General features: G+C 62.8%; 44 protein-coding genes and 1 pseudogene (1 of these 45 running past the window's edge). 26 read left to right on the top strand and 19 right to left on the bottom strand.

What is annotated here, in order from left to right:
- On the bottom strand, positions 1–126 hold the 5' end (the start) of the coding sequence (locus tag ACP7E3_RS24535; protein ID WP_108525618.1) for a response regulator. 558 nt of this gene lie to the left of the window's left edge; only the first 126 of its 684 coding nucleotides appear in the window; it begins with the start codon at positions 124–126; its stop codon lies beyond the left edge, outside the window.
- Between the two features lie 3 nt (positions 127–129).
- A complete protein-coding gene (baeS, locus tag ACP7E3_RS24530; protein ID WP_046383982.1) occupies positions 130–1515 on the bottom strand; it encodes a sensor histidine kinase efflux regulator BaeS in 1386 nt (461 codons plus the stop codon).
- 144 nt (positions 1516–1659) lie between these two features.
- On the opposite strand from baeS, the gene ACP7E3_RS24525 reads away from it, so the two are divergent.
- The 4 genes from ACP7E3_RS24525 (at position 1660) to ACP7E3_RS24510 (ending at position 8160) form a co-directional block, all read left to right on the top strand.
- On the top strand, positions 1660–2844 hold the full coding sequence (locus tag ACP7E3_RS24525) for an efflux RND transporter periplasmic adaptor subunit (RefSeq protein WP_046383981.1): 1185 nt from the start codon (positions 1660–1662) through the stop codon (positions 2842–2844).
- A gap of 2 nt (positions 2845–2846) precedes the next feature.
- Complete coding sequence (locus tag ACP7E3_RS24520) at positions 2847–5981, top strand: efflux RND transporter permease subunit (protein ID WP_057005567.1); 3135 nt, start codon at positions 2847–2849, stop codon at positions 5979–5981.
- Positions 5978–7372 (top strand): efflux transporter outer membrane subunit, encoded by a 1395-nt coding sequence (locus tag ACP7E3_RS24515; protein ID WP_426124690.1) that lies wholly within the window; start codon positions 5978–5980, stop codon positions 7370–7372. Before ACP7E3_RS24520 ends, ACP7E3_RS24515 begins: the two co-directional genes overlap by 4 nt.
- Before the next feature lie 86 nt (positions 7373–7458).
- The gene (locus ACP7E3_RS24510) at positions 7459–8160 is read left to right on the top strand and encodes an MlaA family lipoprotein (RefSeq protein WP_046385321.1); all 702 of its coding nucleotides are present in this window, start codon (positions 7459–7461) and stop codon (positions 8158–8160) included.
- A 122-nt stretch (positions 8161–8282) separates the two neighbouring features.
- Here the strand turns inward: ACP7E3_RS24510 and ACP7E3_RS24505 are convergent, their stop codons facing one another.
- From ACP7E3_RS24505 to ACP7E3_RS24475, 7 genes are all read right to left on the bottom strand, one after another.
- Positions 8283–9038 carry an ABC transporter ATP-binding protein gene (locus tag ACP7E3_RS24505; RefSeq protein WP_017847952.1) on the bottom strand — a complete coding sequence of 252 codons (756 nt, stop codon included), beginning with the start codon at positions 9036–9038 and terminating at the stop codon, positions 8283–8285.
- On the bottom strand, positions 9032–10093 hold the full coding sequence (locus tag ACP7E3_RS24500; protein ID WP_057005569.1) for a FecCD family ABC transporter permease: 1062 nt from the start codon (positions 10091–10093) through the stop codon (positions 9032–9034). Before ACP7E3_RS24500 ends, ACP7E3_RS24505 begins: the two co-directional genes overlap by 7 nt.
- Positions 10090–11259 carry an ABC transporter substrate-binding protein gene (locus tag ACP7E3_RS24495; RefSeq protein WP_426124687.1) on the bottom strand — a complete coding sequence of 390 codons (1170 nt, stop codon included), beginning with the start codon at positions 11257–11259 and terminating at the stop codon, positions 10090–10092. Before ACP7E3_RS24495 ends, ACP7E3_RS24500 begins: the two co-directional genes overlap by 4 nt.
- Positions 11260–11279: 20 nt before the next feature.
- Positions 11280–13655: a TonB-dependent receptor gene (locus tag ACP7E3_RS24490; RefSeq protein WP_057005571.1), complete on the bottom strand. Its 2376-nt coding sequence runs from the start codon at positions 13653–13655 to the stop codon at positions 11280–11282.
- Positions 13656–13768: 113 nt separating this feature from the next.
- Positions 13769–14746 carry a FecR domain-containing protein gene (locus ACP7E3_RS24485; protein WP_426124685.1) on the bottom strand — a complete coding sequence of 326 codons (978 nt, stop codon included), beginning with the start codon at positions 14744–14746 and terminating at the stop codon, positions 13769–13771.
- A complete protein-coding gene (locus tag ACP7E3_RS24480; protein ID WP_026140148.1) occupies positions 14747–15262 on the bottom strand; it encodes a sigma-70 family RNA polymerase sigma factor in 516 nt (171 codons plus the stop codon).
- Positions 15263–15397: 135 nt separating this feature from the next.
- Complete coding sequence (locus ACP7E3_RS24475) at positions 15398–16642, bottom strand: MFS transporter (RefSeq protein WP_128192008.1); 1245 nt, start codon at positions 16640–16642, stop codon at positions 15398–15400.
- Positions 16643–16758: 116 nt separating this feature from the next.
- Here ACP7E3_RS24475 and ACP7E3_RS24470 point away from each other — a divergent pair, with 116 nt between their 5' ends.
- From ACP7E3_RS24470 to ACP7E3_RS24455, 4 genes are all read left to right on the top strand, one after another.
- Complete coding sequence (locus ACP7E3_RS24470) at positions 16759–18969, top strand: TonB-dependent receptor (protein WP_426124682.1); 2211 nt, start codon at positions 16759–16761, stop codon at positions 18967–18969.
- 183 nt (positions 18970–19152) lie between these two features.
- Entirely contained in the window at positions 19153–20415 is a 1263-nt protein-coding gene (locus tag ACP7E3_RS24465; protein ID WP_177031796.1) for a serine hydrolase domain-containing protein, read from the top strand.
- 116 nt (positions 20416–20531) lie between these two features.
- Positions 20532–21869, top strand: a complete 1338-nt coding sequence (locus ACP7E3_RS24460) for a hypothetical protein (RefSeq protein ID WP_046383971.1) — start codon at positions 20532–20534, stop codon at positions 21867–21869.
- Between the two features lie 40 nt (positions 21870–21909).
- Positions 21910–23013, top strand: coding sequence for a polyamine ABC transporter substrate-binding protein (locus tag ACP7E3_RS24455; RefSeq protein ID WP_057005576.1), 1104 nt, complete (start codon positions 21910–21912; stop codon positions 23011–23013).
- Between the two features lie 26 nt (positions 23014–23039).
- Here ACP7E3_RS24455 and ACP7E3_RS24450 read toward each other — a convergent pair whose 3' ends face one another.
- Both ACP7E3_RS24450 and ACP7E3_RS24445 read right to left on the bottom strand, forming a co-directional pair.
- Positions 23040–23651: a TetR/AcrR family transcriptional regulator gene (locus tag ACP7E3_RS24450; RefSeq protein ID WP_046383969.1), complete on the bottom strand. Its 612-nt coding sequence runs from the start codon at positions 23649–23651 to the stop codon at positions 23040–23042.
- 98 nt (positions 23652–23749) lie between these two features.
- Complete coding sequence (locus ACP7E3_RS24445; protein WP_426124679.1) at positions 23750–25522, bottom strand: sigma 54-interacting transcriptional regulator; 1773 nt, start codon at positions 25520–25522, stop codon at positions 23750–23752.
- 270 nt (positions 25523–25792) lie between these two features.
- On the opposite strand from ACP7E3_RS24445, the gene ACP7E3_RS24440 reads away from it, so the two are divergent.
- The 3 genes from ACP7E3_RS24440 (at position 25793) to ACP7E3_RS24430 (ending at position 29122) form a co-directional block, all read left to right on the top strand.
- Positions 25793–27268: a benzaldehyde dehydrogenase gene (locus ACP7E3_RS24440; protein ID WP_046483790.1), complete on the top strand. Its 1476-nt coding sequence runs from the start codon at positions 25793–25795 to the stop codon at positions 27266–27268.
- A gap of 57 nt (positions 27269–27325) precedes the next feature.
- Positions 27326–28093, top strand: a complete 768-nt coding sequence (locus ACP7E3_RS24435; protein WP_046383966.1) for a coniferyl-alcohol dehydrogenase — start codon at positions 27326–27328, stop codon at positions 28091–28093.
- 81 nt (positions 28094–28174) lie between these two features.
- Positions 28175–29122, top strand: coding sequence for a SphA family protein (locus ACP7E3_RS24430; RefSeq protein ID WP_057005579.1), 948 nt, complete (start codon positions 28175–28177; stop codon positions 29120–29122).
- On the opposite strand, the gene mhpT (ACP7E3_RS24425) is transcribed toward ACP7E3_RS24430, so the two are convergent.
- Entirely contained in the window at positions 29119–30348 is a 1230-nt protein-coding gene (mhpT, locus tag ACP7E3_RS24425; protein WP_426124676.1) for a 3-(3-hydroxy-phenyl)propionate transporter MhpT, read from the bottom strand. The two genes, ACP7E3_RS24430 and mhpT (ACP7E3_RS24425), sit on opposite strands and share 4 nt — an antisense overlap.
- A 312-nt stretch (positions 30349–30660) precedes the next feature.
- On the opposite strand from mhpT (ACP7E3_RS24425), the gene ACP7E3_RS24420 reads away from it, so the two are divergent.
- Positions 30661–31986 (top strand): OprD family porin, encoded by a 1326-nt coding sequence (locus ACP7E3_RS24420; RefSeq protein ID WP_057005581.1) that lies wholly within the window; start codon positions 30661–30663, stop codon positions 31984–31986.
- Positions 31987–31990: 4 nt separating this feature from the next.
- Here ACP7E3_RS24420 and ACP7E3_RS24415 read toward each other — a convergent pair whose 3' ends face one another.
- Positions 31991–32479: a MarR family winged helix-turn-helix transcriptional regulator gene (locus ACP7E3_RS24415; RefSeq protein ID WP_046383963.1), complete on the bottom strand. Its 489-nt coding sequence runs from the start codon at positions 32477–32479 to the stop codon at positions 31991–31993.
- 213 nt (positions 32480–32692) lie between these two features.
- On the opposite strand from ACP7E3_RS24415, the gene ACP7E3_RS24410 reads away from it, so the two are divergent.
- The 6 genes from ACP7E3_RS24410 to ACP7E3_RS24385 all read left to right on the top strand — a co-directional run bounded on the left by ACP7E3_RS24410 (position 32693) and on the right by ACP7E3_RS24385 (position 40846).
- Complete coding sequence (locus tag ACP7E3_RS24410) at positions 32693–33523, top strand: p-hydroxycinnamoyl CoA hydratase/lyase (protein WP_046483783.1); 831 nt, start codon at positions 32693–32695, stop codon at positions 33521–33523.
- 108 nt (positions 33524–33631) lie between these two features.
- Entirely contained in the window at positions 33632–35080 is a 1449-nt protein-coding gene (locus ACP7E3_RS24405) for an aldehyde dehydrogenase (protein ID WP_017847932.1), read from the top strand.
- Positions 35081–35142: 62 nt separating this feature from the next.
- On the top strand, positions 35143–37017 hold the full coding sequence (locus ACP7E3_RS24400) for a feruloyl-CoA synthase (RefSeq protein ID WP_079443499.1): 1875 nt from the start codon (positions 35143–35145) through the stop codon (positions 37015–37017).
- Positions 37014–38255, top strand: a complete 1242-nt coding sequence (locus ACP7E3_RS24395) for a thiolase family protein (protein WP_169865859.1) — start codon at positions 37014–37016, stop codon at positions 38253–38255. The genes ACP7E3_RS24400 and ACP7E3_RS24395 overlap by 4 nt, the downstream gene beginning before the upstream one ends.
- A gap of 42 nt (positions 38256–38297) precedes the next feature.
- A complete protein-coding gene (locus ACP7E3_RS24390; RefSeq protein ID WP_426124672.1) occupies positions 38298–40052 on the top strand; it encodes an acyl-CoA dehydrogenase family protein in 1755 nt (584 codons plus the stop codon).
- 80 nt (positions 40053–40132) lie between these two features.
- Positions 40133–40846, top strand: a complete 714-nt coding sequence (locus ACP7E3_RS24385; protein WP_046383958.1) for a GntR family transcriptional regulator — start codon at positions 40133–40135, stop codon at positions 40844–40846.
- A gap of 6 nt (positions 40847–40852) precedes the next feature.
- Here ACP7E3_RS24385 and ACP7E3_RS24380 read toward each other — a convergent pair whose 3' ends face one another.
- From ACP7E3_RS24380 to ACP7E3_RS24370, 3 genes are all read right to left on the bottom strand, one after another.
- Positions 40853–41803: a PDR/VanB family oxidoreductase gene (locus ACP7E3_RS24380; protein WP_017847927.1), complete on the bottom strand. Its 951-nt coding sequence runs from the start codon at positions 41801–41803 to the stop codon at positions 40853–40855.
- Positions 41804–41832: 29 nt separating this feature from the next.
- Positions 41833–42894 (bottom strand): aromatic ring-hydroxylating oxygenase subunit alpha, encoded by a 1062-nt coding sequence (locus ACP7E3_RS24375; RefSeq protein WP_057005585.1) that lies wholly within the window; start codon positions 42892–42894, stop codon positions 41833–41835.
- 247 nt (positions 42895–43141) lie between these two features.
- Positions 43142–44020 carry a LysR family transcriptional regulator gene (locus ACP7E3_RS24370; protein WP_046383955.1) on the bottom strand — a complete coding sequence of 293 codons (879 nt, stop codon included), beginning with the start codon at positions 44018–44020 and terminating at the stop codon, positions 43142–43144.
- Between the two features lie 130 nt (positions 44021–44150).
- Here ACP7E3_RS24370 and ACP7E3_RS24365 point away from each other — a divergent pair, with 130 nt between their 5' ends.
- The 8 genes from ACP7E3_RS24365 (at position 44151) to ACP7E3_RS24330 (ending at position 54541) form a co-directional block, all read left to right on the top strand.
- Complete coding sequence (locus ACP7E3_RS24365; protein ID WP_288076568.1) at positions 44151–45032, top strand: alpha/beta hydrolase; 882 nt, start codon at positions 44151–44153, stop codon at positions 45030–45032.
- A gap of 183 nt (positions 45033–45215) precedes the next feature.
- Positions 45216–46799, top strand: coding sequence for an ABC transporter substrate-binding protein (locus ACP7E3_RS24360; RefSeq protein WP_046383953.1), 1584 nt, complete (start codon positions 45216–45218; stop codon positions 46797–46799).
- A gap of 9 nt (positions 46800–46808) precedes the next feature.
- Positions 46809–47750, top strand: coding sequence for an ABC transporter permease (locus ACP7E3_RS24355; RefSeq protein WP_046383952.1), 942 nt, complete (start codon positions 46809–46811; stop codon positions 47748–47750).
- Positions 47747–48625, top strand: a complete 879-nt coding sequence (locus tag ACP7E3_RS24350) for an ABC transporter permease (RefSeq protein ID WP_046383951.1) — start codon at positions 47747–47749, stop codon at positions 48623–48625. Before ACP7E3_RS24355 ends, ACP7E3_RS24350 begins: the two co-directional genes overlap by 4 nt.
- Before the next feature lie 2 nt (positions 48626–48627).
- Entirely contained in the window at positions 48628–50253 is a 1626-nt protein-coding gene (locus ACP7E3_RS24345) for an ABC transporter ATP-binding protein (RefSeq protein WP_426124667.1), read from the top strand.
- A gap of 128 nt (positions 50254–50381) precedes the next feature.
- Complete coding sequence (locus tag ACP7E3_RS24340; protein WP_046383949.1) at positions 50382–51662, top strand: OprD family porin; 1281 nt, start codon at positions 50382–50384, stop codon at positions 51660–51662.
- Positions 51663–51772: 110 nt separating this feature from the next.
- On the top strand, positions 51773–53104 hold the full coding sequence (locus ACP7E3_RS24335) for an aminotransferase class III-fold pyridoxal phosphate-dependent enzyme (RefSeq protein ID WP_057005587.1): 1332 nt from the start codon (positions 51773–51775) through the stop codon (positions 53102–53104).
- A gap of 18 nt (positions 53105–53122) precedes the next feature.
- Positions 53123–54541, top strand: a complete 1419-nt coding sequence (locus ACP7E3_RS24330) for an aldehyde dehydrogenase family protein (protein ID WP_057005588.1) — start codon at positions 53123–53125, stop codon at positions 54539–54541.
- A gap of 148 nt (positions 54542–54689) precedes the next feature.
- On the opposite strand, the gene ACP7E3_RS24325 is transcribed toward ACP7E3_RS24330, so the two are convergent.
- The 3 genes and pseudogenes from ACP7E3_RS24325 to mhpE all read right to left on the bottom strand — a co-directional run.
- Positions 54690–55961, bottom strand: coding sequence for an OprD family porin (locus tag ACP7E3_RS24325; protein WP_046383946.1), 1272 nt, complete (start codon positions 55959–55961; stop codon positions 54690–54692).
- A 75-nt stretch (positions 55962–56036) separates the two neighbouring features.
- Positions 56037–57242, bottom strand: coding sequence for a 3-(3-hydroxy-phenyl)propionate transporter MhpT (gene mhpT, locus ACP7E3_RS24320; RefSeq protein ID WP_426124664.1), 1206 nt, complete (start codon positions 57240–57242; stop codon positions 56037–56039).
- Between the two features lie 84 nt (positions 57243–57326).
- Positions 57327–57671, bottom strand: a pseudogene (mhpE, locus tag ACP7E3_RS24315) (4-hydroxy-2-oxovalerate aldolase); the annotation flags it as partial.

Here is a 57671-nt window from a genome sequence, read left to right as displayed (position 1 = left end):
CGGCACCACCTGCAAGCCGTTGTCCAGGCACACGGTCGAGTAGCCTGCCGCGACCAGATAATCCTGCATCAAGGCGGCCAGCTTCGGTTCATCTTCGACAATCAGGATCGGGCTTTTGTCGGTCATGGTTCAGATATCCCGTGGCAAGCGCAGGGTCAGCCAAAGGCCGCCGAGAGGCGAGTGAGCGGCGCTGAGGCTGCCGCCGTGGGCGAGGGCGATGTTGTGACAAATCGCCAAGCCCAGACCGGCTCCGCCACTGGCACGGTTGCGCGATGATTCGCCGCGATAGAAGCGCTCGAACAGGCGCGGCAGTTGCTCGGCCGAAACCCCTGGGCCGGAGTCGATGAAGTCGATGCACACATTCGCGCGATCGACGACGGCGCGGATGCGGATGAGCCCGTTCGGGTCGGTGTAGCGCACGGCATTTTCCAGCAGGTTGGAAAACAATTGCTGCAGGCGGCTGGCGTCGGCCAACAATTCCAGGGGCTGCGACGGCAGCTCCAGTTCGACGCGCAGATGCCGGTCGTTCAAACGCTCCTGGAACATCGACACGCTGGCTTGCAGCAGTTGATCGAGTCTGCACGCGCTCTTGCGGTAGGTCAGCGCGCCCACATCCGCCAGGGACAGTTCATACAGGTCATCCACCAGTTTGCTGAGCATGCTGACCTCACCTTGCAAGGACTTCATCGACCCTTGGTTCAGGGTGCGAACGCCATCCTCGATGGCCTCCAGCTCACCGCGCAACACCGACAGCGGGGTGCGCAACTCGTGGGAGACATCGGCCATGAACTCGCGCCGCATCTGTTCATTGCGCTCCAGGGTGTAGGCGAGTTGGTTGAAGTCCCGCGCCAATTGGCCCACTTCGTCATTGGAGGCCACGGCCACCCGGCTGCCGTAGTCGCCGCTTGCCAGGCGGTGGGTCGCCGCCGCCACCTTTTTCACCGGCTCCAACAGCGTGCGGGCGATCCACCAGGCAATCAGCATCGCCAGCAACAGCGAAAAGGCGCCCATCACCAGGCTGGTGCGTAACTGGTATTGCTGGAACCGTTCGCCGCCGGCTTCGGTCACGCTCTGGAACGGGGTCACGGCCAGCCAGCCAACGGTTTTATCGGCCACCACAATCGCGCGCAACAACGCATCGTTGCCGATATCCGGGTAGCCGTTCACGCGTTTTTTGTGTTCATCCAGCAAGGCGATGCGAAACAGCGCGCCTGTCAGGTCCGACGCCATGGGCGTGCGTAAATCGTTCTTCGCCGGATCTTCGCCGACCTCGGGCCGCATGATGTCGAACCAGCGATCCGACCGGTTGCGCAGGAACTCCCAATTGCCTTCGCGCGCATAGGCGCTGGCCAGGCGCGGCAGCACGGGGGCCATGCGCTCCAGCGCCTGCTCATTGAGATAGCCGAGAAAGCCCCGCCCGAAACTCCAGCTCGTCGCCACCCCCATGCTCAGGATGACCAGCAGCACGCCGGCCAGTACCGCAATAAACAGTTTGGTGGAGATACTCAACTTCATGGAGGTGGGCCGTTAAGAATGGATTGGGCCATTTAGGCCCTGGCGAAGAAAAGATTCAACCCGGCCGGGCAATCTTCAATTTTCCTGCACATTTGCCTTGCACGATGGCGCTGACTCAAGCCATCCCGTCTTGTAGAGGCCGCTATGTCGACGAAAATCTTCGCCAAATACCTGGTAACCGCCGCGGTTTGCCTGTCCTTGTTCATTCTGGTCCTGCTGGGCGGTTGCTCCGGCGGCGAGCCGGCACCTCAAGCGATCACTCCGAAAGTCTCGGTGATCAGCATAAAACCCCAGAGCCAAGTGCTGACCACCGAGTTGGCGGGGCGTACCCAAGCCTTCATGGTGGCGCAGATTCGCCCGCAAGTCGGCGGTATCGTCCAGCGGCGGCTGTTTGTCGAGGGGGCGGATGTCAAGGCCGGCCAAGCGCTCTACCAATTGGATGCGGCGTCCTATACCGCCGCCCTGGCGCAGTCCGAGGCGAGCCTGGCCAAGTACCGCGCCACCCTTAAATCGGCGCAGGCCACCGCCAGGCGCGACGCCGAATTGGTGAAGATCAATGCCATCAGTCAGCAAACTAACGAAGACGCTCAGGCCACCTTGCTGACGGCCGCCGCCGACGTGCAAGTCGCCGAGGCTGAAGTCCAAACCGCCCGCATCAACCTGGCTTACACGCGCATCACCTCGCCGGTCAGCGGGCGCATTGAAACATCCACGGTGACCCCGGGCGCGCTGGTGGTGGCCAATCAGGACAGCGCATTGACCACCGTGCAGCAACTCGATCCGATCTACGTAGACGTTACCCAATCGACCACCGAACTGCTGCGCCTCAAGCGTGACCTGGCCAGCGGCGTGTTGCAGTCCAATGGCAACGGCGAGGCGCGCATCAGCCTGAAGCTGGACGACGGCACCACCTACAACCAGCAAGGGCGGCTCAAGGTCAGCGGGGTGAGTGTCAACGAGGGCACGGGCACCGTCACCCTGCGTGCCGAATTCGCCAACCCGGACCACCTGCTGCTGCCGGGCATGTATGTCCGCGCGGTGCTGGAACAGGCGCGCGATGACCAGGCCATTCTGATCCCGCAAAAAGCGGTGAACCGCAGCGCCAGCGGGGTGACCACTGCGTTGCTGGTGGTCGACGGCAAGGTTGAACAGCGTGAGCTGACCATCGATCGCGCGGTGGGCAATCAGTGGTGGATCACCGCGGGCCTGAAGGCGGGTGATCAGTTGGTCGTCGAAGGCGGACAAAAAGTCCGTGCCGGCGCCGCCGTCCAGGTGCAGGACGCCAATGCTCAGGCGGCCACGCCGTCCACCCCTGTGAAGGAGGGTTAAGCGTGGCGCAGTTTTTTATTGATCGACCGATTTTCGCCTGGGTCATCGCCATCGTGATCATGCTCGGCGGCAGCCTGTCCATCAGCCAGTTGCCGTTGGAGCAATACCCCGACATCGCGCCGCCCACGGTGAAGATTTCCGCGACCTACACCGGGGCCTCGGCCAAGACCGTGGAAGACTCGGTGACTCAGGTCATCGAACAGCAGATGAAAGGCCTGGATAACCTGACCTACATGTCGGCCAACAGCAGTTCGGCGGGCAGCGCCAGCATCAGCTTGACCTTTACCGCCGGCACCGACCCGGATGTGGCCCAGATGCAGGTGCAGAACAAGCTGCAACAAGCCGAGTCGAGACTGCCGCAATCGGTACAAAGCGAAGGCCTGACCGTGACCAAGGGCGGCTCGGACTTCCTGATGATCGTCGCCCTGGCATCGGATGACCCCAGCGTTACCGGGACTCAGATCGGCGACTACATTTCCACCACCTTGCTCGACTCCATCAGCCGCATAGACGGCGTCGGCGATGTGCAGACCCTGGGATCAGGCTATGCCATGCGTATCTGGCTGGACCCGGCCCTGTTGGAAAAATACGCGCTGATGCCTTCGGACGTCAGCAGTGCCCTGGAGGCGCAGAACACCGAAGTCTCCGCCGGGCAACTGGGTGCTTTGCCGGCGATCAAGGGGCAGCAGTTGAACGCCACGATCAGCGCCCGCAGCAAACTGCAGACCGTCGAAGAGTTTCGCAACGTGGTGGTCAAGTCCAGCAGCGACGGTGCCGTGGTGTTGCTGGGCGATATCGCGACCTTGGAGCTGGGCAGCGAAAGCTACGACATCAGCAGCGCCCTCAACGGCAAGCCCGCCGCGGCCATGGGCGTGCAACTGGCGGCAGGTGCGAATGCGCTGAGCGTCGGCAAGGCGGTCAAGGCCAAGCTCAAAGAGATGGAGCCGTTCTACCCGACTGAAATGCAGCTTAAAAACGTGATTGCCTACGACACCACGCCGTTTGTCAGCCTGTCCATCGAGGAAGTGGTCAAGGCCTTGGGCGAGGCCATCGTGCTGGTGGTGTTGATCATGTTCCTGTTCCTGCAAAACCTGCGCGCGACGCTGATCCCGGCGATTACCGTACCGGTGGTGCTGCTGGGCACGTTCGGCGTGTTGGCGATGTTTGGCTATTCGATCAACACCTTGACGATGTTTGCCATGGTCCTGGCGATCGGCTTGCTGGTGGACGATGCCATCGTGGTGGTGGAGAACGTTGAGCGGCTGATGGGCGAGGGGCTATCGCCCGTGGCGGCCACGCGTCAATCGATGCGTGAAATCAGCAGCGCACTGGTCGGCATCACGCTGGTGCTGAGCGCGGTGTTTATCCCCATGGCGTTTTTCGGCGGTTCCACCGGGATTATCTATCGGCAGTTCTCGGTGACCATTGTTTCGGCGATGGTCCTGTCGGTGCTGGTGGCGATGACCCTGACCCCGGCGCTCTGTGCTTCGTTGCTCAAAACGCGTGATGGCCGCGGGCATGGTGCTCAGCACGGGTTCTTCGGCTGGTTCAACCGCACCTTTGAACGTGCCAGCGCCGGTTACGAGCGCTGGGTGGGTGTGGTGCTGAGGCGTTGGGGGCGCAGCCTGTTGCTCTATGGCGCGGTGCTGGTGGTCATGGCGGTGGGGTACATGAGCCTGCCCACGTCGTTTCTGCCGGACGAAGATCAAGGGATCCTCATGGCACAGATCCAGTTGCCAGTCGGGGCGACGGACAGCCGCACGCAAGCTGTGATCAAGCAGTTCGAGGACTACATCCTGAAACAGCCCGAAGTCGAAGCGATGATCAGCATCAGCGGGCTGGGCATGGGGGGTAACAGCCAGAACACCGCGCGCGCGTTTATCCGCCTCAAGGACTGGGACGAACGCGGTGGGCCCGGCCAGGGGGCGGCGGCCATTGCCCAACGGGCGACCATGGCGCTCTCCAGCATCGGCGATGCCGACGCTTTCGTCATGCAACCACCGACGGTGCGCGGCCTGGGCCAGAGCTCGGGGTTCGACCTGCAACTCAAGGACCTCGCCGGCCTGGGCCATGATGCGCTGGTGGCGGCCCGCGAACAGTTTCTTGAGCTGGCCAGAAAAGACCCGCGTTTGTTGGGCGTTCGCAGCAACGGCCTGGACGATGCGCCGCAGCTCAAGGTCAGCATCGACGACCGCAAGGCCGGAGCGCTGAGCCTGAGTACCAGCGACATCAACACCACCTTGTCGACGGCGTTGGGCGGTACGTATGTGAATGACTTTCTCAACCAGGGCCGGGTGAAAAAAGTCTACGTGCAGGGCCAGGCATCCGCGCGTATGCAGGCCGCGGACCTTGATCATTGGTTCGTGCGCAACAGCAGCAATGAAATGGTGCCGTTCTCATCGTTTGCCAGCAGCACCTGGAGTTACGGCTCGCCCTTGCTGGAACGCTATAACGGGAACGCCTCCCTGGAAATCGTGGGCGACCCCGCGCCAGGCGTGAGCTCCGGCGACGCGATGGACGCGGTGGAAGCCATCGTCCGGCAATTGCCCCAGGGCATCGGCTACGAATGGACCGGGCAGTCCTATCAGTTGCGGCTATCCGGCTCCCAGGCCCCGCTGCTCTATGCACTCTCCGTATTGTTTGTGTTCCTGTGCCTGGCCGCGCTCTACGAGAGTTGGTCGGTGCCGTTTTCGGTGATTCTGGTGGTCCCCCTGGGGGTGATCGGTGCAGTGCTGGCGACCCGTGTCGCCGGGTTGAGCAACGACGTGTATTTCCAGGTGGGGCTGTTGACCACCGTGGGCCTGGCCGCGAAAAACGCGATCCTGATCGTGGAGTTCGCCAAGCACCTGCAAGAGCAGGGCAACAGCCTGATCGATGCGACGCTGATCGCGGTGCGCCAACGCTTGCGGCCGATTCTGATGACGTCCCTGGCCTTCATGTTCGGCGTGTTGCCGTTGGCCTTGAGTAGCGGCGCAGGCTCCGCCGGGCGTCAGGCCATCGGTACGGGCGTGCTGGGCGGTATGTTCAGCGCCACGGTGCTGGGGATCTTCTTTGTACCGCTGTTTTTTGTGCTGATCCGCCGCCGTTTCGGCAGCGAGCGCAGTACTCGTCAATCTGCCCCGACAGGTGATGCATGATCAAGTCACATTGGCCTTTGCTGGCCGCCATGGTCCTGGGTGGCTGCGTCAACCTGGCACCCCAGTATGAGCGGCCGGAAGCGCCTGTTTCCGCGCAATGGCTGCCGACGGCCAGCCTGCCGAAAGGGCAGGTGGGGGCCGATGTCAAATGGCAGCAGTTCTTTACCGACAGCCGCCTGGCACAGTTGCAGGCGTTGGCGCTGGCCAATAACCGCGACTTGCGCCTGGCCAGCCTGAATGTCGAAAAGGCCCAGGCGCAGTACCGCATCAAGCGCGCGGACCTGTTTCCCACCATCGATGCCAGCGTCAGCGGCACCCACAGCCGCACGCCAGGGTCGTTGTCCAGCACCGGCACGGCGGCCACCACTCACGATTACAGTGCGCAATTGGGCTTGAGCAGTTATGAACTGGACGTGTTTGGCCGGCTACGCAACCTGCGGGATGAGGCGCTGGAAGACTACCTGGCGCTGACGGAAACCCGACGCAGTACGCAGATCAGCCTGGTGGCCGAAGTGGCCACCGCCTGGCTGACCCTGGCCGCCGACAACGAACGGCTGCTGCTGGCCCAGGAAACCCTGACCAGCCAGTTGGCCACCTACGACCTGACCCAAAACAGCTATGCCCTGGGCGGCTCCTCCGCGCTGTCCGTGGCGCAAGCCCAGACCACGGTCGAGTCGGCGCGCGGCGATGTGGCGTCCTACGAGAGCCAGATTCTGCAGGACCGCAATGCCTTGCGCCTGTTGGTCGGCAGTGACCTTCCCGAGGCACTCTTGCCGGGCACGCACTTGGAGTCGGCGGCGGTGCTGGTGGACATACCGGCGGGCCTGCCGTCGAGCCTCTTGCAACAACGCCCGGATGTGCTGTCGGCGGAACACACGCTCAAGTCGGCGAACATCGACATCGGCGCGGCCCGTGCGGCGTTTTACCCCAGCATCAGCCTGACCGCCAACGCCGGCTCGTCCAGCTCGGCATTGGCCGGCCTGTTCAAATCCGGCAGCGGTGCCTGGACCTTTGCCCCGAGCATCAGCGTGCCGATTTTCGACGCCGGGAGTAACCGCGCGACCCTGGATTCGGCCAAGGTCGAGCGCGACATCCAGATACAGACTTATCAGCAGACCCTGCAGACCGCGTTCCGCGAAGTGGCCGACGCGCTGGCCGTGCGCAGCACCCTGGATCGCCGGATCGCCGCGCAACAGGCGCTGACCGACGCCAGCCGCAAGAGCTTCGAACTCTCGGACGCCTTGTACCGGGGCGGGTCGCAAAGCTACCTGGAAGCCCTGGATGCACAACGCTCGCTCTACAGCGCCCAGCAGGACCTGATCACCCTGCGTCTGACCGAGCAGAGTAACCGCATCACGTTGTACAAAGTGTTGGGAGGCGGTTGGAATTAATGGCCCTGTCTCTTGCACACACAATCGCCGCGATGGAACGGCTGGCGCGCGTCAAATCGGCTGACTTCATTCAATGGGAAATCAACATGCGTGCATCTCGTTCCACTTTAAGCCGTTGCGCTCAGGTACTGACCTGCGCCAGTTTCATAACGCTTTCAGCCCTTTGCCAGGCGGATTCCGACAAGGACCCGTGGGAGCGTATCAACCGACCCATTTTCTCATTCAATGACACGCTGGATACCTACGCACTGAAACCCCTTGCCCAGGGTTATCAATTTGTCACCCCGCGCATTGCGCAAGACGGCGTGCATAATTTTTTCAACAATCTGGGGGAGGTCAAGAACCTGGCGAACAACTTACTTCAAGCCAAGTTCTATAGCGCCGGGGTTGATACGAGCCGCTTCTTACTCAACAGCACCATTGGCCTGGCAGGATTGGTCGATGTCGCGACGCCCATGGGGCTGCAGCGCAATGACGAAGATTTCGGTCAAACCCTCGGTTACTGGGGGGTAGGTAGTGGTCCTTATCTTGTGCTGCCACTCTTGGGGCCCAGCACACTTCGCGATGCGCCGGCCATCTTTCCCGATATCTACGCCAACCCGGTTCGTTACATCGGCGACGTTCCGACGCGTAATAGCCTGTACGGCCTGGGCATGATCGACGGACGCGCTCAATATATAAAATCTGAAAAGCTCATCACCGGGGATAAATACAACTTCATTCGAAGCGTTTATCTGCAACACCGGGAGTTCAAGATCAACGATGGCAACGTAAAGGACGACTTTTGATCAGCGCGGTTCGACCTCGGGATCAAGTTACCCGTTGACACTATCCGGATGCGCCGCCCATCGAAGCCCAGGCACTGATGGCCGGCGCGGCCGTGGAATACAGGCTGGAGTGCTCGCGGCCCTCAAACAATATCGTCGATCAGGATATGAGGCTGCCCGCGACTGCACTGTTCAATGCGGGCCTGGACCTTGTACACAGTGCGCAGCATCTGTTCTGTAATGACCTCACGGCTCGCGCCACTGCCTTGTGCGGTACCGTCGGCAATGACCAGCACCTGATCGGCAAAACGTAACGCCTGGTTCAGGTCATGGATGGCGATGAACACAATGACCCGACGCCGGCGGGCCAATGCCTGCATGAAGTCCAACACCTGGACCTGGCGGTGCATGTCGAGGGCGCTGGTGGGTTCGTCCATCAACAGGATCTCCGGCTCGCGCACCAAGGTCTGCGCGATGGACACGAGCTGTTGCTGCCCGCCGCTGAGTTCGCCGAGGTTGCGAAAGGACAGGCCGGTGATCCCCAGCGCCTGCAATATCTCGTCGACCAGCGTCAGCTCATCATCGTGGACGACCCAGCCGGGCGACAGTTGTTTACGTGCCAGAAGCACCGATTCGTACACCGTCAATCGAGCGCTGCCGTTCAAGCCCTGCGGCATGTAGCTGATGCCCCGCACGCCCTTTTTCGAGCCCTGCAGAATCACCCGGCCGGGGCCGTCGATCAAGCCTGCCATGCGCTTGAACAGGGTGGACTTGCCGGCGGCATTGGGGCCGACCACCGCGACCACTTGGCCACCCATAAATGCGCCGGTGGTGACACCGCTGATGATCGTGCGCTGACCGTAGCGGGCACCAAGGTTCTCCAGCTGGATCGTCACCATGAGTTTTTCTTCCCGCTGAGAATCAGAGATATGAAGAACGGCACGCCGATCAACGATGTGACCACGCCGATCGGAAAGATCGCGCCCGGAATCAGGGTCTTACTGACCACCGAACTGACGGACAGAATCAGTGCGCCGGTCAGCAGCGACGCCGGCAGGAAGAACCGCTGGTCTTCACCAATCAACATCCGCGCAATGTGCGGGCCGACCAGCCCGATAAAGCCGATGGTGCCGACGAAGGCCACGGGAAACGCGGCGAGCAGGCTGACCATGATCAACGTCTGAAAGCGCAGGCTGCGCACGTTGATACCAAAACTGGCGGCCTTGTCATCGCCCAGCCTCAGGGCTGTGAGGGCCCAGGCGCGCCTGGCGAAAATCGGCAGGGTGACCACGATCACCAGGCAGATCACACCGAGTTTGGGCCAGGTGGCTTTGGTCAGGCTGCCCATGGTCCAGAACACCACGGCCGCCACGGCTTGCTCGGTGGCAAAAAACTGCACCAGGGCCAACAACGCGTTGAACGTGAACACCAGGGCAATGCCCAGCAGCACGATGGTTTCAGCGGTGACGCCGCGGCGCATGCTCAGGAAGTGGATCAGCAAGGCAGAGAGCATGGCCATGACGAACGCGTTCACCGGCACCATGTACTGTGCCGCCAATGGGAACAGGGCCACGCCAAACGCCAGGCCCATGGCCGCGCCGAAGCTGGCGGCGGCAGAAATGCCCAGGGTGAAGGGGCTGGCCAGCGGGTTGTTGAGGATGGTCTGCATCTGCGCACCCGCCAGTGATAATGCCGCGCCCACGGCGACCGCCATCAGGGCGACAGGCAGGCGGATATCCCACATCACCACGCGCACCTGCGCCGAAGCGTCATCCGGTGAAAACAGTGCGCCGAGTACTTCGCGCAGGCTGTAACTCGCCGGGCCCAGGGCCAGGTCAAGCAGGACACTGCAGAGCAGCAGCGTCATCAGCCCGGCGAGGATCAGCCGCTTGCGCAGCACCAGGCGACGGTAGGTCTCGCGCTGCACCACCAGGGTGTCGCTCGATGCGCTCATGGCTTGATCTCGGGGGTGCGCAAGCTGACGAAATAGCCCGGCTCGTAAGGTACCGGCAGAAACCGCTCGTGCAGCTCGCGAAAGGAGGCCTCGGGGTCCAGGTCGGCAAACAGCGTGGGATGAAACCATTTGGCCAATTGCTGGATGGCCACGAACTGGTAAGGGCTGTTGTAGAACTGATGCCAGATCGCATGAAAGGCCTGGTTGTCCTGCGCCTTGATCCCTGCGTAGGCTGGCCGTTGGGTGTACCAGGCCAGTTTGTGCCGGGCTTGCGTCATGTCGGCGCCCGGGCCGACGCCGACCCAATGGCCGCCAGGGGCGAACGCCTCCCAGTTGGCGCTGGTGACTACCACGTGCGCCGGGTTGGCGACGATGACCTGTTCGGGATTCAACTGGCCGAAGGTGCTGGGGATAATGCCTCTGGCGATATTGTCGCCACCGGCCATGTCGACAAAAAGCCCGAAGTTTTCGTTGCCGAAGCTCAGGCAGCAATCGTCCGTGTAACCGCCGATGCGTTCGATAAACACCGCGGGGCGCACAGGCTGCTGCGCCGCGATCACGTCGGTCACCCGGCGGATCTGCCGGTTGCGAAAATCAATGAAAGCCTCGGCACGCGCTTCTTTGCCCAACAGTCGGCCGAACAGGCGCATGGTCAGCTCGGTGTTCTGCATCGGTTGATTGCGAAAGTCGACGTACACCACCGGTATGCCCAGGGCATCGAGCTTCTCGATATAGCGCGCATCCTCGGTGGCATGCTGCGCCTCGATGTTGAGGATGATCACGTCGGGGTGTTGGGCGATCGCTTGTTCGATGTCGAAGGTCCCGTCTTCAAAGCCGCCAAAGGTGGGAATCCTGGCAATGGCGGGAAATTTGCGCAGGTAGGCTCCGTAGGTGTCCGGGTCCGACTGGATCAGATCCTTGCGCCAGCCGACGATGCGTTCGATAGGGTTTTGCGTATCCAGGGCGGCGACCAGGTACAACTGGCGCCCCTCCCCGAGAATCATCCGCCTGACCGGCAGATGGACCTTGACCTCGCGGCCGAGCAGGTCGGTGACGGTACTGCGCGCGGCATCCGCCTCGGCGGCGGGGGCGGGCAGTGAAGCCCCGAGCAAGCCAGCCACTAACAGCGCCGCGAAGGCGTGGCTGCGTCGAACGATGGTAACCATGGTTAAAGCCTTTGCAGGTGTCAGAAGTCGACCGTGGCCGAGAGTAAAAGCGTGCGTGGCGAGCCCTGGGAAAACGCTCCATAAGAGGCGACACCCGACCAGTACTCGCGATCGAACAGGTTTTGCACCGTGGCGCGGAACGTTGTCGGCCGCTGTGCGATACGCGTGGTGTAACGTGCGCCGAGGTCGATGCGGGTCCAGGGATCCAGTTGTTGGCTGTTGGCCTGGTTGACGTACTGGCGGGCGGTATAGATCGCGCCACTGGTGAACGTCAGCCCCTCGACCCAGGGGATGTCCCATTCGGCCCAGAGGTTGGCTTGTACATCCGGCACGCCGACCGGAGTGTTGCCCCGGTTGGCGGCAATGCCGGTTTTGGTCAACTGTGCATCCAGCAGCGTCACTCCCCCGAGCAGGCGCGCGCCTGGGGCGACCTCGCCAAACAGGTTCAGCTCGATGCCCCGATTGCGCTGTTCGCCTTGCACCGAAAACGTCCCGCCCGACAACTCGCCGCTGGGCTTCTTGATCTGGAACAGCGCCAGGGTCGCCATGAACGTGCCGTAGTCGAGCTTGACCCCGATCTCCTGCTGCCGGGAAACGTAAGGGGCGAAGATCTGGCCTGCATTGGCGGCGTTGGCCGGGGCGACGTCGCCCTTGCTCAGGCCCTCAAGGTAGTTGTAGTAGAGCGACACATGGTCCCAGGGTTTGACCACCACCCCGAACAGCGGCGTGGTCTTGCCTCCGTCATACGCCGTGCTCACCGTACCGGAGGCGTTGTAGTTGCTCGACTCAATATGCTGTCTGCGCAGGCCGAAGGTGACCTGCAGGCGTTGCTCGAGCACCGACAGGGTGTCGGCGATGGCGATGCCGGATAATTGCGTCGCGGAGACCTTTGGCGTATCCGGCTCGGCAATCGAAGGCTTGGGCTGATCGATCGGGTGGTAGATGTTCGACAGGATGACCGCGCCGGATGTGATGCCACGGGACAACTCGTCGCGATAACGCGAGACTTGCAGGGCCGTGACGTGGCCGACCGGCCCGGTGTCGAAGCGTAGGCGCGTGCCCGCATCGACGGTGTAGCGCTGCACGTTGAACTTGTAATAGCCGGGTGTCGAGGCGGTGTCGCCGGCGGCGTTGAGGAGGGTTGGGGTCTGGTCGGACATGCGCGCGACAGCCGACCTGCCGCCACCGGCATGGGCGAAGACGGTCAAGGCGTCGGTGAGGTCGTATTCACCGCTGAGCAACGCGGATTTATCACGGGTTTCGGACCAGCCCCAGTCTTGGCTCACATTGGTCCGCCCATTGGCGGCGGAAGGTATCTCCACGCCCGTGTCGATCAGGAACGGTCGAGATGCCGCGTCGAACTTTTCTTGCTGGGAGATCAGGTCCAGGCTGCCTCGCAGGCGATCGGACCGGTAGTCCAGGGACACGGCGCCGAGCCCGACGGCGCGCGATTGGTCGTCGATCACGGTGTTGCCTTGCTGGACACTGGCGTTGACCCGCACCCCCCATCGGCGTTCCTCGCCAAAGCGCCGGCTGATGTCGATATGATTCCCCAGTTGCGCATCCTGGGCGTAACTGGCGGTGAACCGCGTCAAGTCTTCATCCAGGGAGCGCTTGGGCACCACATTGATCACCCCGCCGACGGCACTGTTGGGCGACATGCCGTAGAGCAGTGCGCTCGGGCCTTTGACGACCTCGATGCGTTCGGCGTATTCGGTGAACACCCGATAGTTGGAGGCCACGCCATAGACACCGTCGAAGGCCAGCTCACCGAGGTTGCCTTCGCCGACCGGAAACCCACGGATAAAAAAAGAATCGACAATCCCGCCGGTCTGCCCGGTGGCGCGGACCGACGAATCGCGCTCCAGCACGTCGCCCACGGTCGTTGCCTGTTGGTCCTTGATCAGCGATGAGGTGTAAGTGCTGACGCTGAAGGGGGCGTCCATTACATCGGTATTACCCAGCATGCCCAGGCGTCCTCCCGCGGCCACCTGGCCCCCCGGGTACACCGGGGGCAAGGTCTCGGCCGGCTGGTCGTGGCCACTGATCGTGGTCTGCGCCAGGGTGACCCTGCGGAGTGCCAAGGTGTAGCTGCCGTCGTTGCGCAGCAGCATGTCCAGGCCACTGCCGGCCAGCAAATGCGCGACTGCCGCCTGGGTCGAGTAATTTCCAGAAAGCCTTGGGCTGATCAACCCTTCAGTGATCGACGGCTCGAAGGACAAGGCAATGCCGGCTTCCACGGCAAAGCTCGACAAGGTTGCGCCGAGTGGTCCGGGGGCAAGGTTGTACGCGCGCACGGTCACTGAATCCAGCTGCACCGGCGCGTCCGCCCGGGCCAAAGGGCAGGCCGCACCGATCAGGGTCAGGCTGAGCAACGCGCTGCGAATGACCGGCATCAATGGGGGGCCCTGTGGCGAGAGGAAGTGGCTGTTCCTTCATTGCCAGTTGAGATCAAAAAAAGTATCAGCCAGGCAACGCTTTTTTTTTTGCGAGGTTTGCCTTCGCGGCGTCAGGCGGGCGACAGCGTGACCCAATACCCGTTCAAATGGCCGGTGGCGAGCACCGGGTAGGTTTGCACCAGCATGTTCAAGGTGCGTTGGGTATCGCTGATCGGGAAGGCACCCGAGACGCGCAGGTCGGCAATGGCCGGATCGCAGCGCACAAAACCACGACGATAACGCGCCAGCTCGGCAACGAAATCCGCCAGGCGCATCTTGTCCGCCATCAGCATGCCCTGGGCCCAGGCACCGACGTAGCGACCGGCGGCAGTCAGCGCTCCAAAGGTCTGTGAGGAAAAGTCGGTGCGCTGCCCGGCGTTGACGATCAGCGGCGCGGTTTGGCGGTTTTCGGCCAGTTCCACTTTCACTGCGCCTTCCAGTACGGCGAGCTGGGTACGCGGGCCCAGTTCACGCACGGTAAAGCGCGTGCCCAGGGCCTGCATGCGGCCCTGTCGGGTGATGACGAGGAAGGGGCGAGGGACGGAAGCGGTATCCGGTGCGGTCTGCACCAGTATTTCGCCTTCGCGCAGATGGATGAGCCGCTGTTGGCCATCAAACAGCACATCCATGGCGGTGTCGGTATTCAACGTGATGCGTGAGCCATCGGCCAGGGTCAATTCGCGTTGTTGGCCCACGGCCGTGCGGTAGTCGGACGACCATCGGCCTGACTCCACCAGCTTCCAACTGCCCCAACCCGCCGGTATCACCGCCAGCAGCAGGGCCAATTTACCCAGGGCCGCACGCCGCTCCGGATTGCTTGGCCGATCCAGCGCCGACATCGCCAGGGAAGACGGCAAGCCGCCCAGCTTGCTTTGCAGCAATTGCGCCCGCGACCACGCGCGATCGCGCTCGGGGCTGCTGACCTTCCAGCGCTCCCACTCGGCACGCTCGTTGTCGCTCAACCCGTTGTCGCTCAAACGCATCAGCCATTCGGCGGCCTCTTCAAGCACGTCGGGATTCAGCGGTGGCTCTCTGCGCAGCGCGCGCATCTATTCGACCATCATCATGCAGTGCAGGAACGCTTGCTTCATGTAGCGTTTGACGGTGATCAGCGAGACGTCCAGTTGCTTGGCGATGTCGTCGTATTTCAGCCCGTTGATCTGCGACAGCAGGAACGCCCGCTTCACCAGCGGCGGCAGGGCATCGAGCATGGCGTCGATTTCGTGCAGGGTTTCCAGCACCATGAAGTGCGATTCAGGCGACGGCACATCCTGTGCGGGCGCGTTGGCGAGTGCCTCCAGGTAGGCGCGCTCCAGCGCCTTGCGTTGGTACCAGTTGATCAGGATGCCCTTGGCCACGCAGCTCAAGTAGGCGCGAGGCTGCTCGATTACCGTGACCTGTGAAGCCAGGATGCGGGTGAAGGTGTCCTGCGCCAGATCCGCCGCATCCATGGCGTTGCCCAGTTTTCTTTTCAGCGTCGCGTACAGCCAGCTGTGATGCCCGCTGTACAGGGCCTCAATCGCGCGCAGGTGACTCGGGTGGTTCGCGGAGTGGGTTTGGCTCATGGCGCGGGCGTGCATCTAATTGAGAAGTATTCCCAATGCTAGTTGACAAGATGCTTGAAAAGCAAGGGGGGATCAGTGCCCCGCGATCGGTGCGATCCCCTGTGCTGGCGTGTCCTTCATCGCCAGGCACCCGGTTCAATCCCGACCCGCGACTTGGTGGGGTTGCTTGCCCGCGGGCCAATAACGCAGGGCGACGATCAGCACCAGCGCCAGCGCATACGCCAGGCAAACGAACAGATACGTGTAGGGCAGGCCATACGCTTGGCTGAGCAAGCCGCCGATGCAGATACCGGCAATCGAGGCAAACTGCGCGGTGCTTTGCGCGATACCCAGTACATAGCCCTGTCGGGCGCTGTCGGCGGTGGTCGAGATCAGGGCCATCAGCACTGGCGTCGTGGCACCCAGCAGTACTCCCCAGACGAAGTAGGCCAGGATAAACACCACGGGGTTGCGGGTAATGCCCGCCACGGCGGTCAGCGCGATGCAACCGATCACCACGTAAGTGATGCGCTGCAGCGTCTGGCGTAGAGAGCGCTGCTCGAAGTAGCGCGACCATGCCGTCGCCGAAAGAATGAAGCCCAGGGCCAATAGCCCGTAGCACAGGCCGACCACTGAGTGGCTGACATCGAATGTGGAACTGACGTAAAGCGAGAACGAAGTCTGGGGCAGCATTCGCGCCAACAGCAGAATCCCCATGATGCCCAACAGCGACAGCAGGGGCGAGCCACGCCAGCCGGCAGCGCTGGCCTGGGCGGGGGCGCAGGTGTTTACCGGCGCGGTTTTTTTCACGGGGGGGACGTCCGGCAGTGTCATGGCGGCGATCACCGTGCAGGCGGCGCATAACACCGAGGCCACGATATTGATCCAGAAAAACGTCGCGTAATCGAGAATCAGGCCGCCGAGCACGGCGCCCAGCAACGAGCCGACGTTGGTCGATATCTGCAGAATCGCGAACAGCCGGGCCCGGCGCGACGGGCTTTCGATACTCACGCCGTAGGCCTGCGCCGGGGCAATGTAGCCCGCGAAGGCACCCTGCAGGAAACGCAGGGCCAGGATCGCCCAGATGTCGCTGAAAAACGCCAGGCCGAGCTGGGTCAAGGACAACCCGGCGAGCGCGCGGATCATCATCAACTTGTGCCCGTATCGATCGCCGATACGGCCCCAGAACGCACTGGTCAGCATGATGCCCAGCATCGGTCCCACGTACACAGCGATGCTGGCGAAACTGAAAAGCGCCTCCGAAGAGGCCAGCTCGCGCAGGTGTACGGGCCAGAATGGCCCGCTCATTTCCATCGCGCCCATGGAGACCAGTTGGATCGCGAACAAAAGATAAACAAGGGTCCTGACACTTGAACCCTGAATGACACCTGCATGGGACATGGGACGGCCTCGGCGGATGAACCCGGTAAAAAAACAGGGAGGGATGATACTTTTTCGCAAGTCGGCTGGCATTAGGAGTGATTCCCATTTTCCTACGTTGAAAGGATCCTCTCGTCATGCCCGTTATCTGTCGTCCCTATGGTGAACGCGTGTTAACCCTCGCGATTCGGAGCGCCATGCTGAATGTCGTCTTGGTCGCATGCAGCGCCAATGCCTCGGCGGCTACGCCACAGCCCGCAGCGGGCGACGCGTCAACGCCTGACAGCGCGCAGAGCCTGATCCTCGACACCACCACCATCGACGCCCGCGAGGCTGGCCCCACGGCATTGCCGCCGGTACTGGCCGGCGGGCAGGTCGCCCGTGGCGCGCGCCTGGGGATGATGGGCAACAAGGATGTGATGGACGCCCCGTTCAGTGTGACCAGCTACACCGCCAAAACCCTGGCCGACCTGCAGACAGTGACGGCGGCCGACGCCCTGGAGCGCGATCCTTCGGTGCGGTCCACGGGGCAGACGGGCGGTATCGTCGATTCGTTTTTCATCCGTGGGTTTGCCATCGGCGAAGGCAACCTTGGCGAGTTGGCCTATGACGGCGTGTACGGTGTGGCACCGAACTACCGGACGTTCACCGATTACGCCGAACGCATCGAGGTGCTCAAGGGGCCCGGTGCGCTGATGTACGGTGTCTCGCCGAACAGCGGCGTTGGCGGCGTCATCAACATCGTGCCGAAGCGGGCGCTGGATGAAGACCTGACGCGCTTTACCGGCAGTTACGCATCGGACTCCCAAGTGGGCGGCCACTTGGACATCAGCCGGCGCTTTGGTGAAGAAAACCAGTTTGGCCTGCGCTTCAACGGCAGCCTCCAGGGTGGCGACACCGCCGTCGATAATCAGAAGCGCGAGGTGGATATCGGGGCCATTGCCTTGGATTATCGCGGCGAGCGGTTGCGCCTGAACCTTGACTACATCAGCCAGAAAGAAAGCTTTGACGGCGCCTCGCGCCCCTTCACCGTCGCAACGGGTGTCGACGTGCCATCTGCCGCCAATGGCCGCACCAGCCTGCCGCAAAAATGGGGGTGGTCGGACACCAAGGAACAGTCGGCACTGCTCGGCGGCGAGTATGACTTGAGCGATGCGCTGACCGTGTTCGCCCATGCCGGCGGGGGCAAGTCGGATGTGAAGCGCCTGTCCGACCAGGTGCCCAGGATCCTCAACGACGCCGGCGATACCAGCAATATCCCGGGTTATTACAAGTTCAACGTCGACCGTTCGACCGCCGATGTGGGCCTTCGCGGGCTGTTCGCCACCGGGCCGGTGACGCACATGACCACGCTGATGGCGACCCGTTACCGGGACGAACTGTCCCGAGGCATCACCAATGGTAAGGAGATCCGCTCCAACATCTATCACCCGGTGGATACGCCCAAGCAATACCTCGACGCCCCCAAAGTGCTGCGCATTTCGGAAACGGAACTGTCCGGCGTCGCACTGACGGACACCCTGGGCATGCTGGACGACCGCCTCCAACTGACCCTCGGCCTGCGCCGGCAAGCGATCGAGTCGCGTAACTACAATGCCGCCGGGGCTGTCAGCTCCCGCAACAAAGACACTGCCACGACGCCGTTGCTGGGCGTCGTGGTCAAGCCCTGGGATGACGTGTCTTTGTATTACAACTATGTCGAGGGCTTGAGCAAGGGCGATACCGCCCCAGGCACCGCGAACAACGGCGGCCAGACATTCGCCCCTTATGTGTCCAAACAGCACGAGCTCGGCGTGAAGTATGAACACCAAACGTTCATCACGACCGTGGCGTTGTTCCAGATCGAAAAACCCAGCGGCGAGCTGGGTGCCAACAATGTGTATTCCGTGCAATCGGAGCAACGCAACCGTGGCGTGGAAGTGAGCCTGTACGGGGAAGTCGCGCCGGGCACGCGCTTGATGGGGGGCGTGACGTTCCTCGACGGCGAGTTGACGAAGTCCGCCACCGCAGCCAACCGGGGCAACAAACCGGTCGGCGTACCCGACATCCAGGCCAACCTCTGGGCCGAATGGGATACCCCATGGCTGGAAGGCTTTACCTTGACCGGCGGCGCGATCTACACCGACAGCCAATACGTCAACCAGGCCAACACCCAGGAACTGGACGCCTGGACTCGCATCGATGCGGGCGCGCGTTATGCCACGAAGATAGAAGGGCGACCTACGACGTTCCGCGCCACCGTGCAGAACGTATTCGACCGTGAGTACTGGTCGGGCGTCGCCTCCTACGGCGCCTTTTCCCCGGGATCTCCGCGCACCTTGCAGTTGTCGGCCACGGTTGATTTCTGAGGTCGGTGTGGAGTGTGCTTTTCATGACGGCGAATGTGCCGCGCACCGCCGGCGACCGGCTCGATGCAGCGATAGCAGAACGAGTGTTATCGAGTAAAAAGTTTTATTGACTAAAGATAAATATCGGGTAATGATTTCTGCGCATCTGCTCTCATGCAGAGTCATCTCCAGGGTCATCTCCCGATGAGTCATAAAAACCCGTCTTTTCTTGCGACGCTTTACGTCGAGGCCACTGAATCGTCGTCGGCCACTTGCGCGGCCCCTTTGCTGATGCATGGCTTTCCCGCCGAGCCGGAACACCGAGTCACGTGGCACAACTGGATGCGTCCGCCCTTCAGCCAGTGGGGGTTCCGCAACCTGGCGCGCTTGCGCCCCACTATTGACGTACCGGCGGGCCCAGGGCCGGTCGGTATGCTCAAGCAGGCTCCCAATGCGCTGGACCAGCTGTGTTTCGACAGTGAGTGTGGGCTGAGCATCAGCGTTATCGACCACCTCGAGGCCAGCCAGACCGACGCCTTTTTGGTGATGCAGGGCGACACGGTATTGTTCGAGCGCTACTTCAACGGTCAGCAGGCGTGCGACCGGCACATCATGTTTTCGGTGACCAAGTCGCTGATCGGCACCCTTGGCGAACAGCTGGTTTCCAGTGGCGTGCTTGAACCCGGGTTACCCGTCGCGTACTACGTGCCCGAACTGGTGGGCAGCGCGTTTGGCGATGCGACGGTGCGCCAGTTGTTCGATATGGCGGTGGGCATCGACTACAGCGAGGTGTACGACGATCCCAACTCGGAGAGTTCGCAGTACGGTTACGCCTGCGGGTTTCAACCGGCACCGGCGCAATACGCCCAATTCGAGTCGTTGTACCAGTACCTGCCATCCCTCAAAAAGCGCGCCAGCCACGGTGGCTTTTTCCATTATGTGACCGCGACCACCGAAGCCTTGGCTTGGGTCATGGAGCGCGCCTCGGGCAAGGCCTGCAGTCAGTTGTTGGCAGAAATCTGGAGCCGGCTGGGCTGTGATCGCGACGGCTATTTCATGGCTGATCCCTGGGGACGTAACGTCGCCGGGGCGGGTTTCAGTGCGACGTTAAGAGACATGGCGCGCTTCGGTCGTCTGCTGGCCAACGATGGCTGTCACGAGGGGGTTGAGCTGCTGTCGCCCGAGACCGTGGCACGTATCGCCGCCGGTGGGGATCCGGCGATCTACGCGCAAAATGCCGAGTTCTCCGGCTGGACACCGGGTGCGTCCTATCGAAGCCAGTGGTACGTGTTCAACGATCACAGCCAGGCCCTGATGGCCGGTGGCATCCACGGCCAGTACCTGTTCATCGACAAGCCCTCCGGCGTCGTGATCGTCAAGCAATCGTCGCTGACCGATGCGGTCGGCCCGTTCGATGCCGATAGCGTGCGAATGCTGCGCGCTATCAGCGCTCACCTGAGTCACTGACACACCCCGAAAAATAAGAGTCTTGCGTTCTATTCACCTGGCTTTGCCATGTGTTGGCGGCGCTTTGCGTCGCCATTGACTGCCCTGTAACAACAATAATCACACAGGAGCTTCTTATGGTTTTCATCAAGCGTTTCTCTCGAGCGCTCATAGCGGTCGGCTTACCCTTGACCACCCACGTCGCGTTGGCGGGCTACACCTTTGAGGACGGCGATCTCAAGGGCGAAGTCAACCTCACCGCGGGGGGCGCGACGCTATCAACCCGCGGCGTCAACTTCGGCAGCGGCCGGGTCGATGCGCGCAACGGTAAAAATGGCGGCACCAAGATCGACTGGCAAGAGTTCTACGTAAAACCCGGGGTCAAACTCGAGTATGCGTTGCAACCCGATTTCAGCTTGCTGGCCGGCGGTTCCCTGGTCGCGGCAAGCACGTTCGGCGACGGCGACGCGGGCGGTTTTACCCGCAGTTCCGACGGCAAGGTTGCCGCTGAAGAACTGTACGGCGGGTTCCGCGCCGGTGAGTGGAAGTTCACGGCTGGCCGCCAGAACTACATGGTCGGTACGGGGTTCATCGTCATGGACGGCAACCTGGACCAGCTCAAGGACGGTGCCTACTGGCTGGGCCCTCGAACCGCCTTCAAGGATTCGGCGATCCTGGCCTGGGAACATGGCGCCTTGAAGTCTCAGGCATTCACCCTGCGCACCGACGATGACCTGGGTGATTTCCGCATGACCGGCGTCAACCTCGATTACAACCTCGACGACCAAGTGACCCTGGGCGCCATGGCCATGCGGGTCAACGCCCTGGGGCCCAAAGGCAGCACGCTGCCTCGTCGTCGCGACGGCATGCAGGTGTACAACCTGCGGGCGCTCAATGCCAAGGTGCCCGGCGTACCGGCGCTGACCCTGAATGCGGAGTACGCGTTGGAGCGCGGTAGCGGCGAGGGGGTCGATTACGATGCCAACGCCTGGTACGGCCAGGCCGACTATGCCTTCAGTACGTTGCCGTTGACGCCCGTCATCGGTTATCGCTACGCGAGCTTTTCCGGTGATGACAACCTCAGCGATAACCGCCAGAAAGCCTGGGACCCGTTGAGCAAGGGCTTCGTCGACTGGAGTACGTGGCTCGTCGGCGACGTGGTCGGCAACTACCTGCTGTTCAACAGCAACGAAAATGTCCAACAGTTCTCGCTCAAGACCCACCTCAACGAGACCCTGACCCTCGGCGCCATTCACTACCAGTTCTGGCTCGATGAGAAAAACTACATGGGCGCGGCGGTCCGCGATCGGCGCTTTGCCGATGAGAGCGTGATATTCCTCGACTGGACGCCCACGCCGTCGTTCTATACGTCGCTGTCCTATAACTGGGTCAAACCACTGGCCGCCGCCAAGCAGGTGTTCGGTGACGACCAGACCTTCAGTGCGTTGGAACTGTATTTCACCTATCGCTATTAAGTGCCGCGAGCCTTTGCGGCCGCGCTGGAGTGTTTTTATCATGAACAGTTTTTTGCGTAATACCGTGTTGGGCACTGTCGCTTCGTTGTTGATCAGCGGTTTTTGCCTGGCCGAAGAACGAACCGTAAGGATCTACAACTGGATCGAATACCTGCCGCCGGAAGTGCTCAAGAGCTTCCAGGAAGAGACCGGAATCCGCCCGATCTACGATGTATTCGACAGCGCCGAAACCATGGAGTCCAAGCTGCTGACGGGAAACTCCGGGTATGACGTGGTATTCCCGGGCACCGCCAACCTGGGGCATCTGATCACCGCCGGTGCCGTCCAACCGTTGGACCGCGCGCAGTTGCCGAACTGGCAGCACCTGGACCCCGCGTTCATGAAATCCCTGGAAGCGGTGGGGGACACCGGCAACCGCTACGCCGTACCTTACCTATGGGGCACCACATTGATCGGCTACAACGTCGACAAGGTGCGCAAAGCCCTGGGCGCCGACGTGCAGATGAACAGCTGGGACATCATCTTCAAGGAAGAAAACCTCGCCAAGCTCGCCAGTTGTGGCGTGGGTTTCCTCGACGCCGGCAACGAGATCCTGCCGATTGCCTTGCACTACAAGGGCCTCGACCCCAATAGCCAGAAGCGTGAGGACTATGCGCAAGCCCAGGCCGTGATGATGAAGATTCGCCCTTACGTCACTTACTTCAACTCCTCGCGCTACGGCATGGACCTGGCCAACGGTGATATCTGTGTGGGTGTGGGCTGGTCCGGCGGTGTCGCATTGGCTACGCGACTGGCAGATGCCGCCGGCAAGGGCGTCAAGGTCGAGATGGCACTGCCCAAGGAAGGCGCGCCGATGTGGGCGGACGTGATGATGATCCCGGCCAATGCGCCCGATACTGCAGAGGCCCATGCGTTCATCAATTACATCCTGCGCCCGGACGTGATTGCGCGCATCAGCAACAAAATCGGCTACCCCAACCCGAACAAGGACGCCACTGCGCTGGTGGACGCCAGCATCCGCAACGACCCCAACATGTATGTGCCGGAGGAAGCGCGCAAGACCCTGTTCGCCCTGGAGCCGATCCCGGCCGCCGTGGAGCGCATCCGTACCCGCACTTGGACCGCCATCAAGAGCAACCGCTGATCAGTATGGCCTGACCCCGCAATGGGTCAGGCCTGCATGCCGTAAAACAGCAACTCGGTGATACGCCTGACCTGGGTAGAGTGCGCGTCGATATCCGGGTGTTCCTGGTTCACCAGTCGGAACAGTTGCAGGTGCGAATAGTCGTTCAACAGGAACGCGGCCAATTCCACATCGAGCTGCGGACGCAGCTTGCCGGCCCGTTGCAATTCCCGCAGCAATTCGCTGATTTCGGCCCTGAGCGCATCGTTCATGGCCCGATAGCCTGCCGGCAGTTCATTGTTGCCACCGAAGAGAATCAGCGGCAGCAGTTCACGCCACAGGCTGGGGTGCATGACTTCCAACGCATAGCCGGTAAGCAGGCGTTCCAGGTGGCAGAGCGCTTCGACCGGGTCGTCTATTTCGTGGATCCGGCTGCGGGTGTCGGTGATCGCGCGTTGATCGGCGTGGTGCAGGATTTCCAGGATGATTTCCTGCTTGTTGCCGAAGTACTTGAACACCGTCGGCGGCGACACCCCGGCCTGGCTGGCGATCTGTTCGATGGTGGTGTTCTGGAAACCCTGGCGCTCAAACAGTTCGATCGCGGCCTTGCTGATAGCTTGCCGGCGTTCGGCTTTCTGACGTTCACGCAGTCCGCTCACAGGAGATCCTTGTCACGAGTAAAAAGAGGGGCGCTTGTCGCCCCGGTATCCCTGCAAAATACTTAATTGGGTAAAGCTTTTAAAGCACTAATTGCCATTCAAGGGGTTTGCCGCTGATGCTTCTTCAGCCTGTAGGCAAATTGAGCGCGGCTGAGCCCCACGAGCCTGGCGGCGGCGGCCAGGTTGCCGGCGTTTTGTTGCAGCGCTTCATTGATCAGGCGCGATTCAAGGCCGTCAATGGAAAACCCCTGGTCCAGCTGGCCAAGGGTGTCCAGCAGTGCAGGGCGGGGCGCTGTGGTGGTTAGCTGCGGCCCGCTATTTGACAGGCTGCCGTGGTCGTCCAGGCCATAGGGATCGGCGGGCATCGGCTCGTTGCGAAACAGGTGCACCAGGTCAATCGCTTGGCCTTCGTCACTGGCGATCAGGCCGCGTTCGATCAGGTTTTGCAGCTCGCGTACATTGCCCGCGAAGTCATAGCGCAGCAAAACCTTCAGGGCGCGCATGGTCAGGCCCGCCGGCGTTCGCGCGTATTCCTGGCAGAAGCGCGTGAGGAATGCGTTGATCAGCAGCGGGATGTCGTCCCTGCGTTCGCGTAGCGGTGGCAGGGCGATGGGGTAGACATTCAGCCGGTAGAACAGGTCTTCACGAAACGTACCGTCAGCCACGGCTTTACGCAGGTCGATATTGGTGGCGGCGACCACGCGCACGTCCACCTTGATACCGCGCACGCCGCCGACCCGTTCGATTTCCCGCTCCTGCAAGGCCCGCAGCAACTTGCTCTGCCCGCCCAGGCTGAGGCTGGTGATTTCATCCAGGAACAGCGTGCCGCCCTGGGCCCGTTCGAAACGTCCGGGGCGCGAGTGCGTCGCGCCGGTATAGGCACCGCGTTCGACACCGAAGAGTTCGGCCTCGATCAGGTTATCCGGAATGGCGGCGCAATTGAGCGCCACGAACGGGCCGTCATGGCGGTGACTGAGCTGGTGCAACTGGCGCGCAAACATCTCCTTGCCCACTCCGGACTCACCGCTGATCAACACCGTTGCCGGGGTCAGCGCGACGCGTTGCAGGGCTTGTGTCGCGGCGTTGAACGCCGCGCTGGCGCCCACCAGCGTTTGCGTCGGGTTGGCCCTGGCGCTGCGGCTCACCGGGTGCTCGGGCGTGGGCGCGAGCGTGGTGCTGGTGACGGCCTGGGACACATTCAGGTAGCGCAGGTCCTGCTCGACGTCACCCCATTGCTCGGCCGTCTTGCCGATCACCCGACAGCTGCGGTGGCCCATGCCACGGCATTCCACTTCGCGGAAAATCACCATTTGCCCGAACAGGCCACTGACGAAACCGATGGCATAGCCGGTTTCAGTCCAGCACACCGGGTCCTGGCCGATGCCGTAGGCGCCCACATGCTCATCGGCCTCGCAGGAGTGGTGCCAGAGGAACTCACCTTCATAGAACCCCGAATCGGCATCGAACTTGAAGTGCAGCGGCTCGACCTTGGTCATGCCCTCCAGGGTGTGCAGGTGTGTCCCGGCGCGAAACACCGCGGCGGCATCGGCCTGTGGCCAGCGCTCGCGTATCAACCGCGCATCCCGCGCGCCGGAGGCATAACCGGTGCGGGTGAACAGGCCGCGCGCCTGCTCCAGGCCCAGGCGCTCGATGACCTCCCCGCGCAGGGCGCCGAACGACGAACTGTGCAGCAACAACATGCGTTGATCGTTGAGCCAGATACGCCCGTCTTCGGGAGAAAAAAACAGGCAGTCGGTCAGTTCCGCCGGCGTGGGCGAGCTGCCGGCGCTGAGTTGGCGGCTGTCGCCGCGCGGATGGAAGGCCGCGTTGGCCACCCGGTCGTCGGGCAGCGCACTGGGGGGATTAGTCATTGTTATGCCCCTGCAAAGCGAGTGAACGATATGAGTAACTGCTCAGATAGTTATTAAACATAACCTTATCAATTGAACAAGTGGCAGGGCCCCGGTTCTTGCAGGCAACCGCTCGGTGGGGTGTGAGCGCAGCGCGGCGGGCCTCGACCCAGAGCCCTCGACGCGTTACGTCAGCAGCTTTGCGCGCAAGCGGCACAGCCTTTGCTCAAGGCTTGATGCGGCGTTTGCACCCTGTGCAGGCGATGACAATTACAAGAACTCGGAGTTGCCATGTCAGTGTCTGAAACCACTCACTTTCTACAGCGGGCCATTGCGTCCGAATGCCTGTTCAACGGCGATTGGATACCCGCCTCGGGGTCCGTGATCCCAGTGATCGAACCCGCCACCGGCGAACCCCTGATGCGCTGCGCCATGGCCACCCCGGCCGACATCGCCATCGCCTGCCGCAACGCGGCCCTGGCGCAGCCGGCATGGGCTGCATTCGGCCCTCGGGAGCGTGCCGAGGTGTTTCGCAAGGCGGCGGACCTGGCTCAGCAGTCCTTCGCGGAACTGGCGCTGTATGTCGCGCGGGAAACCGGCGGCGCGTTGTTCAAGGGTGAACACGAAGTGCGCGAAGCGATAGTGCTGCTGCATCAGGCGGCGGGGCTGTTGTCCCAGCCGCACGGGGTGGTGCTGCCCAGTGAAGCCGGGCGCCTGTCCTATGCGCGGCGTCAGCCCCATGGCGTGGTCGGGGTGATTTCGCCGTTCAATTTTCCGCTGATCCTGTCGCTGCGCTCGGTGGCGCCGGCGCTGGCGGCGGGCAATGCGGTGGTGCTCAAGCCCGACCCGCAGACGCCGGTCAGCGGTGGTTTTCTCATCGCCCGGCTGTTCGAGGAGGCGGGCTTGCCCAAGGGCCTGCTGCAGGTGTTGCCCGGCGCTGCGCCGGAGGGGGAGGCGCTGTGCCGCGATCCGAATGTGCGGATGATTGCGTTCACCGGATCCACGGCGGCGGGGCGCAAAGTCGCCGAAGTGGCGGGGCGACACCTGAAAAAAGTCGCGCTGGAACTGGGCGGCAAAAACCCGCTGATCATTCTCGAAGACGCCGACCTCGACCTGGCCGCGAGCAATGCCGCCTGGGGCGCCTGGATGCACCAGGGGCAGATCTGCATGGCGACCGGCTTGATTCTCGCCCACGAATCCATCGCCGAACGCCTCACGCGCAAGTTGGTGGACAAGGCCCGGGCGTTGACGGTGGGCAATGCCGCCCGCGGTGAGGCCGCGCTCGGCCCATTGATCAACCAACGGCAATTGCAGCGCGTACACGCAATCGTCAGCGACAGCCTGCAAGCGGGCGCGCGGTTGGAGGCGGGCGGCGAATATGACCGGTTGTTCTACCAGCCCACCGTGCTCAGTGGCGTGCGTCCGGGTATGCGCGCGTTTGAGGATGAAATCTTCGGCCCGGTGGCCACGGTGGTCAGCTTCGCCACGGACGAGGAGGCCATCGAACTGGCCAACCGCACCGAGTACGGCCTGTCGGCCGCCATCATCTCGCCGTCGGTCGGGCGCGCCATGGCCATCGGCGAGCGGCTTGACTGCGGCCTGTTGCACATCAACGACCAGACCGTGGCCGACGAATGCATCAACCCGTTCGGCGGGCGCGGCGCCTCCGGTAATGGCGGCAGCGTGGGCGGGCCGGCCGACTGGGACGAGTACAGCCAGTGGCAGTGGGTCACGCTGAAAAATACACCGCCCGCCTATCCGTTCTGAGCCCTGGCTCATCGGTTTGATCCACCCATGCCTATACAAAAACAAGAGGGCTTGAACATGAACCTGCAGAACAAAACCTTGATCGTCACTGGCGTCGCTTCCGGCATTGGCGCCGAGCTGGCGCGGCTTGCGCGCTTCCAGGGGGCCACGGTGATCGGCGTTGATCGCCATGCACCGCAACTGACCCTGGATAGCTTCGTCCAGGCTGACCTGGGCGACCCTGCCAGCATCGATGCGCTGGTGGCACGCCTGCCGGCGCGCATCGATGGGCTGTGCAACATTGCCGGCGTGCCCGGTACGGCGCCCTTGCAAGCGGTGGCCACGGTCAATTACCTGGGGCTGCGGCACCTGACCCAATCGCTGCTGCCACGCATGTCGGCGGGCGGCAGCATCGTCAATGTCGCCTCGGTCCTCGGTGCGCAATGGCCGCAACGGCTGGAGCGGCACAAGGCCCTGGCCGCGACGCCAAGCTTCGAGGCAGGGCAGCAGTGGCTGGCGGCCAACCCGGTGGAGCAGGACAACTGTTATCAGTACTTCAAGGAAGCGCTGATCGTGTGGAGCTTCCAGCAATCCCAGGGCTGGTTTCGCGATCACTCGGTACGCATCAACTGCGTCGCGCCGGGGCCGGTGTTTACCCCGATTCTCGGCGATTTCGTCAGCATGCTCGGGCCGGAGCGGGTGGCCGCAGACAGCCAGCGCATGACCCGGCCAGCCCTGGCCGATGAGGTGGCGGCGGTGATTGCCTTCCTCTGCTCGGACGCTGCGCGCTGGGTCAACGGGGTCAATCTGCCGGTGGATGGTGGCTTGGCCGCGACCTACGTGTAGCGCTTGCAACGGCGCTAAACCCCGGCGCGGCGCCTTCGCGCCGGGGGTCTTGAACAACAACAAAAATACAGGACATCCAAGATGCTCAAGCCTATCTTGCGGACGGTTGCGGCCATGCCTTTTGTCGCACTGTCATCGATTGCACACGCTTACGACCTGCCCGGGCTCAACCTCGGCAGCACCAGTTTCTACGACGGCTCACCGGCCCCGGCCGGCCCTGGCTGGTACCTGGAGGAATACCTGACGTACTCCCGAGCCAGCCGCTTCAATGACGCCAACGGTCACAAGCTGGCGTTGCCCAAACAGGACCTGGACGTGGTGGCGCCCACCACGCAGATCATCTACCTCGGGCAACCCCTGGCCAATGGTGCGATGCCGGGACTCACCCTGATCAACACCTCCCTGGTCCACGCAGATGTCGACGATGGCTTGAACAATGCGGCGCTGAGTTCTCGCGCCGGGTTTGGTGATGTGACTGTGGGGCCCTTCCTGCAACTGCCGACCCTGAGCCGCGCCGATGGCAGCCCGTTGTTGACCCAACGTGTCGAAGCCGATATCTCGGTGCCGGTGGGGGCCTATGATCGCAAGCGCTCGATCAACCCAGGCAGCAACTTCTGGTCATTCAACCCGTATTACGCGGCAACGTACTGGTTCAGCCCGAAGTGGTCGGCGAGCGGGCGTTTCATGTACCTGTGGAATGGCAAGAATGATGAGCCGCAGGCCGGTTTTGGGGATGTTTCCGATACCCAGGCCGGCCAGGCGTTGCATGCCAACCTGACCGTGCAATATGCCTTGAGCCAGCAACTGAGCGTGGGGGTGAACGGCTACTGGTTGAAGCAGATCACCGACACCCAGGTGGACGGGCACGCCGTGAGCGGGCGCCGGGAGAAGGTCTGGGCCATGGGCCCAGGCCTGTTATACGCCTTCAACAAGGAGAACGTGCTATCGGTGAACGCCTACTTTGAACAGCAGGCTGAGAACCGCACCGAGGGCAATAAACTGGTGCTCAATTGGCTGCACAAGTTCTAGGCTTTGGTGTGCCCGGCCGCTTCCGGGGTGGACAGGTTCAGTGGCGCCTTACGCACCATGACGGTGATGATAGCCAGCGCCGCGATCGCCAACCCGGGAGAGGTCGCCAGCAGGACGCCTGTGGTGCCCGCACCTGCGGCGAGCAGTTGTCCCGCCGCCAGCGGTCCGGCCATCGAGCCCAGCCGGCCGATGGCCACGGCCGCACCGACACCGGTGGCGCGTACCGCCGTTGGATAGGAGGGCGGTGCCGACGCATAGAGCACCAACTGCGCGGCCATGACGAACAAGCCCGCGGCGAAACCGGCGATGGCCATGGGCACGATGCCCACCGACAGCCCGACCCCGGCCAGGGCCGCGAGCAGCCCGGCATACACGAACAGCACCACTCTGAGGGCATTGCAGCGGTCCAGCAGGACACCGCCGAGCAGCGAGCCAAGGGCGCCGCCGATGTTGAACAGCATCTGCACCATGCCCGCCTGGGGTTTGCTGAAGCCTTGTTCGAGCAACAACGACGGCAGCCAGTTGAGCAGCATGTACATCACAGTCAGGGTGAAGAAGTAGCTGAGCCACAAGGCCAGCGTGGTGCCTGCGCGCCCTTCGCCGAACAGCGCCTGGCGGGTGGAGGGGCGGGCACTGAGGGTATTGTCGAGCTGTTGGCGAAAGGCGTTGGACTCGGGCAGCAGCAGGATCATCAACGGCACGGCCAGCAAGGGCGCCAGGCCGCCGATGATAAAGGTGGTCTGCCAGTGTTCACTGGAAAACATCGCCACCACCGCCGCCAATGCGCCGCCCAACGGCACGCCGCAGTACATCACACTGATGGCGGTGCCCCGGCTGCGTTCGCTGACCGCTTCGGCGCACAGGGCGATCAGGTTGGGCAGCGCGGCACCCAGCCCGAGGCCGGTCAGAAAGCGCACCAACAGCAGGCTCGAGTAGCTTTCGACAAACGCGGTGCAAAGCGAGAACAGCCCGAACAGCAGCACGGCGATCACCAGGATTTTTTTGCGCCCGATTCGGTCGGCGACCCAGCCACCGAAGAACGCCCCCGGCAGCAGGCCAATGATCCCGACGCTGAACACCCAACCGAGCATCTTCGGGTCCAGGGCAAAACTCTGGCGCAACCCCGCGGCGGCGGTTCCGGCGGCTTGCAGATCGAACCCTTCGATCAGCGCAACGATAAAGCACAACGCGATAGTCAGCGTCGAACGACGCGATGGACTGTCCATGGGCAAACCTCATTGTTGTTGTTTTTGTTGTGGTGGCGAGCGCAAGTGGCTGCTGCTGATTAAGATAACAAAGATAACTAAAAAATGAATGGCGTATTAAAAATGCTAAAAACAGTAAATAAGTGCTTTAAATTCATGGTGTTGTGATGCGTGTCAGTGTTCATCATAAAAATAGATAGCTTTATTAATGTTCGATTATCGGTCAGTCGCTGTTGACGAGTGCCGTCGGCTGTTTCCATTCTCTATTGGCGAAGCCGAACGGGCCGAGCGTGTGCCACCCCCAAAAACAACAACAAAAAATGGACAACGAACATGCCAAAACTCCCGATGGAGGACGCCGTTGCAGTGGCGTCCGTCTCCTGTGTGTCGAACCGCAAGCCAGGCCTGGTCATGGCGTTGCTGGCCTTGAGCGTGTTGCCCTCCCAGCTGTGGGCGGCCGGCTTTATCGACGACAGCCACGGCACCTTGACCCTGCGCAATTACTATCTGGATCGCGACTACAAGGACGACGGTGCAAAGACCGCTGCGCGAGAATGGGCCCAGGCGTTCATCCTCAACCTGGAATCGGGGTACACCCCGGGCCCGCTGGGCTTTGGCCTGGATGTGCGCGGGTTGATGGGGGTCAAGCTCGATTCTTCGCCGGACCGCAGCGGCACCGAGTTGTTGCCGGTGTCGGCCAGCGACAAGCGTGCCGCCGATGAGTACTCGCGCCTGGCGCCGACCGCCAAGATGCGGTTTGCCCAAACCACCGTGAAGACCGGTGACGTGTCGATCTTCCTGCCGTTCGCCTTTGCCAGCCCGTCGCGCCTGCTGCCGCAAACCTTTCGCGGCACCACCTTGAGCTCCAAGGATATCGACGGCCTGACCTTCAATACCGGCTATATCGACCGCATCAACAAACGCGACTCCACCAGCTACCAGGCCATGACCATCGCCTCGCCCAACCGGCGTTTCAACGCCACCGCCACCACCTCGCACCTGGCTTACGTCGGCGGTGACTACCAGGTCAACAAAGACCTCAGCCTGCGCGCCTATCACTCGCAGATAGCCGACCTCTACCAGCAGGACACCCTGGCGTTGTTGCACAATCTGCCCGTGGGCGATGGCGTGCTCACCAGCGACTTGCGCAGTTTCTTCAGTCGCGAGGACGGCAGTGCCAAGGCGGGGAACGTGGATAACCGCAACCTCTCGGCGTTGTTTGGCTACCGCCTGGGCGGTCACAAATTCAGCCTGGGCTACATGCATTCCAGTGGGGAGACGGCCACGCCCTATATCTCCGGGACGGAGCTGATGGGCATGAGCGAACTGACCATGAGTTCGGACTTTCTCAACGCCAAGGAGCGCACCTGGCAGGCGATCTACGACTATGACTTCGCGGCTTCCGGTTTACCGGGCCTGAAGGGCCGGCTGCGTTACGTGCGCGGCGATAACATCGAGCTGGCGGCATTCAACGCCGAGGATCGCAAGGAGCGCGAGTTCCAGATGGAGCTGGGCTACGTGATCCAGAGCGGCCCGCTGAAGAACGTCGGGCTGCTGGCGCGCAAGTCGATCTATCGCAATGACTTCCCGGCTGGCGCGGCATTTCGCGATGAAAACCAGACCCGTTTCCTGGTGCTTTACACCGTGGCGCTCTGGTAAGCCGTCAGTCCTGATACACCTTCTTCAGCAAGCGCAGCAGCTCTGCACGTTCCTCAGCGTCCAGGGCTGCGGTGGAGTCCAGGTCACTCTGGACGGCGATCTCTTTGAGCGCCTTGAGCAGGGTTTCGCCGGTCTTGCTGAGGAAGATCCCATAGGAGCGCTTGTCTGGTTTGCAGCGCACACGCACGGCGAGGGCGCGGCTTTCCAGCTTGTTCAGCAACGGCACCACCTGGGGCGGCTCAATCGCCAGCGCGCGAGCCAGGTCGGTCTGCATCAGGCCGGGATTCTGCTCGATGATCGCCAGGGCCGAGAACTGAGCGGGGCGCAGGTCGTGCTCGGCAAGCCGACCGATCAGGTTCTGGAACAGCTTGAGCTGCGCACGCCGTATGGCGTAACCGATCAGGTCGTCCAGGGCCGAATCCAGCGGCGCACGCCCCTCGGTGGTGTCGGGCAGGGCCAGGTTGGCGTCGGCGATGTTGGAAGGCTTGGCCATTGACAGTGCAATCCTCAGAAGGTGGAGGTTAAGAAAGCTATCTAGTTTGCCGAGGTTCGCGAGCCATGGCTATGCCGGCTTTTCATAACGCCCGAGCGGCTTAGGTTTTACAAGGGGAAAATATTGGTTATCAAGGTTAATAGTTAATTGACATAACTATATTTGCGGTTTAATTTCGAATCATCTTCCAACCAAGAACAAGAGCGTACCGTCATGAGCAATTACGAAGGCCGTTGGACCACCGTCAAGGTTGAAATCGAGGAAGGCATTGCCTGGGTCATTCTCAATCGCCCGGAAAAACGCAACGCCATGAGCCCGACCCTGAACCGCGAAATGATCGACGTCCTGGAAACCCTGGAGCAGGACCCCGCCGCCGGCGTACTGGTACTGACCGGTGCCGGTGAAGCCTGGACCGCCGGCATGGACCTCAAGGAATACTTTCGCGAAGTGGATGCCGGCCCGGAAATCCTCCAGGAGAAAATCCGCCGCGAAGCCTCGCAATGGCAATGGAAACTGCTGCGCATGTACGCCAAGCCCACCATCGCCATGGTCAATGGCTGGTGCTTCGGCGGCGGCTTCAGCCCATTGGTGGCGTGCGACCTGGCGATCTGCGCCGACGAAGCCACCTTCGGCCTCTCGGAAATCAACTGGGGCATCCCACCGGGCAACCTGGTGAGCAAGGCCATGGCCGACACCGTGGGCCATCGTCAATCGCTGTACTACATCATGACCGGCAAGACCTTCGGCGGGCAGAAGGCCGCCGAGATGGGCCTGGTCAACGAAAGCGTACCGCTGGCGCAACTGCGCGAAGTGACCATCGAACTGGCGCGCAACCTGCTGGAGAAAAACCCGGTGGTGCTGCGGGCGGCCAAGCATGGCTTCAAGCGTTGCCGCGAACTGACCTGGGAGCAGAACGAGGATTACCTCTACGCCAAGCTCGATCAGTCGCGCTTGCTCGACACCGAAGGCGGCCGCGAGCAGGGCATGAAGCAGTTCCTCGACGACAAGAGCATCAAGCCCGGCCTGCAGACGTACAAACGCTGAGGCTGGTCGGCGAATGGCGGGCGCATCCCGCTGTTCGCCGCCTCACCCTGGCGCTACTGTGACATCGCTTGAATGCATTCCCCATAAAGACAATAAAGAGGAATCACCATGCTGGACGTGCCCCTGTTGATCGGCGGCCGGTCGTGCCCCGCCCGTGACGGTCGAACCTTCGAGCGTCGCAACCCGGTGACCGGTGAAGTGGTTTCGCGGGTTGCCGCCGCGACCCTGGACGATGCCGACGCCGCCGTGGCCGCAGCCCAGGCGGCGTTCCCCGGCTGGGCCGCGCTGGCGCCGAACGAACGCCGCACCCGGTTGCTCAAGGCGGCCGAGCACTTGCAGGCGCGCAGCGCCGAATTCATTGCCGCCGCCGGCGAAACCGGCGCCATGGCCAACTGGTATGGCTTCAACGTGCGCCTGGCGGCCAACATGCTGCGTGAAGCAGCGTCGATGACCACCCAGATCACGGGCGAAGTGATTCCCTCCGATGTCCCCGGCAGTTTCGCCATGGCCCTGCGTCAGCCGTGCGGCGTGGTGCTGGGGATTGCGCCGTGGAATGCCCCGGTCATCCTCGCCACGCGCGCCATCGCCATGCCGCTGGCCTGTGGCAATACCGTGGTGCTCAAGGCTTCGGAGTTAAGCCCGGCGGTGCATCGCCTGATTGGCCAGGTCTTGCAGGATGCCGGGCTGGGCGATGGCGTGGTCAACGTCATCAGCAACGCACCGGCCGATGCCGCCGCGATTGTCGAACGGCTGATCGCCAACCCGGCGGTGCGCCGGGTCAACTTCACCGGCTCGACCCATGTCGGGCGGATTGTCGGCGAACTCTCGGCGCGTCACCTCAAGCCGGCCTTGCTGGAGTTGGGCGGCAAGGCGCCGCTCCTGGTGCTCGACGACGCCGACCTGGATGCGGCGGTTGCCGCGGCAGCGTTTGGTGCCTACTTCAACCAGGGGCAGATTTGCATGTCCACCGAGCGCCTGATTGTCGATGCCAAGGTCGCCGATGCGTTTATCGCCAAGCTGACCGCCAAGGTCGCCAGCCTGCGCGCCGGTGACCCCGCGGCGGCGGATTCGGTCTTGGGTTCCCTGGTGGATGCCAGCGCCGGTACGCGCATCAAGGCCCTGATCGACGATGCGCTGGGCAAGGGCGCACGGCTGGTCGCGGGCGGCCAGTTGGAGGGCAGCATTCTGCAGCCGACCCTGATCGATGGCGTCACCGAAAACATGCGCTTGTACCGCGAAGAATCCTTCGGCCCGGTGGCGGTGTTGCTGCGCGGTGACGGTGATGAGGCACTGCTGCGCCTGGCCAACGACTCCGAGTTCGGCCTGTCGGCGGCGATCTTCAGCCGCGACACCGGGCGTGCGCTGGCGCTGGCGCAGCGGGTGGAGTCGGGCATTTGCCACATCAACGGGCCGACCGTGCATGACGAGGCGCAGATGCCCTTTGGCGGGGTCAAGTCCAGCGGTTACGGCAGCTTTGGCGGCAAGGCGTCGATTGAACACTTCACGCAATTGCGCTGGGTGACCTTGCAGAACGGGCCGCGGCATTACCCGATCTGAGCAGGCGTCGCGACATAACAATAACAAGGCGGCTGTGATCCGCCTTGCTGGAGGACACCCTTGTGAGTTCCGAATTCAGACCGCAACCCCAGCCCGCACCGCGCTACCGCGAGGTCTCCATCGGCCACGCCCCGGTGGCGGTCACTGAAGAGCAGGGCGTGCTGCATATGCGTTCCCTGGAGCCATTGGCCGAGTTGCCGGCGCGCTTGCTCGATCGTCTGGTGCATTGGGCCCGGGTGCGTCCCGAGCAGACCTTCATTGCCGCACGGCAGGCCGATGGTGACTGGCGTCGCGTCAGCTACGCGCAGATGCTTGAGAGCGTGCGGGCGATTGCCCAGGCCTTGCTGAGTTACGGCCTGTCGGCAGACAAGCCGCTGGCGTTGCTGTCGGGCAATGACATCGAGCATCTGCAACTGGCCCTCGGCGCGATGTATGCCGGTATCCCTTACTGCCCGGTGTCGCCGGCGTATTCGTTGTTGTCCCAGGACTTCGCCAAGCTGCGGCATGTATGCGACCTGCTGCAGCCGGGGCTGGTGTTCGTCAGCGATGCGGCGGCCTACCAGCGCGCGATCGACGCGGTATTGCCGGCCGAGACGCCGCTGATCTGCGTGCGCGGCCATGTGCCGGGACGCACCCAGGTCAGCTTCGCGAGCCTGCTGCAAACCCCGGGCGGCAGTGCGGCCGATCAGGCGTTCAATGTCACCGGCCCGGACAGCATCGCCAAGTTTCTTTTCACCTCGGGCTCGACCAAATTGCCCAAGGCGGTGATCACCACGCAACGCATGCTCTGCGCCAACCAGCAGATGCTGTTGCAGACGTTTCCGGTGTTCGGCGAAGAGCCGCCGGTGCTGGTGGACTGGTTGCCGTGGAATCACACCTTCGGCGGCAGCCACAACGTCGGCATCGTGCTCTACAACGGCGGCACCTTTTACCTCGACGCTGGCAAGCCCACGGCCCAGGGGTTTGCCGAGACCCTGCGCAACCTCAAGGAGGTGTCGCCCACGGCCTATCTGACGGTGCCCAAGGGCTGGGAAGAGTTGGTCAGCGCCCTGGAGCAGGATGCCGAGTTGCGCGAGTGCTTTTTTGCGCGAATGAAATTGTTTTTCTTCGCCGCCGCGGGCCTGTCGCAAAGTGTCTGGGACCGCCTCGACCGGGTGGCCGAACAGCACTGCGGAGAACGCATCCGCATGATGGCCGGGCTGGGCATGACCGAAGCCGCGCCATCCTGCACCTTCACCACCGGGCCGTTGTCCATGGCCGGCTATATCGGTTTGCCCGCGCCGGGCTGCGAGGTGCGCCTGGTGCCGGTGGACGGCAAGTTCGAAGGGCGCTTTCGCGGGCCGCACATCATGCCGGGGTACTGGCGGGCGCCGGAACAAACCGCCGAGGTGTTTGACCCGCACGGCTTCTATTGTTCGGGGGACGCGATCAAGCTCGCCGACCCGAATCGGCCGCAACTGGGGCTGATGTTCGACGGGCGCATCGCCGAGGATTTCAAACTGTCCTCCGGCGTGTTTGTCAGCGTCGGGCCGTTGCGCAATCGCGCGGTGCTGGAAGGCTCGCCGTATGTGCAGGACCTGGTGATTGCCGCGCCGGACCGCGAATGCCTGGGCGCCCTGGTCTTCCCCAGGCTCTACGAATGCCGCCGGCTGGCGGGCTTGAACGCCGACGCGAGCGACGCCGACGTACTCGCCAGCGCGCCGGTGCGCCAATGGTTCGGCGACTGGTTGCAGCGCCTCAATCGCGACGCCACCGGCAATGCCAGCCGTTTGGAATGGATTGCCTTGCTCGACGAGCCGGCGTCTATCGACCGTGGGGAAATTACCGACAAGGGGTCGATCAACCAGCGTGCGGTACTGCAATGGCGCGCGGCCAAGGTCGAGGCGCTGTATCGCGGTGAAGATGCTGCGATCCTGCGTGCCGAGCCCAAGCCTTGAGCGGCGTGGGGCAATATTCGGCGTTTGCCGACGTGGCGATTTACGAGGCGCTACGCACGCCGTGGGTCGACCTCGGTGGCGCCTTGTCCCTGGTCTCGCCCATCGACCTGGGGATCAAGGTCGGCCGTGAAGTCCTGGCCCGTGCCGGTATCGACCCGCTGGCGGTGGACAGCGTGCTGGCCGGCTCCATGGCCCAGGCCAGCTTCGATGCCTATTTGCTGCCGCGGCATGTCGGGTTGTACTGCGGCGTGGCGCAATCGGTCCCGGCGCTGGGGGTGCAGCGCATCTGCGCCACGGGTTTCGAGCTGTTGCGCCAGGCCGCTGAGCAACTGCGCGACGAGGTGCAACTGGCCTTGTGCGTGGCCAGTGAGTCGATGTCCCGCAACCCGATTGCGGCCTACACCCACCGGGATGGGTTTCGTCTCGGTGGCGAAGTGCAATTCAAGGATTTTCTCTGGGAAGCCCTATACGACCCGGCCCCGGGGCTGGACATGATCGCCACCGCCGACCACCTGGCGCGCCGCCATGGCTTGAGCCGCGAGGCCGTGGACCGTTACGCCTGCGCGAGCCATCAGCGTGCGTTGCAGGCGCAGCGTGACGGCGCGTGGGCTGAAGAGATCGTGACGGTCGATAACCAAGTGTTCGAGCTGGAGGGGTATCAGCCGCGTGGCATCCGCCTGGCGCGCCGCGCCGCTGCCGTCACCCAGGACAGCCACCCACGGCCCACCGACCTTGCGGCCCTGGCACGCTTGCGCGCCGTGCATGCCAATGGCGTGCAAACCGCTGGCAACAGCTGCGCGGTGGTCGATGGTGCGGCGGCAGCCCTGGTCGGGCGCGCCTCGGCCTGCCCGCGTGTGCCCCTGGCCCGGCTGCTGGCCAGCGCGGTGGTCGGTGTGGCGCCGGAGTTCATGGGCATCGGTCCGGCGCCGGCGATCCGCTTGCTGCTGCATCGCAGCGGGTTGAGCCTGGATGACATCGGCCGTTTCGAGATCAACGAAGCGCAGGCGGCCCAGGTATTGGCGGTGGCCCAGGAACTGGAGCTGGACAGCACCCGGCTCAACGTCCAGGGCGGTTCGCTGGCGGTGGGGCATCCATTGGCCGCCACCGGCCTGCGCTTGGTCATGACGCTGGCCGGGCAATTACGCCGGCACAACCTGCGCTACGGGATTGCCGCTGCCTGCGTCGGCGGTGGGCAGGGCATGGCGTTGTTGATCGAGAACCCGGCCTATCGCGGTTGAGCGTTCAACGGTGTAACTCCTTTTTATTCGATGAGGTTTGCCATGTGGAGCTATCAGGCGCCGCTGCGCGATATGCAATTTGTGCTTGAACATTGGCTGCAAGCCCCCCAGGCGTGGAGCCATGTTCCGGCGTTCGAAGCGTTGGACATGTCTCTCGCCGTTCAAGTGTTGGAGGAAGCGGCGCGCTTCAGCCAGGGGGTGCTGGCGCCCCTGAACAGTAGCGGCGATCGTCAAGGCTGTCGCTGGAACGCCGGCCAGGTCAGCACGCCGGAGGGTTTCGCCGAGGCCTATCGCGCCTATGTCGACGGTGGCTGGCCGGCCTTGGCGTGCGCTGAAGGGCAGGGCGGCCAGGGGTTGCCGCAACTGCTCGACGCGGCGCTGCAAGAGATGCTCTACGCCTGCAACCACGCGTGGGCCATGTACACCGGGATCGCCCACGGCGCCTACCTCTGCCTCAAGACCCACGCCGCGCCCTGGTTGCAGGCGCGTTACTTGCCCGAGATCATCAGTGGGCATGCCTTGCCCACCATGTGCCTGACCGAGCCCCAGGCCGGCAGCGATGTCGGGTTGCTGCGCTGTCGCGCGACCCCCGAGGGCGATGGCCGTTATCGCCTGCAGGGCAACAAGTTGTTTATCTCCGGCGGCGAGCACGACCTCACGCCCAATATCCTGCACCTGGTACTGGCGCGCCTGCCCGATGCGCCGCCGGGCAGTCGCGGCCTTTCACTGTTCCTGGTGCCCAAGCGACTGGACGACGGCCAGGCCAACGCTGTGCATTGCGACGGCATTGAACACAAGATGGGCATCAAGGGCAGCGCCACGTGCTCGCTGGTGTTCGACGGCGCCCTAGGCTGGCTGATCGGCGACGCCAACCGCGGCCTGGCGGCGATGTTCGTGATGATGAACTCGGCGCGCCTGCATGTCGGCCTGCAAGGCCTGGGGCATGTCGAGGCGGCTTGGCAGAACGCTGCGCAATACGCCGCCGAGCGCGTGCAAATGCGTGCGCCGTCGAGGCCGCAAGGGGCATCGGCCCAAGCGGCTGACCCTATCCGTTATCACCCGGCGATGCGCCGCGTGTTGCTGGAGTTGCGCACGGCCAGCGAGGGGATGCGGGCCATCGGTTATTGGGCCGCGCATTTGCTCGATCAGGCCGAGCATGACCCGGACCCGCAAGCACGAGCGTGCGCCGGTCAACTGGCGCAGTTGCTGACGCCGATCATCAAGGCGTTTTTCACCGAGCAGGGTTTCCGTCAGGCGAGCAATGCCTTGCAGGTCTTCGGCGGTTACGGCTACGTCGCCGAGTTCGCCATCGAGCAAACGCTGCGCGACAGTCGCATCGCGATGATCTATGAGGGCAGCAACGAGATCCAGGCCAATGACCTGCTGCTGCGCAAGGTGCTGGGCGATGAGGGGCGGGCCTTCGACTTGCTGCTGGCAGTGCTGCGCACCGAGGCCGGGCAGGGCGGCCAATGCGCCGCGTGTGCAGGTTTCGCCGACGCGCTGGGCAGCCTGTGTGACGCGCTGGCCCGTGTGGTCGAGGCCATACGTGAACGGGCGCTGGAAGACAGCGAGTACCCCTATCGGGCCGCGCCGGACTTTCTCCAGTTATGCGGCGTGGCCCTGCTGGCCCTGGCATGGGCGCGGGCCGCTCGGGTTTCCCGGGCATTGCCCGAGGACGATCCGTTGCGCGCCGCCAAGCTGCAAAGCGCCGGGTTCTTTTTCGATTACCTGCCGTCCCGGTTGGCGCAGCACCTGGGCGCGATAGACGCGGCACGCGCGGCGTTGGCGTTCGTCTGACGGAGGGCGGATGCTTACGGTACTACTTGCGGTACTACTAGCGGTACTATGGCGACCCACGTTTTCTGGAAGTTGCCTGGATGAGTAAACCCGGTCAATTGGTGCTGGTTGCACTGCGCAAGATGATCGCCAGCGGCGAGTTGGCGGCGGGCGAGCGGCTGATGGAGATTCCCACGGCGCAACTGTTCGGTGTGTCACGCATGCCCGTGCGTATGGCGTTCCGTACCCTTGAGCAGGAAGGGCTGCTGGTGCCGTTTGGCGGGCGTGGGTATCAGGTGCGTTCGGTCAGCCCGGACGACATTGCCGGCGCCGTCGAAGTGCGTGGCGTGCTCGAGGGCCTGGCTGCGCGTCAAACCGCCGAGCGCGGGTTGTCCGCCGCGGCGCGTGCCACGCTCGAGCGCTGCCTGGTGGAAGGCGATCAACTGTTCGACAAAGGGTACGTGACCGAGGACGACCTTGAGGTCTATCACGACCTGAACATGCGCTTTCACCGCGTCATCGTTGAAGGCAGCCACAACCCGGCGATCGCCGACGCACTGGCACGCAATGATCACCTGCCGTTCGCATCGGTCACCGCGCTGGCGGTGGATCGCGACGACATGGTCCGCGAATACCGGCGTTTCAACTATGCCCACATGCAACATCACTCGGTCTTCGATGCCCTGGTCAATCGCCAGGGCGCGCGGGCCGAAGCGATCATGCGCGAACACGCCAACGCGACCTTGCGCTATGCCGAGATCTTCGGTTCCGCGACCGCCAACGCGCGGATGAAGGTCATTTTGCCCACGGCGTGACGCCTTTCAGAGATCGAGCACCAGCAGCGGGGTTTTCGCGCGCGAGCAGCAGGGGGTGAACTGGTCGTTCAGCGCTTGTTCCTGCTCGGTGAGGAACAGGTCGCGGTGCTCCGGTATGCCTTCGAGCACGCGGGTCAGGCAGGTTCCGCAAATCCCTTGTTCGCACGACACGGCAATCTCGATACCGTGGCTTTCCAGGACCTGGACCACGCTCCGGTCGGCGGGCACATCGAAGACCTGGCCGCTGCTGGCGAGCTTCACCGAAAACCCCGCGTCGAGGCTGCTGTCCAGCGGCGCCGCAGCGAAGTATTCGCGGTGCAGGCATTCCTCCTGCCAGCCCTGGGCCCGAGCGCTGTCGAGCACATGCTGCATGAAACCGCCGGGGCCGCACACATACAGGTGGACGTTGGCGTCGGGCGCCGCCAGCACCTGGGCGGTGTTCATTGCCGTATGGGGCTGCTCGTCGAAATGCAGGAACACGCGTTCGGCGAACGATGAGTCCTTGAGGCGTTGCACAAAGGCGGCGCGTTCACTGGCGCGGGCGCAATAATGCAGTTCGAAGTCAGCTCCGACATGGGCCAGGCGCTCGGCCATGCACAGGATCGGGGTGATGCCGATGCCGCCGGCGAACAGCAGACTGCGTCGGGCTTCGTGCGCCAGCGGGAACAGGTTGCGCGGTTCGCTGATCTGCAGGCGGGCGCCCTTCTGTATGTGTTCGTGCAGGCAACGGGAGCCGCCACGGGAGGCCGGGTCGTTGAGCACGCCGATCAGGTAGCGATGCCGTTCTTCCGGGTGATTGCACAGGGAATATTGACGGACCACGCCGTCGGGCAGGTACACGTCGATATGCGCGCCAGCGCTGAAGGCCGGCAGCGCCTGGCCATCGACGCGGGCCAATTCAAAGCTGCAAATGTCCTGGGCTTCGTTGTTGCGGGATACCACCACCACATCGATCATGTTCAGTCCTCGTAGCGTTAGCGCGCGGTTCAGGCGCGGGTCGTGGTGATCAGTTGCGGCGCGGGGGCGCGCTCCTTGGCGATCAGCCGTTCGAGGACCTTGCGTGACTGCACGCCACCGGCATCGATATTGAGCTTGAGCAGATTGCGCGTCGGGTGGGCCAGCAGGTTCTGTTGCTGGCGTTCAAGCATCTCCAGGTCTTCGCTGAAAATCTTGCCCTGGCCTTCGCGAATGCTGGCGGTCAGTGCCTGGTCCTGAGGGTTGAAGTTGCGCGCCATGCCCCAGAAGTACCAGATCGATGTCTCGGTTTGCGGGGTGATGAAGTCCACCACGATGCTCGCGGCCTTGTGCTCGGGCGCGGCGTGGTAGCCGCCCTTGCCGGCGTGGGCCACGCCGACTTCGATCAGTACATGGCTGGGCGGGGTGAAGCGGCAGATCTGCCAGCGGTCCACCGGCACGTCATCGGCGAGGTTATTGCCACGCAGGGCCATGCGCCAGAACGGCGGGGCCATGATGTTTTCCATGTGGCGGGCGGTGACGACTTCATCGCCTTCGACCGTGGTCACAGGCGGCGCTTCGTCGATTTCCTTCTGGCCGATGCTGGAGGCGTGGACGTAGGTTTCGTGGGTCAGGTCCATCAGGTTGTCGATCATCAGGCGGTAGTCGCACTGGATGTCAAACAGACCGCCGCCATAGGCCCACTGGTCGCTCACGGCCCATTCCAAGTGGTGGATCAACGCCGGGTCGGCCAGGGCCTGATCGCCGGGCCACACCCAGATGAAACCGTAGCGTTCCACCGCGGCGAAGGTCTTGTTACAGGGAAACCCGCGCACCCGCTGCCCGGGCATTTCGACGGTCTTGCCATCGTCCCCCATGACCAGGCCATGGTAGCCGCAGACCAGCTTGCCGTTCTCCACATAGCCCAACGAGAGCGGCGCGCCGCGGTGCGGACAGAAGTCCTCGACAGCCACGACGGCGCCTTCCAGCCCGCGATAAAACACCATTTTTTCCCCGCATATCTGCCGACCCAGCGGCTTTTGCGCGATTTCATCGGGGGTGCAGGCGACATACCACGTGTTCTTGGGGTACATGGTGACTCTCCAGGCGAGTGATTGTTCTTATTTAATGGATCCATTAAATGAAGTGCGTCACTTGGAGTCAACCTGTGGTTCGGCAATGCCGAGATTTATTTGGGCGATTATCGATCAGTTTTTATTTACTGGATCCATAATGCGCGCTTGCCTGGGTGCCACGCCGTGCGGCCCGAGCACCTCGCCGCTCACGCTGGACAACGCCGGCGTGACGGCGCGGAGCGTTTGCAGGGCCCTGGGCGCAGGCTCACTCGGTGTTTGTCGCCATCAGAAAGTTGCGCACTTCACCGGTGATATGGCTTTTGCTGCCTTGTTCGAGGATGCCGACCGTTCGCTGCTCCACCGCACCCGGTAACGCCAGGACACGCAGCTGTGGGTCGTGTTGCCAGTCGAAGTTTCTGAGCAGCGGAATAATCGCGATGCCGACGCGTTGTCGGACTAGTTCCGCGATGCCGATGATTGAGTTCAGTTCAAGGATCTGCATGGGCTCGATCGCTTCCCGTCGGAAAAAGCGCTCCACTTTTCGGCCCACGGCGGTGGTTCTGTCATAGCGAATGAACGGCTGTGTCCTGAGCAGTTCAATGGCATCGTCGGTGCCCTGCGAGTGGGTTGCGCTGACCAACAACACCAACGGTTCTTCGTACAACCTTGTCCAGCTCAAGCCTTTGAAGTCCTGGCGTGTGGCCTCGATCAAGAGCGCGGCATCCAGTTCTCCGGTGAGAACCCGGTGCGCCAGTTCGTCCGAGCGCGCGGTCACCAGGGTGACGGACACCTTGGGATAAACCTCCTTGAGCCTGACCAGGCAGTTGGCGAGCAAGCCCATTGCCGAGGTGATCCCGCCGATCGTCACATCGCCTTCCATCGTGAGGTCAGTATCGTCGCCGGCGACCATGGCCGCGTAATCGTCGACCAGCTTCTTGGCTTTGGGCAGCAACAGCAGGCCTTCACGGTTGAGCTTGACCTGACGCTGGCTGCGATCGAACAGAGGGCGCCGGATCTCATCCTCGAGCGCACGCATTTGTTGCCCGACGGCGGCATTGGTCAGGGACACTCGATCTGCCGCGGCAGCAAAACTGCCGTATTGCGCGACGGCAATGAAGGTTTTCAGAAAACGGATGGTACTCATTGGGTGTTTCCGACGGGTTCAGTTCCAGGGATGGTAAAGGGTTTGTTTATATTGGATAAAGGTAATTTAGATTTTCTTTCGTCTGGCGCGGCAGAATACTGGACGCTGTTCTGGAAGCAGCGATGACCCTATGAAAAGCCAGTCGAATGAAGCAATCAATCCCGCCGCCGATGCAGTGGCGAGCCAAGCCGCCAAGAGTGTTTATCACCTCGGCGCCACGACGGTGTACTCGCACACTGCCGATAGCCGTTTTGCCTACACGCTGTATGTACCCGCCTCGATTGAGGACCCTGAGCGCCCGGTCGACCTCGTGGTGTCGTTGCACGGCTCAACCCGGGCCATGGAAATCTACCGCAACGGCTTCGCCGAATTTGGTCGTTGGAACGATTGTGTGATTCTGTCGCCACTGTTTCCGGTGGGGGTGCTGGGAGATGGCAACGGCGACGGTTACAAGCAATTGGTGGAAGGCGATATCCGTTACGACCAAGTCCTGCTGGACATGGTCGCCAGCGTCGGCCAGAAGTACAACCGCCGCTTCGATACGTTCGCCCTGTTTGGCTACTCCGGTGGCGGACAGTTCAGCCACCGGTTTTGTTACCTGCACCCCGAGAAGCTGTGGGCCGTCTCGATCGGTGCGCCAGGCTCGGTGACCTTGCTGGACCCCAAGCAGAATTGGTGGGTCGGTGTGCGCGACTTCGAGACCCGGTTTGCCAAGCCACTGGACCTCGACGCCCTGCGCCAGGTGCCGATTCATATGGTGGTGGGCGAGGCCGACCTCGAAACCTGGGAAATCACTCACCGCGAAGGCGGCAAACATTACATGCCCGGCGCCAATAGTGCCGGTTGCACGCGGCCTGAACGGCTGGCGGCACTCAAGGCGAGCTTCGAGGCTCAGGGGGTCAAGGTGCGTTTCGATGTGCTGCCCAATGTGGCTCATCAGGGGATCAAGGCGATGCCGGCCGCCCAGGACTTTTTCGCCGAGGTGTTGCGAGTTCGTCGCGGCCGGCGTTGATCGATACCGCTGTAAAGAGGTGCAAGGGGCGCAATTGACGTCCCTGATGATTGCGTTGGTATCTGACAAAAGTACGCGCGATCGGTTGCTATAAAAATAATCACGACCTACTCATTCCGTTCCCGGCCCTGCCCATGGCTTAGTCCATCGACCGGAAAATTTTGTTCAAGGAGTCTTTCTCCCATGCATCACTACGTCAAAAAAGCCCTGTATTTCGGCGTGCCGACCCTCAGCCTGTGCCTTGCCGCCCTTACTCTGCAAGCCGGCGAACCGAGCCTGATCAAGGTTGGCTTCAACGGTGATATCCGCAGCACTGAACCTGGGGTCAATCGCGATGAAAACTCCGATGCGTTCATCATGCACATCGTCGAAGGTTTGGTGGCCTACCGCGAAGATGCGTCAGTCGGGCCGATGCTGGCTAAAGACGTCACGATCTCGGACGACGGGCTCACCTATACCTTCACCCTGCGTGAAGGGGTCAAGTTCCAGAACGGCAAGCCCCTGACCGCCGAGGACGTGAAGTGGACCTGGCAGCACTACCTCGACCCGAAAACCCAATGGCGCTGCCTGCCGGAGTTTGATGGGCGCGGGGTCTCGAAAATCCTCGACATCTCGGTTCCGGAACCGCTCAAGGTGGTGTTCCGCATCGATAAGCCCAACGGCGTGCTGCTGGCGACCATGTCCCGGCCCGACTGTGGCGGCAGCGGCATCGTGCATCCCGATTCGGTCGCGGCCGATGGCACCTGGATCGCGCCGATTGGCACCGGTCCGTTCACCCTCGGTCAGTGGAAGCAAGGCCAGTACGTCGAGTTGAACCGCTTCAAGGACTACACCCCGCGCGCCGAAGCGAAGCCGGACGGCTTTACCGGGAACAAGCAAGCGTTCGTTGACCGCGTGCGGTTTGTGGTCATCCCGGACGCCGCCTCGGCCAAGGCCGCACTGCTTTCCGGCGGTGTCGACGTACTGCCGGACGTGACCGCAATGGATGAGGCGGAGTTGAAAAATGTCCCCGGCATGCAGGTACGCACCAGCCCGGTGATGACGCTCGGCGGGCTGCTGTTCCAGACCCGTGACCCGTTGCTCGGCGACGTGCGTATTCGCCGCGCCGTGGCGCTGTCGCTGGACTATTCGCAGATGGTCGCAACGCTTTCCAATGGCCTGTCCACCGTCAACAACTCGATCATTCCGACCACCAGCGCGTATTACGACGCGACGGCGCATACGGGTTACCCCTACGACCTCGACGAGGCCCGGCGCCTGCTCAAAGCGGCGGGTTACCACGGCCAGCCGATCAAGCTGATCGTCAACAAGCGCTACCCGCAGATGTTCGACATGGGCGTCTTGAGCCAGGCAATGCTCCAGGCTGTCGGGGTGAATATCGTGCTCGAAACCCTGGAGTGGGGCGCCCAACTGGAGCGTTATCAGAGCGGCAACTTCCAGATGATGGCGTTCTCGTATTCGCCACGCTTTGACGCGGCGCTGAGCTATGAGTCGGTGACGGGGAACAAAGACAAGGAACCGCGCAAAGTCTGGGACAACCCCAAGGCGCTGGTGTTGTTGCGTGAAGCCCAGAGCGAGTCCGTCGCGCCAAAACGTCAAGCGCTGTTCGATCAATTGCACACGCTGATGCTGGCCGATGTGCCAATGGTGATGATTTACAACGGCACCAGTATCGGTGTCGTAAAAGCCGGCATCGAGGGCTATCGCTCCTGGCCGATCTCTAAACCGCGCCTGTGGGGCGTGTCGCTGGCGGCAACATCAAAGTAGGGCGTTCCCATGTTTCGATTCATATTGCATCGGCTGGGGATGGCTGTGCCCACCCTGTTGCTGATATCGGTGATGGTGTTTGCACTGATCCGCTTCATCCCCGGTGACCCTGCATTGTTGATGCTGGGCGACATGGCGGATGCCCAGAGCCTGGCACAAATGCGCAGTTCGCTGGGGCTGGATCACTCGGTGGTGACCCAATACCTGATCTGGATAAAGTCAGTGCTCAGCGGTGACTTGGGGTTCTCCATCAGCACGCGACAAGCTGTATTGCCGCTGTTGCTCGAGCGCTTCAGTGTCAGCGCGACGATTGTACTGGTAGCGGTTGCGTTGGCCACGCTGATTGCCGTGCCGGTGGGCCTGTTTGCCGCCTGGAAGCAGAACAGCGCCATGGACCTGGGGCTGGTGGCCGGCGCGACGTTGTTGTTGTCGATTCCCAGCTTCTGGCTCGGTCTGCTGCTGCTGTACGCCTTCGGGATCAAGTTGGGCTGGCTGCCGGTGGTGGGTTACGTGACGTTTGCGGATGATCCGCTCAAGGCGATCACCTATCTGGTGCTGCCGATTGTCACCCTGACCCTGGTGGAGTTTGGCGCCATCGCCCGCATGGCCAGGGCCAGCACGATTGAAGTGCTGCGCCTGGACTATATCGCCCATGCCCGCGCCAAAGGTTTATCCGAAGGTGCGGTGTTGTGGCGCCATGCCTTGCGCAACGCCTTTGCGCCGACCTGGACGTTGGTGGGCTTGATCCTGGGCAACCTGCTCGGCGGCATTGCGGTGCTGGAAACGGTGTTCACATTGCCGGGCGTCGGGCGCCTGATGGTGGACTCGATCTTCGCCCGGGACTATCCGGTGTTGCAGGGCTGCTTGCTGCTGATTACCTGTATCTACGTGCTCGTCAACCTGTGTGTCGACCTGCTGTATCCGCTTTTCGACCCGAGGGTGAAGTTATGAGTGCCAAGCGAACGCTGCCAGCTGAGCCGGCGCGGAGTGTCGCGGCGCCGGCCCGACGCGCCTGGCGTTACCCGCCACTCAACGCCCTGATCGGCGGGGGCTTGTTACTGGTCCTGATCGGCATGGCCTTGCTCGGCCTGGTCTGGACGCCCTACGAGCCGTTGCGCCTGGACTTGCTCGCGCGGTTCCAGGCGCCGAGTGCGGCGCACTGGCTGGGCACCGATGAGTTCGGTCGCGATGCCTTGAGCCGGATGATGATGGGGGCGCGCACCAGCCTGTGGATCAGCCTGCTGTCGGTGAGTTTCGCAGTGGTGGCCGGAACGCTGATCGGCATGCTGGCCGGTTACCTGCGCGGCTGGACCGACCGGGTGCTGATGATGCTCAACGACGCCTTGCTGGCATTCCCCGGGATCCTCATGGCCCTGGGGATCATGGCGATCATCGGCGCCAGCCAGTACGGCATCGTTCTGGCCTTGGGGATCGCCTATACGCCGTCGGTGGTGCGGGTGGTGCGCGGCAGTGTGTTGTCGCTGCGCGAACTGGAGTTTGTCGAAGCCTCGCGGGTGATCGGCAACTCCGAGTTCTACACCATGCTGCGGCACATTGCGCCCAACTGCCTGGCACCGTTGTGTGTGTTGGCCACCAGCATGTTCGGTTGGGCCTTGCTCTCGGAAAGCGCCTTGAGCTTCCTCGGGCTGGGTGTACCGCCACCGGCGGCCACTTGGGGGAGCATGTTGGCGGCCAGCCGGCCTTATATCGCATCGGCTGCCTGGCTCGGGATCTTCCCCGGCCTCTTCATCAGCCTGGCACTGCTTGCCATCAACCTGTTCGGCGATGCCCTGCGCGATCGTCTCGACCCGCGCATGAGGAAATGATCATGACTGTTCCTACTGCCTTGCTGTCTGTGCAGCACCTGAAAATCCGTGCGGGCGTGCAAGGCCAACTGGCCGTCGACGACCTGAGCTTCACAATGGCCCCGGGCGAAATCGTCGCCCTGGTGGGCGAGTCGGGCAGCGGCAAAACCATGGCCGCACGCGCAGCGATTGGCTTGCTGCCGGCGCCGATGCAGGTGTGTGGCGGACGTATCGAGTTCAAAGGCGTAGCGCTCGACAGCCGCGACGCTCCCGCGATGCGGCGGGTGCGTGGCGCGCAGATCGGCATGGTCTTCCAGGAGCCGATGGTCTCGCTCAACCCATCGTTGACCATCGGCCGGCAAATGAGTGAGGCCCTCAAGTTGCACACCGACCTGGACGCGGCCGAAATCCGTCGGCGTTGCCAGCAGATGCTGCAACGCATCGGCATCAAGGACGCCGAGCGCTGCCTGGCGTCATACCCGCACCAGTTTTCCGGCGGTATGCGCCAGCGCATCATGCTGGCCTCGGTGATGCTGCTGCGTCCTGCGTTGTTGATCGCCGATGAGCCAACCACGGCCCTGGACTGTCTGGCGCAGTTGGACGTCATCGAGCTGATGCTGGAGCTGACCCGCGAGCAGGGCACGGCGATTCTGTTCATCAGCCATGACTTGTCGCTGGTTGCGCGTTATGCCCACAAGGTAGTGGTCATGCGCAACGGCAAAGCGGTCGAGCAGGGCGGCATCCAGGAGATTCTGCTGGCACCGCGCGCCGACTACACCCGTCAGTTGCTGGAGGCCTTGCCCAGCCGCGGCGTGCTGGCGCCATTGCCGCCCGCCAACGGGCCGTTGCTCGAAGTCCGAGGCGTGTGCATCGAGCACCCGGGGCCGCGTTCGTTCTGGGGCAAAAGCCTTCCAAAACGCGTGGTGCATGGGGTGGACCTGAGCATCGCGCCTGGCGAAACCCTGGCCCTGGTTGGCGGCAGCGGGTCAGGCAAGACTACCTTGGGGCGGGCGGTGGTGGGGTTGGTCAACCCCTGCGCCGGGGCTATCCGCTTCAAGGGCGTGGACATCCTCAAGGCCGCGAACCGCGTACACCGGTTGCAGTGCCAGATGATTTTCCAGGACCCGTATTCCTCCCTCGATCCGCGCATGAAAATTGGCCAGATTCTGGCTGAACCCCTGCGCCACGAGCCGGGCATGAGCCCCGCGCAACGTCGGCAGCGTGTCGCCGAAACGCTGGTGGATGTCGGGCTTGCCGAACATTTCGTCGAACGCTTTGCCCACCAATTATCCGGTGGGCAGCGTCAGCGCGTGGCAATCGGGCGGGCACTGGTGCGACGTCCGCAGTTGGTGATTGCCGACGAGCCGATTTCGGCGCTGGACATGACCATTCAGAAACAGATTCTGGAGCTGTTCGAACGCTTGCAGAAACAGTACGGCTTTGCCTGCCTGTTCATTTCCCATGACCTGGCGGCGGTAGAGCGTATCGCCCATCGCGTTGCCGTGATGAACCAGGGCGAAGTGGTCGAGATCGGCGACCGCGACGCGATTTTCGACACGCCGCAACACCCTTACACCCAGCAGTTGTTGGCTGCCGCCAGCCCGCTGGAACGACTGGCTGGCGGAGGCTATCGCATCCGCACGCGCTAGGCATTGCTTCACCCAGGACCTGAACGCTGTCCCGCCTCGCGTCAATCGCCGATTGACGTGACGGGCAACGCCATGCCCGAAGAAAACAAAAACATCACCCAACCCCCGTACTGCCAGGAGCCAGCACCATGAAAAACACCATCACCCATGTCGTCACCGGAGCAGGTCTGATCGGCGCCGGTTTACTGCCTGCGTTCGCTCAGGCGGATTTTATCAAGGACAGTCGTGCGTCACTGGAACTGAAAAACTACTACTTCAACCGCGACTACCGCGAAGGCACGGGCCAGTCCCAGCGCGCGGAATGGGCGCAGGGCTTTTTGCTTAACCTGCAGTCGGGTTTCACCGAAGGCACCGTCGGCTTTGGCCTCGACGCCGTCGGCATGCTCGGCTTGAAACTCGACTCGAGCCCCGACCGTTCCGGTTCAGGCCTGCTGTCGCGCAACAGTGAGCCAGAACCGGGCAAACCCAGCTACGCCCGGCGCGCGCACGACGAGTACTCCAAGTTTGGCGTGACCGGCAAGGCGCGCTTTGCCCAGAGCGAGTTGCGGGTCGGCTATATGGTCCCGGACCTGCCGACATTGCAACCCAACCTCAGTCGCTTGTTCCCGCAAAGCTTCAGCGGTACCGCGTTGACCTCCAAAGACCTCAGCGGGCTGACGATCAGTCTCGGCCAGTTGGACAAGGTCAAGCAGCGTGACTCGACCGACTACGAGGACATGGGCCTGACCAGCCAGTCCGGGGCCTATAAGAGTTCGGCCAAAAGTGACCGGTTTCGTTACGCCGGCGCGGATTACAAGCTCGGCGCGAGCACCTTGGCCAGCTACCAGTGGGCGCAACTTGATGGCCTGTACAAACAGCAATACCTGGGCCTGAAAAACAGCTTCGGCCTCGGGCCCGGGACGGTGAAAACCGACATCCGTTACTTTGATGCCAGCCAGGATGGCGCGGGGTTGGCGGGCAAGGTGGATAACCAGGCGCTGAGCACGCGCATCGGCTACAGCCTGGAGGGCCACAGCCTCAGTGGCGGCTATCAGGCGCAATACGGCACGACGCCGTTCACTTACGTCGACGGCACTAACACCTACCTGTTCACCGAATACCAATTGAGTAACTTCTCCCAGACCGGGGAGCGCACCTGGCATGCCCGCTATGACTACGACTTCGCCGCGCTGGGGGTGCCCGGGCTTCTGTTTTCGACGCGCTATGCCAATGGTGACAACGCCAAAGTCAAAGGCTTCCAGGGCGAGGGCCGCGAGTGGGAACGCGACTTCAGCCTCGGCTATGTGGTGCAGAGCGGGCGCCTGAAAAACGTCTCGCTGCGTTGGCAGAACGCGAGTGCGAAAAGCAACTACACCCGTGACACCAACGAAAACCGCCTGATCCTGGGCTACACCCTGGCGCTCTGGTAGGCGTCGATGCCATGCACTGCCGTAGGCGCCGGCTTGCCGGTGCCTACAACCGATCTGCGTTGTGCTGTGCGGATTGAGGTTTTTTCATCACCGATCATCAAGGAGCGCCCATGAGCGATCTTTCCGGCAACACCCCTACGTCCCAGGCCGCCTCGGCGTTTTGGGCGCCGTTCACACCGATGCGCCAGTTTCAAAAGCAGCCGATGATGTTCGCCAGCGCCGAGGGCATGCATTACACCACCACCGATGGCCGCCGCATTCTGGATGCCATGGCCGGTCTGTGGTGTGTGAATGCCGGCCACGGCCAGGCCCGAATTGTCGAGGCGATTCGCGAATCGGCCGGGCGCCTGGACTTCGTATCCTCATTCAAAATGAGCCATCCCCACGCGCTGGAAATGGCTGAGCGCTTGATCGCCATTGCCCCGGCCGGCATCGAGCAGGTGTTCTTCACCAACTCCGGTTCCGAAGCGGTCGACACCGCGCTGAAGATTGCCCGGGCCTACCATCAGGCGCGTGGCGATTGCCGCAGGACCAAGTTCATCGGGCGTGCCAAGGGCTACCACGGCATGGGGTTCGGCGGCCTTTCGGTGTCTGGGCTGGGGCGTCAGAAGCGCGATTTCGGGCCATTGCTGGGGGAGGTCTCGCACCTGCCCTTGCCGTATGACGCGAGCATGCGCTTTACCGCGGGCCAACCGGCCACTGGCGTCGAATACGCCGATGCGCTGACGCAGCTGTTGGAAGTGCAAGACCCGAGCACGGTGGCGGCGGTGATCGTCGAGCCGGTCACCGGTTCCGGCGGTGTCTATCCGCCGCCACAGGGGTATTTGCAGCGGCTGCGCGACATCTGTACTCGGCACGGCGTGCTGCTGATCTTCGACGAAGTGATCACCGGGTTCGGTCGTGTCGGCGCAAGCTTCGCCGCGCAGGCGTTCGGCGTCACTCCGGACCTGATCACCACCGCCAAGGGCCTCACCAACGGCGCGGTGCCGATGGGCGGCGTGCTCGTCAGCGGGCGGGTCTATGAAGCCTTTATGGCCGGCCCGGAGAACGCTATCGAATTGATGCACGGCTACACCTATTCCGCCCATCCGCTGGCCTGCGCGGCCGGCCTGGCGACGCTGCGGGTGCATGAGGAATTGGGGATCAACCAGCACGTGCTGGCGGTCAGCGATCTCTGGCAAGCGGCCGCGTTGTCGCTCAAAGGCGTCGGGCCGGTGGTGGATGTCCGCGCGATTGGCTTGCTGTGTGCTGTCGAGCTGCAAGCGTTGCCAGCCGCGCCGGGTGTCAGGGGCGCGCAAGTGGCGCAGTGGTGTTTCGATCACGGCGTGCTGGTACGGGGCTCGGGTGACACCATCGTGATCTCGCCGCCGCTGATTATTTCCCCGGAACACATCGCGCAGGTATTCGAAACCTTGCGCGAGGCGTTATGCCAGGTTGCGTGATTGAGTCGAGGAGCGGTTATGACGGATCTATTGGATTTTTACATCGACGGGGCCTGGGTCAGGCCCGATAGCCAGGTGATCGAAGCCGTGATCGATCCGTCCAGCGAGCAGGTGGTTGCGCGGATCATCCTGGGCAACGAACGCGACGTGAACCGTGCGGTGGCGGCGGCCAAAGCGGCATTCGCGAGTTTCTCCGCGACCACGCCCGAGCAGCGTATCGAACTGCTCGAGAGGATCATCGACGGCTATCAGCGGCGCAGTGAGGCGTTGGCTCTTGCGGTGCATCAGGAAATGGGCGCGCCGCTGTCACTCGCCAGAACGGCCCATGTGCCGGCGGGGCTGGGCCATCTGGTGCGGGCCCTGGAGGTGTTGAAGCGCTACCCGTTCGAAACAATGCTGGGAAGCTCGCGGGTGATGCGTGAGCCGATTGGCGTGTGTGGCCTGATCACTCCCTGGAATTGGCCGCTCAACCAGCTCACCTGCAAAGTCGCCCCGGCGCTGGCCGTCGGCTGCACGGTGGTGCTCAAGCCCAGTGAGCGCGCGCCGCTGTCGGCGCTGATTTTTGCCGAGATTCTGCACGAGGCCGGCGTGCCCCAGGGGGTGTTCAACGTGGTCAATGGCGACGGTCCGGGTGTCGGCACGGCGCTGTCGCAGCATGCCGATATCGACATGATCTCGTTCACCGGCTCGACGCGGGCGGGTATCGCAGTGGCCAAGGCGGCGGCGGATACGGTCAAGCGAGTCGCCCAGGAACTGGGCGGCAAGTCGGCCAATATCCTGCTCGACGATGCCGATCTGCCCAGCGCGGTGCGCCATGGGGTGTTGGGTTGCATGCGCAACAGCGGCCAGTCGTGCAATGCACCGACCCGCATGCTGGTGCCGCGGGCGTTGCATGCCCAGGCGGTCGCAATCGCCTGCGAGGTGGCGGCCCAGGTGTGTTTCGATGATAGCCGGCCCGCCACGGCCATCGGGCCGGTGGCCAACGTCATGCAGTTCAATCGGGTCCAGCAGTTGATCGAGCAGGCGCTGTGCGAAGGCGCGTTGCTGGTGGCCGGTGGAACAGGGCGCCCAGACGGCGTGACGACAGGGTTCTACGTCAAACCGACGATTTTTGCCGATGTCGAGCCGCACATGAGCATCGCTCGCGAAGAAGTGTTCGGCCCGGTCCTGGCGATCATTCCGTATGACAGCGAGGAGCAGGCGGTGCGGATCGCCAACGACAGCGTGTACGGGCTGTCGGGGTACGTCACCTCGTCGGACCGCGAACGCGCCAGGGCTATCGCTCGACAGTTGCGTACCGGCATGGTCCATCTCAATGGTTGCAAGGCCGACCAGGACGCGCCTTTTGGCGGCTACAAACAGTCCGGAAACGGGCGGGAATGGGGGGTGTTCGGGTTTGAGGAGTACCTGGAAACAAAGTCAGTGTTTGGCTATTAGAAAGGAACAGGTTGGGGCGCCCAGATGAGCACCTGGCCGCGACGCGGGGTAACCCGGCCCGAGGCCGGGTTTGTGTTGCTCCAGAAGGCCTATGCGACGGCCACATTTGAACGATCCGCCCAGCCCAGGTGAATCACTGGGCGGTCATTCACCATAGCTTCCAGGTGTAATCGACATTCACCCGTAGCTCATTGTCGTCCCGATGGCTGGCCTGGGCGGCGAAATCATTACGGTACCATGCGTTGCGCACGCGCAGATTCAGGCCTTTAAGGGGTGTGCTCTGAAGCACATAGTTCAGTTCGATATCTTTTTCGCTTTCCTTCAGGTTGCTGCCGCCCAGTTTGGGTAACTCAATGTTGTCGCCGCTGACGTAACGCAGCATGCCATTGAGCCCGGGCAAGCCCAGCGCGGCAAAGTTGTAGTCATAGCGCACCTGCCAACTGCGCTCCTTGGGGTTGAGGAACTCCGAGCTCAGCGTGCCTTCGGTGATGACCAACGGCTCGGTGCCGAACAGGTAAGGCATGGCGGTCTTGCCGGTCAGTTGCATGTAGCCGGCGCCGAATTTGTGCGCGCCCAGGCTGTACGTCAGCATCAGGGCGGCGTTGCGATTGTCCACGGGGCCGGCCTTGGCGGCACCGTTTTCACCGGTGACGAACAGGCGCACGTCGCTTTTCAGGCGGCCGGGGCCCATCGGGCGATTGTCGACGAAACCGTAGAAATCCTTGCGATAAAGGTCAGCCAGTTCGGCGTGGTAGTACTTGAGCGTCAGTTGCGGCGACCAGGCATAGTCGCCGCCGAGGAAGGTAAAACGGTCGGATTCGGCGGCGCCATTGAAGCGGCCGTTGGGCGAGGCTACCGACATTTTCTGGTAGTGGGTGGAGTCGCGCAGGTTGATGCGGTCGAGCCAGCCGACGTGCAGGGTCAGGTTGTCGATCTCCTGGGACTTGAGGTACGTGCCGCGGAAGGTCTGCGGCAGCAGGCGGGTAGGGCTGGCGAAGGCGATTGGCAGAAACGTGCTGATGGTCCCCAGTTGCAACTCGCTCTTCGAGGCCCGGGCCTTGGCGGTCAGGCCCAGCTCCGAATATTCGCTGGCCGGTTCACGGGTCTGGTGGTTGTACGGTAGCAGGCCGGTGCCCGTGCGTGCGGGCGAGGAGTCCAGACGTGCGCCCAGCAAACCCTGGGCGTCCAGGCCGAAGCCGACAGGCCCTTCGGTATAGCCCGAGCGCATGTTGAGAATGAAGCCCTGCGCCCATTCGCGGGCAGCCGCCTGCGGCGTGGCGTTCACGTAATTGCGATCGAAGTAATAGTTGCGTATCACCAGATCGGCCTGGCTGTCGTCGACAAAACCGGCGGCGCAGGCCTGGTCTACGAAAAAAACGCAGGTGCAGGCGCTGACGCCCCGAAAGAAGTTCCTGAGCATGGCAGTGTTCACTTTTATTGTTGTAGGGGTAAGCCCCGCGCCATCGTGGCGCGGAAGGCGAGTACGGATTGGCGCTCAGTCAGCCGGGCAGCGGTTGCGGCGCAGCGACAGGTAAAACATCGCCAGCGCGGCGATGACAATGCCGGGTGCCGAGGCCATCATCACGCCCGTGGTGCCCGTGCCCAGTGCGAGCATCTTGCCGGCCACCAACGGGCCGCTCATCGCACCCAACCGGCCAATGGCGACGGCGCTGCCGACGCCCGTGGCGCGAATTGACGGACGATAGAAATGCGGGGCCAAGGCATACAGCACACATTGCCCGCCCGTGGCGAAGAACCCGGCGACGAAGCCGGCCGCCAGCATGCTGTGCCATTGGGTGGCCATGCCCAGCGCAGTCAGTGACGCGAGGATGCCGAGGTAAATCAGCGCCGACAACGCCCAGGCCGGCAGGCGATACATGACCCAGCCCAGCAACAACGTGCCGGCCGCCGCGCCAAATTGCAGCGCGAGCATCACCCAGCTGGCCTGAGAACCGCTGAAGCCTTGGCCGACCAACAGGCTCGGCAGCCAGTTGATCAGGATGTAAACCACCATGAGCGTAAAGAAGTAGCTGACCCAGATCATCACGGTCGGCCATGCCGCGCCCCCGCGGAACAGCCCGCTGGCCACACTGATCGGCGCGGCGTCGCGCACGCTGCGAAACGCCGCGGATTCCGGCAGATAAACCCCCAGCAGCGGCACGATCAGCAACGGCACGATACCGCCGACGTAGAACACCACTTGCCAGCCGCCGGCCAGTTGCGCAATGCCAATGCTGGCCGCCAGCGCCGCGCCCAGGGGCACGCCGCAATACATCAGGCTCACGGCGCTGCCACGCAGGCGCGGGCCAGCCACTTCACTGGTCAGCGCGATCAGGTTAGGCAGTGCCGCGCCCAGGCCGACGCCTGTGAGGCAGCGCGCAACCAGCAGGCTGTTGAAGTCCCAGGCCATGGTCGTGACCAGCGAGAACAATCCGAATAGGGCCACCGAGGCCATCAACACCCGTTTGCGGCCAATGCGATCAGCCAGCAAACCGCCGAGAAACGCTCCGGGCAGCAGGCCGAAAATGCCGGCGCTGAAGACCCAGCCCATGTGTAGTTTGTCCAGTTGGAACGCTGCCGCCATGCCTTGGGCGGCGATGCCCGAGGCTTGCAGGTCGAGGCCTTCCATCAGGGCGACGAGGAAGCACAGACCAATGGTCCGCGCCATGTACAACGGTGTCAGCACGTTTAGCGATGTCATGGGAAATACCCGTTTTATTGTTGTAATGGGCACAGCAAAACCGTCCGGCCGCTGCGTGGGCGACCGGACGGGGGGATGCACGGTTCAGCGTTTGAGCAGGTCCAGCGCGACGTCGACGATCATGTCTTCCTGACCACCGACCATGCGGCGTTTGCCCAGCTCGACGAGGATGTCCACGGTCTTCAAACCGTACTTGGCCGCAGCGATTTCGGCATGGCGCAGGAAGCTCGAATAGACCCCGGCATACCCCAGCGCCAGGGATTCGCGGTCGACCCGCACCGGCCGATCCTGCAACGGCCGCACGATGTCGTCCGCTGCGTCCATCAAGGTGTAGAGGTCGGTGCCGTGGTTCCAGCCCAGGCGTTCGGCGGCGGCGATGAACACTTCCAGCGGCGCGTTGCCGGCCCCGGCGCCCATGCCGGCGAGGCT

Origin of the sequence: Pseudomonas sp. PSPC2-3, assembly GCF_049898265.1 — a bacterium.
Lineage (GTDB): Bacteria > Pseudomonadota > Gammaproteobacteria > Pseudomonadales > Pseudomonadaceae > Aquipseudomonas > Aquipseudomonas veronii.
The sequence above is the reverse complement of the archived record's forward strand: the minus strand, read 5'-3'. Positions and strand labels throughout refer to the sequence as shown.

What these genes read in the sequence shown, in the direction of transcription:
- baeS (WP_046383982.1), bottom strand. Translation starts at nt 1,515, where the DNA reads ATGAAGTTGAGTATCTCCACCAAACTGTTTATTGCGGTACTGGCCGGC.
- ACP7E3_RS24525 (WP_046383981.1), top strand. Translation starts at nt 1,660, where the DNA reads ATGTCGACGAAAATCTTCGCCAAATACCTGGTAACCGCCGCGGTTTGC.
- ACP7E3_RS24515 (WP_426124690.1), top strand. Translation starts at nt 5,978, where the DNA reads ATGATCAAGTCACATTGGCCTTTGCTGGCCGCCATGGTCCTGGGTGGC.
- ACP7E3_RS24510 (WP_046385321.1), top strand. Translation starts at nt 7,459, where the DNA reads ATGCGTGCATCTCGTTCCACTTTAAGCCGTTGCGCTCAGGTACTGACC.
- ACP7E3_RS24505 (WP_017847952.1), bottom strand. Translation starts at nt 9,038, where the DNA reads ATGGTGACGATCCAGCTGGAGAACCTTGGTGCCCGCTACGGTCAGCGC.
- ACP7E3_RS24500 (WP_057005569.1), bottom strand. Translation starts at nt 10,093, where the DNA reads ATGAGCGCATCGAGCGACACCCTGGTGGTGCAGCGCGAGACCTACCGT.
- ACP7E3_RS24495 (WP_426124687.1), bottom strand. Translation starts at nt 11,259, where the DNA reads ATGGTTACCATCGTTCGACGCAGCCACGCCTTCGCGGCGCTGTTAGTG.
- ACP7E3_RS24490 (WP_057005571.1), bottom strand. Translation starts at nt 13,655, where the DNA reads ATGCCGGTCATTCGCAGCGCGTTGCTCAGCCTGACCCTGATCGGTGCG.
- ACP7E3_RS24485 (WP_426124685.1), bottom strand. Translation starts at nt 14,746, where the DNA reads ATGCGCGCGCTGCGCAGAGAGCCACCGCTGAATCCCGACGTGCTTGAA.
- ACP7E3_RS24480 (WP_026140148.1), bottom strand. Translation starts at nt 15,262, where the DNA reads ATGAGCCAAACCCACTCCGCGAACCACCCGAGTCACCTGCGCGCGATT.
- ACP7E3_RS24475 (WP_128192008.1), bottom strand. Translation starts at nt 16,642, where the DNA reads ATGTCCCATGCAGGTGTCATTCAGGGTTCAAGTGTCAGGACCCTTGTT.
- ACP7E3_RS24470 (WP_426124682.1), top strand. Translation starts at nt 16,759, where the DNA reads ATGCCCGTTATCTGTCGTCCCTATGGTGAACGCGTGTTAACCCTCGCG.
- ACP7E3_RS24465 (WP_177031796.1), top strand. Translation starts at nt 19,153, where the DNA reads ATGAGTCATAAAAACCCGTCTTTTCTTGCGACGCTTTACGTCGAGGCC.
- ACP7E3_RS24460 (WP_046383971.1), top strand. Translation starts at nt 20,532, where the DNA reads ATGGTTTTCATCAAGCGTTTCTCTCGAGCGCTCATAGCGGTCGGCTTA.
- ACP7E3_RS24455 (WP_057005576.1), top strand. Translation starts at nt 21,910, where the DNA reads ATGAACAGTTTTTTGCGTAATACCGTGTTGGGCACTGTCGCTTCGTTG.
- ACP7E3_RS24445 (WP_426124679.1), bottom strand. Translation starts at nt 25,522, where the DNA reads ATGACTAATCCCCCCAGTGCGCTGCCCGACGACCGGGTGGCCAACGCG.
- ACP7E3_RS24440 (WP_046483790.1), top strand. Translation starts at nt 25,793, where the DNA reads ATGTCAGTGTCTGAAACCACTCACTTTCTACAGCGGGCCATTGCGTCC.
- ACP7E3_RS24435 (WP_046383966.1), top strand. Translation starts at nt 27,326, where the DNA reads ATGAACCTGCAGAACAAAACCTTGATCGTCACTGGCGTCGCTTCCGGC.
- ACP7E3_RS24430 (WP_057005579.1), top strand. Translation starts at nt 28,175, where the DNA reads ATGCTCAAGCCTATCTTGCGGACGGTTGCGGCCATGCCTTTTGTCGCA.
- mhpT (WP_426124676.1), bottom strand. Translation starts at nt 30,348, where the DNA reads ATGGACAGTCCATCGCGTCGTTCGACGCTGACTATCGCGTTGTGCTTT.
- ACP7E3_RS24420 (WP_057005581.1), top strand. Translation starts at nt 30,661, where the DNA reads ATGCCAAAACTCCCGATGGAGGACGCCGTTGCAGTGGCGTCCGTCTCC.
- ACP7E3_RS24415 (WP_046383963.1), bottom strand. Translation starts at nt 32,479, where the DNA reads ATGGCCAAGCCTTCCAACATCGCCGACGCCAACCTGGCCCTGCCCGAC.
- ACP7E3_RS24410 (WP_046483783.1), top strand. Translation starts at nt 32,693, where the DNA reads ATGAGCAATTACGAAGGCCGTTGGACCACCGTCAAGGTTGAAATCGAG.
- ACP7E3_RS24405 (WP_017847932.1), top strand. Translation starts at nt 33,632, where the DNA reads ATGCTGGACGTGCCCCTGTTGATCGGCGGCCGGTCGTGCCCCGCCCGT.
- ACP7E3_RS24390 (WP_426124672.1), top strand. Translation starts at nt 38,298, where the DNA reads ATGTGGAGCTATCAGGCGCCGCTGCGCGATATGCAATTTGTGCTTGAA.
- ACP7E3_RS24385 (WP_046383958.1), top strand. Translation starts at nt 40,133, where the DNA reads ATGAGTAAACCCGGTCAATTGGTGCTGGTTGCACTGCGCAAGATGATC.
- ACP7E3_RS24380 (WP_017847927.1), bottom strand. Translation starts at nt 41,803, where the DNA reads ATGATCGATGTGGTGGTGGTATCCCGCAACAACGAAGCCCAGGACATT.
- ACP7E3_RS24375 (WP_057005585.1), bottom strand. Translation starts at nt 42,894, where the DNA reads ATGTACCCCAAGAACACGTGGTATGTCGCCTGCACCCCCGATGAAATC.
- ACP7E3_RS24370 (WP_046383955.1), bottom strand. Translation starts at nt 44,020, where the DNA reads ATGAGTACCATCCGTTTTCTGAAAACCTTCATTGCCGTCGCGCAATAC.
- ACP7E3_RS24365 (WP_288076568.1), top strand. Translation starts at nt 44,151, where the DNA reads ATGAAAAGCCAGTCGAATGAAGCAATCAATCCCGCCGCCGATGCAGTG.
- ACP7E3_RS24360 (WP_046383953.1), top strand. Translation starts at nt 45,216, where the DNA reads ATGCATCACTACGTCAAAAAAGCCCTGTATTTCGGCGTGCCGACCCTC.
- ACP7E3_RS24355 (WP_046383952.1), top strand. Translation starts at nt 46,809, where the DNA reads ATGTTTCGATTCATATTGCATCGGCTGGGGATGGCTGTGCCCACCCTG.
- ACP7E3_RS24350 (WP_046383951.1), top strand. Translation starts at nt 47,747, where the DNA reads ATGAGTGCCAAGCGAACGCTGCCAGCTGAGCCGGCGCGGAGTGTCGCG.
- ACP7E3_RS24345 (WP_426124667.1), top strand. Translation starts at nt 48,628, where the DNA reads ATGACTGTTCCTACTGCCTTGCTGTCTGTGCAGCACCTGAAAATCCGT.
- ACP7E3_RS24340 (WP_046383949.1), top strand. Translation starts at nt 50,382, where the DNA reads ATGAAAAACACCATCACCCATGTCGTCACCGGAGCAGGTCTGATCGGC.
- ACP7E3_RS24335 (WP_057005587.1), top strand. Translation starts at nt 51,773, where the DNA reads ATGAGCGATCTTTCCGGCAACACCCCTACGTCCCAGGCCGCCTCGGCG.
- ACP7E3_RS24330 (WP_057005588.1), top strand. Translation starts at nt 53,123, where the DNA reads ATGACGGATCTATTGGATTTTTACATCGACGGGGCCTGGGTCAGGCCC.
- ACP7E3_RS24325 (WP_046383946.1), bottom strand. Translation starts at nt 55,961, where the DNA reads ATGCTCAGGAACTTCTTTCGGGGCGTCAGCGCCTGCACCTGCGTTTTT.
- mhpT (WP_426124664.1), bottom strand. Translation starts at nt 57,242, where the DNA reads ATGACATCGCTAAACGTGCTGACACCGTTGTACATGGCGCGGACCATT.